51 protein-coding genes and 1 riboswitch (1 of these 52 running past the window's edge) are annotated in these 56897 nt (G+C 63.1%); of the genes, 37 read left to right on the forward strand and 14 right to left on the reverse strand.

The window, feature by feature from the left end; all coding sequences use genetic code 11:
• Positions 1 to 121: 121 nt before the first annotated feature.
• The 6 genes from ACI3KW_RS18890 to ACI3KW_RS18915 form a co-directional block, all read right to left on the reverse strand.
• Positions 122 to 736 carry a YkoF family thiamine/hydroxymethylpyrimidine-binding protein gene (locus ACI3KW_RS18890; protein WP_404849375.1) on the reverse strand — a complete coding sequence of 205 codons (615 nt, stop codon included), beginning with the start codon at positions 734 to 736 and terminating at the stop codon, positions 122 to 124.
• A riboswitch (TPP riboswitch) is annotated at positions 728 to 841 on the reverse strand. It overlaps the preceding gene by 9 nt.
• Positions 842 to 894: 53 nt before the next feature.
• The gene (locus ACI3KW_RS18895) at positions 895 to 1194 is read right to left on the reverse strand and encodes an AzlD family protein (protein ID WP_404849376.1); all 300 of its coding nucleotides are present in this window, start codon (positions 1192 to 1194) and stop codon (positions 895 to 897) included.
• Entirely contained in the window at positions 1191 to 1922 is a 732-nt protein-coding gene (locus ACI3KW_RS18900) for an AzlC family ABC transporter permease (RefSeq protein ID WP_404849452.1), read from the reverse strand. Before ACI3KW_RS18900 ends, ACI3KW_RS18895 begins: the two co-directional genes overlap by 4 nt.
• Positions 1923 to 2102: 180 nt before the next feature.
• Positions 2103 to 2747: an outer membrane protein gene (locus ACI3KW_RS18905; protein ID WP_404849377.1), complete on the reverse strand. Its 645-nt coding sequence runs from the start codon at positions 2745 to 2747 to the stop codon at positions 2103 to 2105.
• Between the two features lie 112 nt (positions 2748 to 2859).
• Positions 2860 to 4254 carry a sensor histidine kinase gene (locus ACI3KW_RS18910; RefSeq protein ID WP_404849378.1) on the reverse strand — a complete coding sequence of 465 codons (1395 nt, stop codon included), beginning with the start codon at positions 4252 to 4254 and terminating at the stop codon, positions 2860 to 2862.
• Positions 4251 to 4922 carry a response regulator transcription factor gene (locus tag ACI3KW_RS18915; protein ID WP_113121721.1) on the reverse strand — a complete coding sequence of 224 codons (672 nt, stop codon included), beginning with the start codon at positions 4920 to 4922 and terminating at the stop codon, positions 4251 to 4253. Before ACI3KW_RS18915 ends, ACI3KW_RS18910 begins: the two co-directional genes overlap by 4 nt.
• A gap of 245 nt (positions 4923 to 5167) precedes the next feature.
• Here ACI3KW_RS18915 and ACI3KW_RS18920 point away from each other — a divergent pair, with 245 nt between their 5' ends.
• The 3 genes from ACI3KW_RS18920 (at position 5168) to ACI3KW_RS18930 (ending at position 10111) form a co-directional block, all read left to right on the forward strand.
• On the forward strand, positions 5168 to 6394 hold the full coding sequence (locus tag ACI3KW_RS18920; RefSeq protein ID WP_404849379.1) for an efflux RND transporter periplasmic adaptor subunit: 1227 nt from the start codon (positions 5168 to 5170) through the stop codon (positions 6392 to 6394).
• Positions 6395 to 6397: 3 nt separating this feature from the next.
• Complete coding sequence (locus tag ACI3KW_RS18925) at positions 6398 to 9529, forward strand: efflux RND transporter permease subunit (RefSeq protein ID WP_404849380.1); 3132 nt, start codon at positions 6398 to 6400, stop codon at positions 9527 to 9529.
• 225 nt (positions 9530 to 9754) lie between these two features.
• Entirely contained in the window at positions 9755 to 10111 is a 357-nt protein-coding gene (locus ACI3KW_RS18930) for a hypothetical protein (RefSeq protein ID WP_404849381.1), read from the forward strand.
• 56 nt (positions 10112 to 10167) lie between these two features.
• On the opposite strand, the gene ACI3KW_RS18935 is transcribed toward ACI3KW_RS18930, so the two are convergent.
• The 3 genes from ACI3KW_RS18935 to ACI3KW_RS18945 are packed head-to-tail and all read right to left on the reverse strand — an operon-like array spanning position 10168 to position 13521.
• Positions 10168 to 10953: an SDR family oxidoreductase gene (locus ACI3KW_RS18935; protein ID WP_404849382.1), complete on the reverse strand. Its 786-nt coding sequence runs from the start codon at positions 10951 to 10953 to the stop codon at positions 10168 to 10170.
• Positions 10954 to 10972: 19 nt separating this feature from the next.
• A complete protein-coding gene (locus tag ACI3KW_RS18940; RefSeq protein WP_404849383.1) occupies positions 10973 to 11830 on the reverse strand; it encodes an amidohydrolase family protein in 858 nt (285 codons plus the stop codon).
• Entirely contained in the window at positions 11827 to 13521 is a 1695-nt protein-coding gene (locus tag ACI3KW_RS18945) for an IlvD/Edd family dehydratase (protein WP_404849384.1), read from the reverse strand. The genes ACI3KW_RS18940 and ACI3KW_RS18945 overlap by 4 nt, the downstream gene beginning before the upstream one ends.
• A gap of 181 nt (positions 13522 to 13702) precedes the next feature.
• Here ACI3KW_RS18945 and ACI3KW_RS18950 point away from each other — a divergent pair, with 181 nt between their 5' ends.
• Positions 13703 to 14716 (forward strand): Gfo/Idh/MocA family protein, encoded by a 1014-nt coding sequence (locus ACI3KW_RS18950; protein WP_404849385.1) that lies wholly within the window; start codon positions 13703 to 13705, stop codon positions 14714 to 14716.
• 27 nt (positions 14717 to 14743) lie between these two features.
• Positions 14744 to 15406, forward strand: coding sequence for a GntR family transcriptional regulator (locus ACI3KW_RS18955; RefSeq protein WP_404849386.1), 663 nt, complete (start codon positions 14744 to 14746; stop codon positions 15404 to 15406).
• A gap of 230 nt (positions 15407 to 15636) precedes the next feature.
• Here the strand turns inward: ACI3KW_RS18955 and ACI3KW_RS18960 are convergent, their stop codons facing one another.
• Positions 15637 to 17241 (reverse strand): GH39 family glycosyl hydrolase, encoded by a 1605-nt coding sequence (locus ACI3KW_RS18960; protein WP_404849387.1) that lies wholly within the window; start codon positions 17239 to 17241, stop codon positions 15637 to 15639.
• 332 nt (positions 17242 to 17573) lie between these two features.
• Between ACI3KW_RS18960 and ACI3KW_RS18965 the strand changes: the two genes are divergently transcribed.
• The 5 genes from ACI3KW_RS18965 to ACI3KW_RS18985 all read left to right on the forward strand — a co-directional run bounded on the left by ACI3KW_RS18965 (position 17574) and on the right by ACI3KW_RS18985 (position 23286).
• Positions 17574 to 19466 (forward strand): ABC transporter substrate-binding protein, encoded by a 1893-nt coding sequence (locus tag ACI3KW_RS18965; RefSeq protein WP_404849388.1) that lies wholly within the window; start codon positions 17574 to 17576, stop codon positions 19464 to 19466.
• A gap of 69 nt (positions 19467 to 19535) precedes the next feature.
• Positions 19536 to 20540, forward strand: coding sequence for an ABC transporter permease (locus ACI3KW_RS18970; protein WP_262169130.1), 1005 nt, complete (start codon positions 19536 to 19538; stop codon positions 20538 to 20540).
• A gap of 5 nt (positions 20541 to 20545) precedes the next feature.
• A complete protein-coding gene (locus ACI3KW_RS18975) occupies positions 20546 to 21403 on the forward strand; it encodes an ABC transporter permease (protein ID WP_113121732.1) in 858 nt (285 codons plus the stop codon).
• Positions 21404 to 21406: 3 nt separating this feature from the next.
• A complete protein-coding gene (locus ACI3KW_RS18980; protein WP_404849389.1) occupies positions 21407 to 22438 on the forward strand; it encodes an ABC transporter ATP-binding protein in 1032 nt (343 codons plus the stop codon).
• Positions 22435 to 23286: an ABC transporter ATP-binding protein gene (locus tag ACI3KW_RS18985; protein ID WP_404849390.1), complete on the forward strand. Its 852-nt coding sequence runs from the start codon at positions 22435 to 22437 to the stop codon at positions 23284 to 23286. The genes ACI3KW_RS18980 and ACI3KW_RS18985 overlap by 4 nt, the downstream gene beginning before the upstream one ends.
• A 248-nt stretch (positions 23287 to 23534) precedes the next feature.
• Here ACI3KW_RS18985 and uxuA read toward each other — a convergent pair whose 3' ends face one another.
• The gene (gene uxuA, locus ACI3KW_RS18990) at positions 23535 to 24713 is read right to left on the reverse strand and encodes a mannonate dehydratase (protein WP_404849391.1); all 1179 of its coding nucleotides are present in this window, start codon (positions 24711 to 24713) and stop codon (positions 23535 to 23537) included.
• A 303-nt stretch (positions 24714 to 25016) separates the two neighbouring features.
• Between uxuA and ACI3KW_RS18995 the strand changes: the two genes are divergently transcribed.
• The 7 genes from ACI3KW_RS18995 to ACI3KW_RS19025 all read left to right on the forward strand — a co-directional run bounded on the left by ACI3KW_RS18995 (position 25017) and on the right by ACI3KW_RS19025 (position 32739).
• Positions 25017 to 26144: an ABC transporter permease gene (locus ACI3KW_RS18995; protein WP_113121735.1), complete on the forward strand. Its 1128-nt coding sequence runs from the start codon at positions 25017 to 25019 to the stop codon at positions 26142 to 26144.
• A gap of 3 nt (positions 26145 to 26147) precedes the next feature.
• Positions 26148 to 26918 (forward strand): ATP-binding cassette domain-containing protein, encoded by a 771-nt coding sequence (locus tag ACI3KW_RS19000; protein ID WP_113121736.1) that lies wholly within the window; start codon positions 26148 to 26150, stop codon positions 26916 to 26918.
• 4 nt (positions 26919 to 26922) lie between these two features.
• Positions 26923 to 28236 carry an MlaD family protein gene (locus ACI3KW_RS19005; protein ID WP_404849392.1) on the forward strand — a complete coding sequence of 438 codons (1314 nt, stop codon included), beginning with the start codon at positions 26923 to 26925 and terminating at the stop codon, positions 28234 to 28236.
• 9 nt (positions 28237 to 28245) lie between these two features.
• Positions 28246 to 28836 carry an ABC-type transport auxiliary lipoprotein family protein gene (locus ACI3KW_RS19010; protein ID WP_113121738.1) on the forward strand — a complete coding sequence of 197 codons (591 nt, stop codon included), beginning with the start codon at positions 28246 to 28248 and terminating at the stop codon, positions 28834 to 28836.
• A 167-nt stretch (positions 28837 to 29003) separates the two neighbouring features.
• Positions 29004 to 29837: an N-formylglutamate amidohydrolase gene (locus ACI3KW_RS19015; protein ID WP_404849393.1), complete on the forward strand. Its 834-nt coding sequence runs from the start codon at positions 29004 to 29006 to the stop codon at positions 29835 to 29837.
• Entirely contained in the window at positions 29834 to 31684 is a 1851-nt protein-coding gene (locus ACI3KW_RS19020; RefSeq protein WP_404849394.1) for a flavohemoglobin expression-modulating QEGLA motif protein, read from the forward strand. Before ACI3KW_RS19015 ends, ACI3KW_RS19020 begins: the two co-directional genes overlap by 4 nt.
• An 8-nt stretch (positions 31685 to 31692) precedes the next feature.
• Entirely contained in the window at positions 31693 to 32739 is a 1047-nt protein-coding gene (locus tag ACI3KW_RS19025) for a glutathione synthetase (RefSeq protein WP_404849395.1), read from the forward strand.
• Here the strand turns inward: ACI3KW_RS19025 and ACI3KW_RS19030 are convergent, their stop codons facing one another.
• Together ACI3KW_RS19030 and ACI3KW_RS19035 are read right to left on the reverse strand one after the other, a co-directional pair.
• Positions 32740 to 33903 (reverse strand): hypothetical protein, encoded by a 1164-nt coding sequence (locus ACI3KW_RS19030; RefSeq protein WP_404849396.1) that lies wholly within the window; start codon positions 33901 to 33903, stop codon positions 32740 to 32742.
• 10 nt (positions 33904 to 33913) lie between these two features.
• On the reverse strand, positions 33914 to 34885 hold the full coding sequence (locus ACI3KW_RS19035) for an aldo/keto reductase (RefSeq protein WP_404849397.1): 972 nt from the start codon (positions 34883 to 34885) through the stop codon (positions 33914 to 33916).
• A gap of 214 nt (positions 34886 to 35099) precedes the next feature.
• On the opposite strand from ACI3KW_RS19035, the gene ACI3KW_RS19040 reads away from it, so the two are divergent.
• The 11 genes from ACI3KW_RS19040 to ACI3KW_RS19090 all read left to right on the forward strand — a co-directional run bounded on the left by ACI3KW_RS19040 (position 35100) and on the right by ACI3KW_RS19090 (position 46386).
• Positions 35100 to 36128 (forward strand): GntR family transcriptional regulator, encoded by a 1029-nt coding sequence (locus ACI3KW_RS19040; protein ID WP_404849398.1) that lies wholly within the window; start codon positions 35100 to 35102, stop codon positions 36126 to 36128.
• A 40-nt stretch (positions 36129 to 36168) separates the two neighbouring features.
• Positions 36169 to 37707, forward strand: coding sequence for an ABC transporter substrate-binding protein (locus ACI3KW_RS19045; RefSeq protein WP_404849399.1), 1539 nt, complete (start codon positions 36169 to 36171; stop codon positions 37705 to 37707).
• A gap of 70 nt (positions 37708 to 37777) precedes the next feature.
• On the forward strand, positions 37778 to 38962 hold the full coding sequence (locus ACI3KW_RS19050; RefSeq protein WP_404849400.1) for a M24 family metallopeptidase: 1185 nt from the start codon (positions 37778 to 37780) through the stop codon (positions 38960 to 38962).
• Positions 38959 to 39939, forward strand: coding sequence for an ABC transporter permease (locus ACI3KW_RS19055; RefSeq protein WP_404849401.1), 981 nt, complete (start codon positions 38959 to 38961; stop codon positions 39937 to 39939). Before ACI3KW_RS19050 ends, ACI3KW_RS19055 begins: the two co-directional genes overlap by 4 nt.
• 5 nt (positions 39940 to 39944) lie before the next feature.
• Complete coding sequence (locus ACI3KW_RS19060) at positions 39945 to 40790, forward strand: ABC transporter permease (protein ID WP_404849402.1); 846 nt, start codon at positions 39945 to 39947, stop codon at positions 40788 to 40790.
• Between the two features lie 16 nt (positions 40791 to 40806).
• Complete coding sequence (locus ACI3KW_RS19065; RefSeq protein WP_404849403.1) at positions 40807 to 41751, forward strand: succinylglutamate desuccinylase/aspartoacylase family protein; 945 nt, start codon at positions 40807 to 40809, stop codon at positions 41749 to 41751.
• A gap of 54 nt (positions 41752 to 41805) precedes the next feature.
• A complete protein-coding gene (locus ACI3KW_RS19070; protein ID WP_404849404.1) occupies positions 41806 to 42810 on the forward strand; it encodes an ABC transporter ATP-binding protein in 1005 nt (334 codons plus the stop codon).
• Positions 42800 to 43774 (forward strand): ABC transporter ATP-binding protein, encoded by a 975-nt coding sequence (locus ACI3KW_RS19075; protein ID WP_404849405.1) that lies wholly within the window; start codon positions 42800 to 42802, stop codon positions 43772 to 43774. Before ACI3KW_RS19070 ends, ACI3KW_RS19075 begins: the two co-directional genes overlap by 11 nt.
• 225 nt (positions 43775 to 43999) lie before the next feature.
• The gene (locus tag ACI3KW_RS19080; protein WP_404849406.1) at positions 44000 to 45235 is read left to right on the forward strand and encodes an amidohydrolase family protein; all 1236 of its coding nucleotides are present in this window, start codon (positions 44000 to 44002) and stop codon (positions 45233 to 45235) included.
• 54 nt (positions 45236 to 45289) lie between these two features.
• Positions 45290 to 45670, forward strand: a complete 381-nt coding sequence (locus tag ACI3KW_RS19085; RefSeq protein ID WP_113121752.1) for a CidA/LrgA family protein — start codon at positions 45290 to 45292, stop codon at positions 45668 to 45670.
• Positions 45667 to 46386, forward strand: a complete 720-nt coding sequence (locus ACI3KW_RS19090) for an LrgB family protein (protein ID WP_404849407.1) — start codon at positions 45667 to 45669, stop codon at positions 46384 to 46386. Before ACI3KW_RS19085 ends, ACI3KW_RS19090 begins: the two co-directional genes overlap by 4 nt.
• On the opposite strand, the gene ACI3KW_RS19095 is transcribed toward ACI3KW_RS19090, so the two are convergent.
• Positions 46383 to 47219 carry a helix-turn-helix domain-containing protein gene (locus ACI3KW_RS19095; protein ID WP_404849408.1) on the reverse strand — a complete coding sequence of 279 codons (837 nt, stop codon included), beginning with the start codon at positions 47217 to 47219 and terminating at the stop codon, positions 46383 to 46385. The two genes, ACI3KW_RS19090 and ACI3KW_RS19095, sit on opposite strands and share 4 nt — an antisense overlap.
• Positions 47220 to 47473: 254 nt before the next feature.
• On the opposite strand from ACI3KW_RS19095, the gene ACI3KW_RS19100 reads away from it, so the two are divergent.
• The 9 genes from ACI3KW_RS19100 to ACI3KW_RS19140 form a co-directional block, all read left to right on the forward strand.
• Positions 47474 to 48778 carry an ABC transporter substrate-binding protein gene (locus tag ACI3KW_RS19100; RefSeq protein WP_404849409.1) on the forward strand — a complete coding sequence of 435 codons (1305 nt, stop codon included), beginning with the start codon at positions 47474 to 47476 and terminating at the stop codon, positions 48776 to 48778.
• Positions 48779 to 48854: 76 nt separating this feature from the next.
• Positions 48855 to 49784 (forward strand): carbohydrate ABC transporter permease, encoded by a 930-nt coding sequence (locus ACI3KW_RS19105; RefSeq protein ID WP_404849410.1) that lies wholly within the window; start codon positions 48855 to 48857, stop codon positions 49782 to 49784.
• The gene (locus ACI3KW_RS19110; protein WP_113121757.1) at positions 49781 to 50662 is read left to right on the forward strand and encodes a carbohydrate ABC transporter permease; all 882 of its coding nucleotides are present in this window, start codon (positions 49781 to 49783) and stop codon (positions 50660 to 50662) included. Before ACI3KW_RS19105 ends, ACI3KW_RS19110 begins: the two co-directional genes overlap by 4 nt.
• 18 nt (positions 50663 to 50680) lie before the next feature.
• Positions 50681 to 51643, forward strand: a complete 963-nt coding sequence (locus ACI3KW_RS19115) for a dihydrodipicolinate synthase family protein (protein ID WP_404849411.1) — start codon at positions 50681 to 50683, stop codon at positions 51641 to 51643.
• Entirely contained in the window at positions 51643 to 52704 is a 1062-nt protein-coding gene (locus ACI3KW_RS19120; RefSeq protein ID WP_404849412.1) for an ABC transporter ATP-binding protein, read from the forward strand. Before ACI3KW_RS19115 ends, ACI3KW_RS19120 begins: the two co-directional genes overlap by 1 nt.
• A 29-nt stretch (positions 52705 to 52733) precedes the next feature.
• Positions 52734 to 53759 carry an aldo/keto reductase gene (locus ACI3KW_RS19125; protein ID WP_404849413.1) on the forward strand — a complete coding sequence of 342 codons (1026 nt, stop codon included), beginning with the start codon at positions 52734 to 52736 and terminating at the stop codon, positions 53757 to 53759.
• Between the two features lie 448 nt (positions 53760 to 54207).
• On the forward strand, positions 54208 to 55773 hold the full coding sequence (locus ACI3KW_RS19130; protein ID WP_404849453.1) for a TIGR04028 family ABC transporter substrate-binding protein: 1566 nt from the start codon (positions 54208 to 54210) through the stop codon (positions 55771 to 55773).
• Between the two features lie 66 nt (positions 55774 to 55839).
• Positions 55840 to 56784 carry an ABC transporter permease gene (locus tag ACI3KW_RS19135; RefSeq protein ID WP_404849414.1) on the forward strand — a complete coding sequence of 315 codons (945 nt, stop codon included), beginning with the start codon at positions 55840 to 55842 and terminating at the stop codon, positions 56782 to 56784.
• Positions 56781 to 56897, forward strand: partial view of an ABC transporter permease gene (locus ACI3KW_RS19140; RefSeq protein WP_404849415.1) — the beginning only. Its footprint extends 732 nt past the window's final position; the window shows 117 of its 849 coding nt (coding positions 1-117); the start codon lies at positions 56781 to 56783; its stop codon lies off the right edge, out of view. Before ACI3KW_RS19135 ends, ACI3KW_RS19140 begins: the two co-directional genes overlap by 4 nt.

The raw sequence follows: 56897 nt of genomic DNA on the forward strand, positions 1-56897 counted from the left end.
GGGTGTCGTAGTCTCCACGAACTCATTGCCAGTGGATGTTCCGACACCCCCACCCTCAATCCCTCCCCTCAAGGGGGAGGGAGGCAGATCGGGGCTCGCCAAACTCAGTTGGAGCTGAATCTCAGGAAGTACGTACCGTCGGGCTATTCGCCGAGACCGTCAGGTCAATCGTGACGTGTCCCTCGGGCGGGCCGAAGCGGCAGAGCGCTGCCTGCACCGTGGCGAAAACCGCACCGGCGTCACCGCCCAGCTTGGTGCAGAAATTCTTGGCCCGATCGAAGGTGCCGGACTGCTTGAGAAAGTCGATGCAGCCGTAGATTTCGTCCATGTGATCATTGGTATCCATCACATAGAGCGAAAACTGCGCCGCGCTCGGCATGTCTGTCACCGGCGCCGCTTGCACGGAATCCAGCGCCATTTGCTTGCGCTGCTCGAGCGGCAGGACGGGCCCGCCATATTCGGTGGTGTAGCAGACAGCATCATCGGGCTCGCCCGGGCAACCGCGCGAAATCGTGGCATGCAAGACGCAATGCTTGCCGCTTTTCGCTGCCGCGACGAACAGATCGCGCATGGCCGGAAACAGCACTTCGGGCGCGCCGACCAACAGGGTGGAGATATCGTCGGTCTGCACTTGCAGGCGATCGCGATAGGGATCGAGCGCGCTCAGCGCGCCCAGGATGACGCCGACAAAATCGTCGGCCATAGGATAGATGGAAATCTGTGCGCCAGAATACATAGCCCCGCCTCGCTCCGCTGGTATTACCCAGATCAGCTACTAGGGTTTGCAGGCTTGCCGCCCGCGTCTCAGCCCCGGCTATACGGAGCACCCCTGTGGATGGGCGCAATCAATCAGCTTGCGGCGGCAATGGCAAGCCGATTTGTGACGGAATTTTTCTAGCCAATAAAATGCCGCAACAGGCCCGTGGCGGCGACGGCAACAATCACCGTGGGCAGCATGGAAAGGCGCGTGGCGGCGAGCAGGGTGATGGCAATGGCGATCAGGTCGGCGGGATTATTGGCGACGAAATGCGGCGCGATCACCGAAATCAGTACGCAGCCGGGCGCCGCTTCCATCAGCGCAGTGGCGCGGGGGCTGAGCGTGCGATTGCGCAGCACCAGATAGCCGATGATCCGCGTGCAATAGGTGGCCGAGGCCATCAGCACGATGGTGAGAACGGTCAAGGGATCGATCATGCCTCGTCTCCCGCCAGCACATAGGCCGCGATCAGGCCGGAGACTGCGCCGGCCGCCACATACCAGGCACCGGGCACCAGGAGATACGTCACAGCCGCGACCACCAGACTCACCAGCCAGGGCCGGGCGGCGGCAAAGCCCTTCCACATGCCGGCCATCAGCACGAGGAACACGGCGGGGAATGCCATGTCGAAGCCATAGGCTTCCACGTCGCCCAGCACCGGGCCGAGCGCCGCGCCCAGCGTGGTGAACGCCACCCAGGACACATAAAATACCAGCGCCGTCCCGATATAATAGGGCAGGCTGAATGCCGGCTGCAGGCCCCGTTCGGCCCGCTCCTTGGCATCGGCTAGGCCAAGCGCCCAGCTTTCGTCGGTCATGGCGAACAAAGCGGGCAATGCCTTGCGCTTGGGCAGATGCCGCAGGAAGGGCGCGATGGCCGCGCCCATCAGCAGATGCCGGCTATTGACCAGGAAGGTGATGGCCACGATCAGCACGATATGGGGCGGCGAAGTCCAGAGCTGGATGGCGGCAAATTCCGAGCCACCGGCAAAGTTCAGCCCGGTCATCAACGGCACTTCGATGACGCTCAGGCCCTTTTGCGCGGCCTGCGCGCCCAGCACCAGCGCATAGGGGATGATGCCGAGCAGAACCGGAATGCAGCCCTTGATGCCGCGCCAGAGTTCGGAACGAATGGGGGCTTGCTCCATGCTCGCCGCGCCGTCCATCGCGCTCATAAATAGTCTCCTGCCGCCCGGGCGGTTTGCCCCAAAGGCGGCTCTTGTAATCCAGTTCGGGCGATTGGGGTGTGAAAAACGAAAAAATCGGAGCCGAAGCCCCGATTTTCCGTGTCGTGCCGATGGAGGTCAATGCACGATGAGCGGCCGCAATGCAGCGCGGCCGTTATTTTAGAAGCGATAGTTCACGCCGAGAGTGACGGCATGATTGGTCAGATCGTCGGTGCGACCGACGCCGGCAACGGCGCTGTCCACGTCGAAATAGCGGGTCTGCAGATATTCGGCGCGCACGCTGATATTGTTGCCCAGGTCCTGCTCGACGCCTGCGCCGAACACGGCGCCGGCATAGGTGTCCTTGCCCGAAGTGGTGGTGCCCGAGGGCTCCAGCTCAGCCAGCGAAACGCCGGCCGTGCCGTAGATCAGGGTGCTGCCCAGCGCCACGCCGGCGCGGCCCTTGGCGGCCAGCGACCAGTTCTGCGTCAGGCCGGCATCGGGGGTGAGTTCGTAGCGCAGCTCGTCGCTGAGCGTGCCCGAGACTTCGCCGCCGACCACGAACTGGTCGAACTGCTGCAGATAGCCGGCCTGGACGCCGCCCGAGAAGTTGCTGTTGTCGAAATCGTCGGCGCTGACCACACCGGCATGGGCACCAGCGTAAAAGCCGGTCCAGGTGTCGCTGGCGACGGCCAGGCCCGCGTCGGGATAGGCGACCTGGGCGGGCGCCGGGGTATAAAGATCGGCAGCCTGGGTGGCGGAAACCGATGCGACGACGGCAGTGCCGCTCAGCAGGGCGGCGAGGGTAAGGGTGCGAAGGGACACTTGAGTCATACTCCTGAGAAATCGCTGCGCAGCGGGCGGTTTGGTCCGCCTCGGCATGAGGCGCTTGTCCGCTGTACTGACGCCAGATTGATCCCCCAAGATTGCGTGGGCCTTACAGTGCCGGCTCCAATTCCTTTTTTGTTGCAGCGGCGCGCAACAGTGGCAGCGTGACGATAACGCTGGCCCCGCCCGAGGGCGCGTCGGCAATGGTGATATAGCCGTGGTGGCGCCGCACAATTGCTTCCACCAGGTTGAGGCCCAGCCCCGCACCATGCGAGGATGGCTTGACCCGATAGAAGGGCTCGAACACCCGGTCGCGCTCGCTGGCGGGAATACCGGGGCCCTCGTCGCTGACCGCAATCGTGCCGTCACGGCCCACTTCGACGATGATCTCGCCATGCTTGCCGCCATAGGCGATGGCGTTCTGGATGATATTGGTCAGCGCGCGGCTCAAGCTGCTGCTGTCGCCCTGCACCATGACCGGATCGTCAGGCGCATTGAGCGAGAGTTCATAGCCCGCGGCAATGGCCAGCGGGGCCAGATCGCCCACCACATTGCTGGCCATGTCGCCCAACTCGGTGGGTTCAAAATTGGTGCTGCCCAGATCCATGCGCTGCAGATCGAGCAATTGCCCGGCCATGCTGGCCAGCCGTGCCGCATCGACCAGCAATTGACCCTTTTCGGGGAAGGGCTCGGCCATTTCGATGCGGGTCTGCAGGATGGCGATGGGGGTGCGCAATTCATGGGCGGAATCGGCGAGGAACCGTTCGCGCTTGGCGTAGGAATCGTCGAGCCGCGCCAGCCCGTCATTGACCGCCTTGACCAGCGGCTGCACCTCGTCGGGCAGGCTTTCGGTGGACAGCCTGGTGCCGCGGGCATCGATGTCGATCAGTTCGGCCTCGTCGGCCGCGCCCTTGAGGCTGCGCATCTCGCGGCGCACGATAATGGGAATGGTGATCGCGCTGGCAAGGCCCAATAGCGCAACCATGGCGAGCGCCAAAAGGCCCGAAACCTTCTTGATGATGGCAGCCACACCAACGGTGGGTCCGCCGCCGGTCATCACGCGAACGGTGCCGACCGGCGATTGCTCGGTGCGCACGAGGAGCGAGCCATAGCTGGGATCGGTGGTGCGCACCTCGACCGCTTCCAGCAGCCAGAGATTGTCTTCCAGCTCCTGATACATTTTGGGCACGTCGCCGAGAGCGGCCCAGGCACCAGACTGGTTGCGCACGTAAAACCACAGATTGGGATAGTCCCTGCGCAGGGCGTCGAGATCGGGCGAGGCCACGTAATTGATCTGGTCGCCCTCCACATCCACCAGGCTATGCGCAAATGCCGCCGTTGCGCGAGGATCGAGCGGCTGGGCATCGCCCAGATAATCGATGACCGGGGCGACGACCGTGGGAAACACCCCGAGGCCAAAAAACAGCACGAGGGTCAGCAGCTGCACGCGGATCATCTGGCGGGTCAGCTTGTGGGCGAGGGAATTGCGGGAAAGTCGTTTCACGTCAGTTTCAACAAATAGCCCACTCCGCGCACGGGGTGGATGATGACCGAGGCACCGGCATCCGCCAGCTTGCGACGCAGCCGGGAGATGTGGGCCTCGAGGGAATTGGACTGGATTTCATCGTCCGAGCCATAGACTTCTTCTTCGAGCAGGTTGCGCCGAACTGTCCGCCCGGCCCGGCGCATCAAGCTTTCGAGCACCAGATATTCGCGCCGCGGCAGGTCGAGCCGCTCACCAGCAACAAACACCTCGCCCTGGTTCAGGTCAAATGCCAGATTGCCCATGCTCAGCGGCTTGGACGTCACCTGGCTGGGCCGGCGCAGCACGGCGCGCAACCGCGCCACCAATTCGCTGACCACGAAAGGCTTGGGCAGATAATCGTCGGCGCCCAGATTGAGCCCTTCCACCCGATCATTGGCCGAGCCGCGGGCGGAAAGAATAACGATGGGCACATTGGGGCGGCGCTTGCGCAGATAGGCGATCAGCGAGGCGCCGTCGCCATCGCCCAATTGGCGATCCAGCACCACCAGGTCATGGCTGATGGTTTCGATCGCCTCAATGGCGACTTCGATCGAGGGCGCGATATCGGTTACGAAATCATGTTTTTCCAGCGCGCTGCGCAGTAGAGCCGCCATATCGGGCTCATCTTCTACCAGCAATAGTCGCATGCAGACCTGCCTCCTCGGGCATTAATACTCTGGATTGTCCGCGATAAGCCTTGCCGCAACCTTACAGCGCCAGGCCGCACATTTTGCCGTCCGCACATGCATTTCACGCGCGCAATGTTGACGCAAGCTTGCCAGCACACAACCGGCACGTTGCTGTGCCTTGCCATCGGTTTTGTGCCGAACATGTTCTGCGTGGGCGGGCCGGCAACACCCTATTCCCTTTTCCTCTAGGCCGGAGCTATGCCGTGGACAAGCATGTGGAACGCCCCGACGCTATCAAACCCGAATGGGCGCTGACCCGACGCGAGCGCAAGCGCCAGGCGCTGCTCGATGCCGGCCTGGCGCCGCGCAAATTCCCCTGGTTCTGGGGTCTTGGCGTGTTGATCGTCGCTGCCGGCGGCGCCTTTATTCTAGTGCCGCAATTGACCGCGCCCGAAGCGGCGACCCCGGTGGCCGCCGTCGAAACACCCGATCCGGTCAAGCTCATCCTCAGCCGCGATGTCACGACATTGCAGCGCCAGACGATCACCGAAACGCTCAAGGCCACCGGCTCGCTCGCCCCGCGCCGTACCATAAACCTGTCCTCCCAGGTCAGCGGCACCGTTGATGACGTGCACTTCCGCGTCGGCGACCGGGTGCAGGCAGGCGACGTGCTGGTGCAGGTCGATATCGAAACGCTGGGCATTCAGTTGCAGCAGCAGCGCAGCACTGCCGAAGCCACCCGCGCCCAGCTTGCCCAGGCCGAAGCCCAGGTGACCCGCAGCGAACGTCTCAATGATCGCGGTCTGGTCGCCTCGGCCAATCTCGACAGCGAGCGCGCCAATGTCGATGCACTGCGCTCCAATCTGCGGGCGCTGGAAGCCCAGGTTGCCGCCGCCGAAATCGCCCTGCGCAATGCCACGATCGTGGCGCCCTTCGATGGCGTCGTGGCCGCGCGGGCGGTCGAGCCGGGGCAGGTGACTTCGCCCGGCGCCAATCTCATGCAGATCGTTGATCTGTCGGTGATGGAAATGACCGCCTATGTGCCGGTCAGCGCCAGCCCGACTTTGCAGCCCGGCCAGCATGTCACGCTGGCCGTCGAAGGCTTGCCCGGGCGCGAGTTCAGCGGCAGCGTCGCCGGCATCAGTCCGGTCGCCACCGCCGGCACGCGCACCGTTCCCGTGCTGGTCACCGTCGACAATCCCGGCGGCGAATTGCGCGGCGGCATGTTTGCCACCGGCCAGATCGTCACTGCCGAGGCCGAAAACACCCTCGCGGTGCCGCCAGCGGCCATCCGCGAGGATGACGCGGGGGAATTCGTGCTCAAAATCGTCGATGGCGACCTGGTGCGCCAGCCCGTCGAGGCATCGCGCAGCTGGCGCGCCGCCCGCGTCACCGAGCTGACCTCGGGCCTCGATGTGGACGACACTTTCGTCTCCGGTCGCCTCGATGACCTACGTGCCGGCATGCAGGTTCGCGTGGTGGAGAACTAGGCGATGTTCCTCACCCGTATCAGCGTCAATCACCCCGTCTTTGCCACCATGGTCATGGTGGCGCTGATGGTGTTCGGCATCTATTCTTACCAACGCCTGCCCATCGAGCAATTGCCCGATGTCGATCTGCCGGTCGTCGCAGTGGTCGTCTCCTATCCTGGCGCGTCGGCTGAATCGGTCGAAAACGACATCATCAAGCCCATTGAGGATTCGGTGAACACGATCAGCGGCATCGACTCACTGACCTCGACGGCCCGGCAGAACCAGGCGCTGGTCGTCATCATGTTCGACATGGAGGTGAATTCGGTCGAAGCGCTGCAGGAAGTGCGCGACAAGATGTCCTCCATCGAGGCCGACCTGCCGCAAAATGCCGATAAGCCGCAGATCCTGCGCTTCGATCCGGCCGCCATGCCGATCGTCTCGCTGGCCATTCGCTCCGACACGCTCTCGCCCAGCGAATTGACCGACCTGGCCGACGATGTCGTGGTGGATCGCCTGCGCAATGTGCAGGGCGTGGGCAGCGTGACACTGGTCGGTGGCGTGCCGACGCAAATCGACGTGCAGGTCGATCCCGACCGGCTCGATGCCTTTGGCGTGTCGATGAGCGATGTCATGACCGCCATCGCCCAGAACAATCGCGACCTGCCGGCCGGCAGCATTACCGAAGGCTCGGTCGCCCGCTCGATCCAGATCGAGGGCAAGATCGGCAACATCGACGATTTCGCCAATATCATCGTGGCCCGCACCGGCGGCCAGCCCGTACGCCTGGGCGAGGTCGCCACGATCAACTCGGGCCCCGGCGACGATGAAAGTCTGGCCTTCATCAATGGCGAGCGGGCGCTGTCCATCGACATTCTCAAGGTGCAGGGCGCCAATACCGTTGGCGTGGCGCATGCCATCCACCAGACGCTGGAACGGCTCGAACAGAGCGAGCTTCCGGCCGGCGTTCATATCGACGTGGTGCGCGACAATTCAGTCGAGGTGGAGCAGTCCTTCCACACTGTGCAGAACATGATCGTGGAAGGCGCCGTGCTCGCCGTGCTGATCGTCTTCCTGTTCCTCAATTCGTGGCGCTCGACCGTCATCACGGGGCTGACCCTGCCCATTTCGATCATCGGCACCATGATCGTGCTCTATATGCTGGGCTTCACCCTCAACATGATGACGCTGATGGCGCTGTCGCTTTCGGTGGGTATCCTGATCGACGATGCCATCGTGGTGCGTGAAAATATCATGCGCCACCTGCATATGGGCAAGGGCCACTTCCAGGCTGCGGTCGATGGCACCAATGAAATCGGGCTGGCGGTGCTGGCCTCGACGCTGTCCATCGTCGCGGTGTTCCTGCCCGTGGCCTTCATGGAAGGCATGATCGGCCGCTTCTTCCTGCAATTCGGCGTCACTGTTTCGGTGGCCGTGCTGATCTCGCTGTTCGTGGCCTTCACACTCGACCCGATGATGAGCAGCGTCTGGTATGATCCGGCTTCCGAGCCCAATGCCAAGCGCGGCCCGATCGGTCGGCTGGTCGCCAAGTTCGATGAGTTTTTCGGCTGGCTCAGCGAACGCTATCGCAGCGTGTTGCGCTGGAGCCTGCGCCATCGCATCGCCACGCTCGGCACGGCGGTCGCGCTGTTCTTCTCGAGCTTCCTGCTGCTGCCTTTGGTGGGCGTGGAATTCGTGCCGCCCAGCGATAACAGCGAATTCACCGTCGAGGTGGAAACCCCGCAGGGCTCCTCGCTGGCCTATACCGGCGACAAGGTACGCCAGATCGAGGCGCTGTTGCGACAAATGCCTGAGGTGGAGCGCACCTATGCAACCATCAATGCCGGCCAGAGCGCGTCGGGCGAAAACTCGGCCAGCATCTTGGTTTCCATGGTGCCGCCGGGCCAGCGCGACCGCATGCCCCATGAAATGACCGGCCCGGCCCGTGACGTGCTGGCCCAGGTGCCCGGCATCACCACGGTCGTCGGCGTCGCCAGCGGCTTGGGCGGCGGGGTGACCAAGCCCGTGCAGGTTACGCTCTACGGCGACAGCTTCGCCACCTTGGGCCGCCTGGCGGATGAGTTCACGGGCAAGCTGGCCAATATCAACGGCCTGGCCGATATCGAAAGCTCGCTCGAGGCGGCCCAACCGGTGGTCGGCATTCGCGTCAACCAGGACTTGGCCAGCGAAGTTGGCGTCTCCATGCAGCAGATCGGTGCCATTCTGCAGCCGATGCTGAGCGGCGAAGAGGTCAGCGAATGGACATCGCCGGAGGAGGAGACCTATAAGCTCATCGTCCGCCTGCCGCCGCAGGAACGCGACCAGGTCGAGGCGCTGTATAGCCTGCCCATCGCGCGCACCGATACGTCAGTGGTGCGGCTGGGTGATGTCGCCGATGTCGCCATGTCGACCGGCCCGGGCGAAATCCAGCGCCGGGACCTGACCCGCCAGATCACCGTGGACGCCAATATTTCCGGCGTCACCATTGGCGATGTCATGCCGGCCATCCAGCAGGCCATGGACGAGATGGAATTGCCGCCCGGCTATCGCATCTCCATGGGTGGCGATGCCGAGCAATTGGGCGATACGGCGGCTTCGGCCGGCGCCGCGCTGCTGCTCGCGGTGGTCTTCATCTATCTGGTGCTCGCCAGCCAGTTCGGCAGCTTCCTGCAGCCGATCGCCATCATGATGTCGCTGCCGCTGTCGCTGGTCGGCGTTATCCTGGGCCTGCTGATCGGCGGCTCGACGCTCAATATGATGAGCATGATCGGCTTCATCATGCTGATGGGCCTGGTGGTGAAAAACGCCATCCTCTTGGTCGACAATGCCAACCACAAGGTCAAGGACGGGCTCAATCTCTACGATGCCCTGGTGGAAGCCGGCGTTACCCGCTTCCGGCCGATCATCATGACCACGTTGGCCATGGTGTTCGGCATGCTGCCGCTGGCGCTCAGCCTGCATGAAGGCAGCGGGCAGAACGCGCCCATGGCCCATGCGGTGATCGGTGGGCTGATCAGCTCGACGCTGTTGACCCTGGTCGTGGTGCCGGTGATCCTGACCTATACCGAAAGCCTGTCGCGCTTCGTCAAGCGCCTGATGCCCGGCAAGCCGGCCCATCATGGTGAGGCGGAAGCCGAAAAACCGGCCACCGCCTGATGGCTATTTCCGGCAGGCTCGCTTTGGCCCGCCTGTCGGATTCGATTGTGGCAGCAATGTGCAAAGCCTTGCGGGGCGCATTCATTACAATGCGTTCATGTTAGAAATAGCATTTTATAATCAATGGCTTCGTTTCGGTAAAAAAATTTCACTTTTCTGCGGGCCGCAAGCTTGGGGCAATCTTGCAGTCCTAGTTTGACGTCACCTTCGAAAGGAAGACCTCAAATGAAAACCTTTGCTTTTGCTATTCTTGCTACCGCCGCTGCCGCCTTCGCCCTGCCGGGCATGGCCAATGCCGCCAGCCTCACCACCAATGATGATCTGTTCGGTCATTCCAAGTTCAACATCGAGCGCACCCTTGCCGAACGCGGCATCGAAGCCACCGGTCTTGAAGCCTGGGGCCAGGCGATCCGCGCCACCGTGACTGCCGCTGATGGCACCACGACGACGCAGTTCTTCGACAAGGACACCTTCCAGCCAGTTCGCCCGAACGGCCAGTCGCTGAACACCGGTGCCGGCGCCGGCGAATCCTATGGTCGCGGTGAATTCGGCACGCCCGAAACGCTGTCCAGCAGCAGCTAAGCCTTGAGGCACTGGGGGCGGCCCGACGGTTTCGCCATCTGCCCCCGAGCCCTCTATCAGATCGAGCGGATCATTCCGCCATCGATCCTGATGCGTGAGCCGGTGATATAACTGGCCCGCTCACTGACCAGAAAAACCACCGCATCGGCCAGTTCCTCCGGGCGCCCATAACGGCCCGCTGGAATGGTCGCGATGGAAGCCCGGCGCACCGCGTCGATCTCCATATTCTGCCGTTTTGCCGCAGCCGCGTCGAGTTCATCGACGCGGTCGGTATGGATACGGCCCTGCACCACCACATTGACCGTGATCCCGGACGCAGCGACTTCGCTCGCCAGCGTCTTGGACCACCCCACCAGCGCCTGCCGCAAGGCATTGGAAATCGCCAGCCGGGCGATGGGCGCTTCGACGCCGGACGATGTGAGGGTCACGATGCGCCCCCAGCCGCGCGCGGTCATGGCCGGCAGCAGCGCCTGGTTGAGCGTGATGATATTGGCCACCATGGATTCGAAGCCGGCATTCCAGGCCGAAAGCGGCACGCTCGCGGCTTCGCCCGGCGCCGGCCCGCCCGAATTGTTGATGATGATATCGACGCCACCCTCAGCGATCAGCGCTTCGCTGAGCGCTGCAACGGATTGTCCGTCGGCCAGATCGAGCTTGCGGCCGGTAATCGAGCCATTGAGGCTCTTGTCGACCTGGCCGTCCAGCGCCGTGACCAGATCCACGCTGCGCGCGGCGCCGATCACCTGCGCGCCTTCATTGGCGAGGCCCAGCGCAATCGCCGCGCCCAGCCCCTTGCTGGCGCCCAATACCAGTGCGCGTTTGCCTTCCAGTCCCAGCTTCATGCGTCAAATCTCCTTGCGGTCAGCGACCGAAAAACAGCGATGCGGGTGTATCGACGAAAATCTGCCGCCGCAGCTGCGCATCAGGAAGCCATGTTTCGTAGGCAGAAAGCAAATCGCTATCGTCCGGCATGGCGTTCCATAATTCGGTATGCGGCCAATCGCTGCCCCAGAGCAGGCGATGGGGATGCGATGCTGCGAGTGCTGTGATGGCTGCCCCCACATCGGCGTAGTCGGTACTGGCCGTCAGCCGGTAGGGCGCCGAAATCTTGGTGTAGACATTGGGCCGGTCGAGCAGATGCCGCAGCGCATCCAGCCGCGCGCCGGTATCGACCTCGCCAAAGCGGATGAAGGCCAGATGATCAAGCACCAGCGGCGTCTCGCCATGCTCGAGCGCCGCCACATCGGCCAATTGCTCCGCCCGCAGCTGGAACTGCACTGACCAGCCCAATGGAGCGACCTTGCCTAGTAATTCGCCCACCGCGTCCAGCGCCACCCCGGCCTTGTTGCGGGTATTGATGCGAATGCCGCGCACGCCGGCTGCATCCAGCTCTCGCAACGCCTCGGTGGAAATATCCGGCGCTACCACGGCAATGCCGCGCAGGCGCTCGGAATCCCCCGCAATCGCGCGCAGCATGGCGCGATTGTCCAGGCCATAGACGCTGGGCTGCACCAGCACGCCGCGCGCAATCCCGGCCGCCTCGGCGTAGAGCTGCCAATCGGCAATCGTCAAATTCTGCGGCGTATAGCTGCGGGGCGAGGCCAGCGGTGCGCCGGCCTCGAACACGTGGAAATGGCTGTCGCAGGCGCCCTCCGGCAGGCGAGGCAGGACACCCAATGGCTTGGGCGGCAGGCAAAGTGGCGCTTCAGTCTGGCTCACGAATTGGCCTGCAGGAAATCGAAATCGGCGCCTTCATCGGCCTGCATGACATGCTCATGGTAGAGCCGGTCATAGCCGCGCCGTGCTGTCTCCGCCGGGGGCGGCAGCGCCGCCATGCGCCGCTCGAATTCGGCGGCCGGGATATCGAGATTAAGCGTGCGTCCGGGCACGTCCAGCGTGATGCGGTCCCCGGTCTGCACGATGGCCAGCGGCCCGCCGGCGGCAGCTTCGGGCGAAATATGCAGGATCACCGTGCCAAATGCCGTGCCGCTCATCCGGGCATCGGAAATCCGCACCATGTCCTTCACACCCTGCCGCGCCAGCTTGCGCGGAATGGGCAGGTAGCCCGCCTCCGGCATGCCCGGCGCGCCCTTGGGCCCGGCATTGCGCAGCACCAGCACGTCGTCGGCCGCCACGTCGAGCTCGTCGCTGTCGATCCGGTTGGACAGGTCCTCGACACTCTCGAACACCACGGCGCGGCCGGTATGTTGCATCAAATCCTTGGATGCCGCCGATTGCTTGATGATCGCCCCGCGCGGCGCGAGATTGCCCTTGAGCACGGCCAGCGTCCCAATCGGCTTCAGCGGTGCTGCCATGGTGCGGATAATGGACTGCCCTGGCTCATCCACCACCGCATCAATCACTTCGCCAATGCTGGCGCCATGGATCGTCGGCGCGCTCACATCGAGCTCGCCCCGGATTTCCTTGAGCAATGCGGGCACGCCGCCAGCTTTATGAAACTGCTCCATGTAATGCTGGCCCGACGGCTGCAGATCGACCAGCAGCGGCACGCGCTGCCCCAATTCGTCCAGCAGCGCCATATCCAGCGGAATGCCCAGCCGGCCGCAAATGGCGGCCAGATGCACCACCGCATTGGTCGAGCCACCCATGGCCTGCAGGGCCACCAGCCCATTGCGGATCGCTGCCGGGGTCAGCAGCTCCTTGACCGTCGGCCCGCCCTCGGTGGCGAGCTTTGCTGCAAGGCTCCCGGTGGCTTCCGACAGGCGCACGCGTTCTGCCTCGGTCGCCGGGGCAGAACCGGCCCGCGGCAGGCACAGCCCCATCACCTCGGTCAGGTTGGCCATGGTGCTGGCCGTGCCCATCACCGTGCAGGTGCCCACCGAACTCACCAGGCGATTATTGACCTCGCTGATTTCGGCCTCGTCGATCTCCCCGGCCCGGAACCGTCCCCAAAACCGGCGGCAATCCGTACACGCCCCCAGCCGCTCGCCCTTATGGTGCCCGGTGGCCATCGGCCCGGTCGGCAGGAACACGGCGGGAATTTCGCTGCTGGCCGCCGCCATGATCTGCGCCGGCAGTGTCTTGTCGCAGCCCCCGATCAGGATGACGCTGTCCATCGGCTGGGCGCGGATCATCTCCTCGGTTTCCATCGCCATCAGATTGCGCAGATACATCGAGGTCGGCGAGGCGAAACTTTCGTGGATCGAGATGGTCGGAAACACCATGGGCAGCGCCCCGCCCAGCATCACCCCGCGCTTGGCCGCCTCGATCAGTTGCGGCACATTGCCGTGGCAGGGATTATAGTCGGAATAGGTATTGGCAATGCCCACGATGGGGCGGTCCAGCGCGTCATCGGAATAGCCCATGGCCTTGATAAAAGCCTTGCGCAAGAACAGGGAAAAGCCCTGGTCGCCATAGCTGGTCAATTTCCGACGAAGGCCGTTTGACACGCGATACTCCCGTTCCGGCTACTGGTTCGCCGCATGCTCCGTAAGCTAGTGGCTCCACGGGGATTGTCAATAAAGAAGCGCCGCGCTAAAGCGACAATCGCGCCAGAAAGCCGAAATTTCTCACTTCCTTCTGCGGATGCCTTTCACTATTATTGATAAATCAGCGCGGGGACACGGCTATATGCAGAAGCGACGAGTGGGGGTAATCGGTGCCGGATGGGTCAGCGCCTATCACCTGCCGGCCTGGCAGAAACGCAGCGCCCAGGCTGAAATCGTCGCTATAGCCGACCCTTCCGAGGCGGCCGCCCAGGCGCGGGCAGGGGCCTTCGATATCCCCGCCATCTATGCCGACGCGGCCACCATGCTGGCGCGTGAAAATCTCGACATTGTCGATATCTGCGCGCCGCGCGAGGCCCATGCCGAACTGATCCGGCTCGCCGCGCGGGCTGGGGTGGCGATCATCTGCCAGAAGCCGCTGGCGACCGACTTCGCCGCGGCCAAGGCGCTGCTTGCCGATGTCATTGGCACCACGCTCATGGTCCACGAGAATTGGCGCTTCCGCGCCTGGTACCGCCGACTGCGGGAATGGCTCGACGCCGGCGTGGTGGGTGATATCCGCCAGGTCAGCCTCGAATTCCTCTCCAGCGGCATGATCGCCGGCCCCGATGGCCAGCGGCCCGCTTTGGTGCGCCAGCCCTTCTTCCGCAATCAGGAGCGGCTCCTCGTCATGGAAGTGTTGATCCATCACCTCGACACGCTGCGTTTCCTGCTCGGCGAAATGGACGTCGTCGCCGCCCGCCTCGAGCGCAGCAATGCCGACATCGTGGCCGAGGATGTCGCGGCAATCACCCTGCGCCGCCGCAGCGATGGGGTGCTGGTCCAGGTTGCGGGGAATTTGGCCGTCCACGGCGCGCCGCCTGCACCGCGCGATCATCTGCGCATTTTCGGCGCACGTGGCACGATTGAACTCGACAGCAACCAACTCACCGCTTTTGGCGAGCAGAACCACACCGAGCAATTCGACGCCGACGCCGTCTATCAAGGCTCTTATGACGCCGCGATCGCCCATTTTCTCGATTGCCTCGACGCCAAAAAGCCCTTCGAAACCGCGCCGGCCGACAATATGGAAACCCTGCGCCTCGTCGAAGCCATCTATGCGCTGGCACAATTCGACCCGACGCAAGAACCGCGATAGAGTAGCGCGGTAATCCAGGAGCAGCCTTTGGATAGCTTGACCGAACACGCCGCCACCGACGAGCATGACGATCTCTCCATCGCCCGGGCGCTGGAGGAAGACATCATCTTCGGCCGCCTCGCGCCGGGCACACGGCTCACCGAGGACATGCTGCTGGCGCGCTTCGCCGTCACCCGCCATTTCGCCCGCCAGGCGCTGGTGCAGCTCGAATCCATGGGCATCGTGGTGCGCGAGCGCAATCGCGGCGCCACCGTGCGCTCGCTCACTGCCCAACAGGTCAAGGAAATCTACGCCGTGCGCGAATTGCTGCAGCGCCAGGCGGCGCTGTGGATTCCCTTGCCGGCGCCTGACAGCCTCATCGCCGAACTCAACGCCATCCACGAAGAACACGGCCGCCATATCGAGGCCGGCTTCCTGCGCGGCGTGCACGAAACCAATGACCGTTTCCACCTGACGCTGTTCGGCGCCTGTGGCAATGCGCATCTGGTGCAATCCATCGAGCTCTATATGCGGCTCAGCCTGCCGGTGCGCGCCAATTCCATGGCCAATACCGCGTCGCTACGGGTCTCGCATGAGCATCACCGGTTGATGATCGACATGCTCAAGGGGACGGACAATTGGGTGCTGGCGCAGCTCTGCGTGGATCACCTGCAGCCGAGCAAGGCGCGGTATCTGGACCGGGTGGGGTAGGGGATACTGCCCCGCAGACCGAGGGCCGCGATCCAATCCCCTCCCCCTTGAGGGGAGGGCTAGGGTGGGGGTGCTGCGGCCCCACCAAACTCTTTGCCCGCTGATAGCACAGCACCCCCACCCTCAATCCCTCCCCTCAAGGGGGAGGGAGGTGGATCGCGGCTCTCCGGCATATCCTCACCCCCAAAAAAAGCGAGCGCGCCCGGGAGGAAAGGCGCGCTCTTGCCGCATTACCAGTCGAGGCGAAGCAGGGAGACGCCTTGCCGCGGCAGAGTAGTGCGGAGTTCAATCTTGCCATCCACGACGGCGACGCTAGCCTTATCCTCGATCTGGGCCAGCTTCCCGGCCGCCTCAAGCTTGGCGTAATCAGCCCCTTGCGGGTTCTCCGGCTTGCCCATCGCCTTCCACACGCCAAACGCATTGGAATGGCTCTCATCCATGCGGAAATGTTTCAGGCCCGCCGGCTTGCTGCCCCAGCCGTCGATGGCAACGGAAACCTCGGCATCCGGCCCGGCCGTGTCGTCATCATGATAATGCCAGACCAGCACGCTCACGCCCTTGTCGTCGCGGGTGGCGACGATATTGACGTCCGGCTCGTCGCGCACGCCATGCTGCATGATTTCGGCAATGTCGCGCCGATGGGTGCTGGTGGTTTCCAGCCATTCCCCACCCAGCATGCCCAGCATGCGGAAGCCATTCAGTACTGCCTTATCGACGCCATTAGTAGCGAGGTCCCTGAAGCCATCGAACCAGGGCTGGTCATCGAACATGAACGCCCAGGTCACCGCGCCTTCGATCTCGATATTGGCGCGCCGGCTGAGCTCATAGGTGCGCAGCATGCTTTCGACCACATAGACGCCATAGAGCGGACCATTGCGATAGCCGTTCTGCGGATGCACCCGGGCTGAACAGGCGGCGCAGCCCTCAGGATCGGACTCGCCAATGATCACCGGCAAATGCGTCAGCGACGGAAATTCATTGATGATGGCCAGGTTCGCCTCGATGTCGCGCAGATGCTTGTGCAGCCCCATGCGCACATGATCCTGCCAGATCACCGGATTGCCCTTGGCGTGGAAGGCGATGAAGTCGATGGGGGAATTATTGTCCACCACATGCTTGAGAAAGGCTCGCAGGAAGGTCTGCGCCTTGGGGTTGGAAAATGCCCCGCAAGTGTGCGGCCCGCCGACCCGTGCATCGGGCAGCACCTTCTTCACCGCCCGCGCGCTCACATCATACATGGCGCAGAATTCGGGGATGGTGCCGGTCCAGTAATGCCCGTCCGGCTCGTTCCACACTTCCCAGGGCCAGGTGCTCACCTTCTCCTTGCCATAGCGATCCGCCAGATGCTGCGCCCAGGCTTCGATCAGTGCGCCCCACTTCTTGAGATCATTCGGCGGCGCGGCCCAACCGGTCAGGATGGTGGCGTATTTGTTCGCTGGCTCCCAGCTGTGCTGATACGGCCCCGTATCGTCCGACAGCGCCTCGGGGGTGAACCCGATCTGCACCAGCGGCGTATTGCCCGCCTCGGCATAGGCGTCGAAAATCTGGTCCATGATGGTCCAGTCATAAACCGGATTGCCATTGGCATCCTCGGTATAGGCATTGGTCGAGCCCCATTTGAGCGCCGCCACGCCGTCGCCCGAGGTCAGTAGATTATGCGTGCGGATATGGGGGGAGACTGGGCTGAGCTCGGTCAGTTCGCGCAGCAGCTTCTTGCCGTGCTCGCTATAGGTGTAATTGGGCTCGTCATAGCCGAACCACGCCCATAGCGGCTTGTATGCCCCCGTCGGGCGGTCGGCGCGAACGCTCGTCTTCACATCGATATTCTGGCTCATCTGTCTTCCTCAGGAGGCGGTCGCGCAGGGCTGCGCTGGGGCAGGTGGTGATGTCGATCAACCTAAGTCAGTCAGCCGCTTTGTCAATAATAAGATGTGTGGATTATCGCCAATCCAGATGCCATCGCGCAAAAATCCGCGCAAAATATCGAATTATTGAAACTAGCGGTTGTGGTGCGCGCAAAAATTGTCGATAAAGATGCCGCAACGACGAAATCCGCGAGGAGAGGTTCAGCGTCTTTCGAGACGCGGCGCGGACGGACGGAGCGATGAGGCTGGGCCTCGACGATCACGGGAATTCATCGCGTCAAACGCGCTTAGGGAGGATACCTATGAGCTTGTTCAAGAAAATCGCCATTGCGGCGGTCGCGTCCATGTTGGCGCTGCCGGCATTGGCGCAGGATTTCATCGCCGGCATTCCCCGCAACGAGGCGCTGATCGTGCAGGGGCCGACCGCGCAGAATGCCGATTGGTTCAATATCTGGGCGCCCGGCGGCGGCTCCAACGTCAACGGCCTGCAGCAGTTGACCACCGACACGCTGTGGTTCATCAATCCCGAGGGCGGGCCGGATGCCTGGCAGAATGCGCTGGCCTCCGAGCCCCCCATCTATAATGACGACTTCACCGAAATGACGGTGAAGCTGCGCGAAGGCATCTATTGGAGCGACGGCGTCGAATTCACCGCCGATGACCTGGTCTATACCGTCCAGACCCAGATCGATCATCCGGGCATGGGCTGGAGTGCGCCATTCTCCATCAATGTCGCCAGCATGGAGCAGCCCGACCGCAACACGGTGATCTTCAAGCTCAAGGAGCCCAATTCACGCTTCCACGCGCTGTTCACCGTGCGCTGGAACGCGGCCTGGATCATGCCCAAGCATGTGTTCGAAAAGGTCGAGGACCCGCTGGCCTTCAACAATAACCCGCCCATCTCGCTCAGCGCCTATGTGCTGCACAATTACGACAAGGCCGGCAATTGGGCGATCTGGAAGCTGCGCGACGATTGGCAGCGCACCTCCATCGGCATGGATTGGGGCCAGCCCGAGGTCAAATATGTGGTTTATGCCGCCTCGGGCAATCCCGAAGCCCGCGTCATCGCCCAGCGCAATCACAATCTGGATGTGATCAACGACATCGCCCCCGAAGGCATGTTCTCGATCATGAAGGACAATCCCAGCGCCGCCGCCTGGCTGCCCGGCTTCCCCTATGCCCATCCCGATCCGACCCTGCCTTCGGTGATTTTCAATCTCAAGAAGGCACCGTTCGACAACAAGGACGTCCGCTGGGCGCTGGCCTTGCTGATCGATATCCGCGCCGTGGCGCTCGGCTCCTATCGCGGTGCAGCAAACCTGTCCGCACTCGCCGTGCCGCCCACCGGCTCGGCGCCCGACGATTATTTCGTGCCCATGCAGGATTGGCTCACCAATTTCGAGCTGAACACCGGCACCCGCTCCATCAAGCCCTATGACCCAAGCCTGGCCGGTCAGCTCGCCAATATGGTGCGTGGCCAATGGCCTGATATTCCGACCGACGAAGCCCAGTTGCAGCGCATGTTCGGCTTTGGCTGGTGGAAGCAGGACGTGCAGGCGGCAACCGAATTGCTGCAGAAAGCCGGCTTCACCAAGAACGGCAATCAATGGCTCAAGCCCGATGGCACCCCGTTTGAAGTGCGGGTGCAGGTCGAAGGCGACGCCATCCCGACCCTGGCCCGTGCCGGCACGGCTATCGCCCAGCAATGGAGCCAGGCCGGCATCAAGGCCACTGTCGATGTCGCCGGCCCCACCAATGGCCAGCGCCTAGGCACCGGCGACTTCGAAACCGCCATCAACTGGACGGTGGAAACCTGGGGCGGTCATCCCGATCTCAGCTTCTTCCTCGATAGTTACCGCTCGGACTTCATCCGGCCACTGGGCGAACCCCAGCCGCCGCGCAATACCCAGCGCTGGGAAGATCCGCGCCTTGATGCCCTCATCGACAGGAACCGCTCGATCGCCTTCGACTCCCCGGAAATCGTCGATATCGGGCTCGACTTCCTCAAGCTCGCCGTCGAGGAAATGCCGATGATCCCGCTCATGGCCTACAACAAGTTCGCTCCGTTCGACACGACCTATTGGACCAATTACCCCTCCGCCGCCAATCCCTATGCGGCCTCGGGCCCCAACTGGTCGAACCTGCGCTACATGATCGTCAGCCTCAAGGCCAACCCGAACGCGCCCAAGCCGTAAGGCGGGCTTCGGGATCGGCTGGGTCAAGCCAGCCGGTCCCTCTCAGCGGTCAGCGAGAATGGGACACATATGAACGGCTATCTCACTTACGTCGCCAAGCGTTTCGGACAGTTCATCTTCGTCGTCTTTACCGGCGTCACCCTGGCCTTTCTGATCGCCCATTTCTCGCCGGTCGATCCGATCGAGCAGACCGTGTCGCTGCTGACCAATTTCGGCTCGACCGATCCGCGGACTGTAGAAATCCTGCGCCAATCGCTGCGCGAACTCTACGGCACCGATGGCTCGCTGCTCGATCAATACCTGACCTTCTGGGGCCGGGTGATCCGCGGCGATTTCGGGCCCTCGCTCTCGGCCTTTCCCACCCCGGTGATGACCATTATTGGCCGCGCTCTGCCTTGGACGGTGGGCCTGCTGACGCTGGCCACCATCATTTCCTGGGTCGTCGGCAACACGCTTGGCGCCATTGCCGGCTATTTCCGCAATAACCGCGCTATGAAAGTGGTCGGCGTGCTGGTCATGGCCATGCAGCCCATCCCCACCTATATTACCGGCCTGACGCTGGTCATCGTCTTCGGTTTTCTCTGGCCCATCCTGCCCATCAGCGGCGGCGCCCAGCTCAATCTCGACCCGGCCATGACCTGGACCTATGTGCAGTCCGTCATCACCCATGGCACCCTGCCGGCGCTGACCCTGGTATTGGTGGGCATGGGCGGCTGGTTCATCGCCATGCGCTCGCTGGTTTCCAACATCGTGACCGATGATTACGTGGTCTATGCCGAATTGGGCGGCGTGCCCTCGCGTACCATCTTTTCCCAATATGTCGCCCGCAACGCCATGCTGCCCCAGATCACGGGCCTGGCGCTCAGCCTGGGCAATGTGTTCGGCGGCGCGGTTATCGTCGAATTCATCTTCAACTATCCCGGCATCGGCAAGCTGATGGTCGCGGGCATTTATGCCGGCGATTACAGCCTGGTGCTGGGGGTGACCACCATTTCCATCATCGCCGTGGCCGCCGCCGTGTTCCTCATCGACATTCTCTACCCCCTGATCGACCCCCGCGTGAAACTGGGATAGCGCTCATGTTCAAAGTCCTGTTCGACCTGCTGCGCTACAATCGCGAGTTCCTCTTGGGAACCCTGCTGATCCTGATCATCCTGGCGCTGATCGCCTGTTCGTTCTTCGCCCCCTATGGCGAAAACGACATCTATGTGGTGATCCCCGATATGCCCCCCTCGGCGCAATATTGGCTGGGCACCAACTCACGCGGCCAGGAGATTTTCTGGCAACTCTCCATCTCCATGCGCAATACGCTGATGTTCGGCATCGTCGTCGCCGCCATCAGCCGCGTCATCGCCATCGTGGTGGGCCTCGTCTCCGGTTACATCGGCGGCCGCACCGACCAGATCATCATGGCCTTCAACGACACGCTGGGCGCGCTGCCCAATATCCCCATCCTGTTGCTGCTGGTCTTCGTGCTGCGCGACCAGATGACCTGGCCGGTCCTCGCGCTCACCGCGGCCCTGCTCGGTTGGACCCATGATAGCCGCCTGATCCGCTCGGTCGCGCTGTCGCTGCGCACCCGCGAATTCACCCGCCACGCCGCCTTTTCCGGCATGCGCACCGGCCAGATCCTGTTCCGCGAACATCTGCCCTATGTCATGCCCATCGTCTTCTTCACCACCATGAACAACCTGATCTGGGCCATTGGCCTCGAGGTCACGCTGTCCATCCTGGGCTTCTCCGACATCAACCGCCCCACTATTGGCGGCATGATCTATTGGGCCAATGCCCACTCGGCCATGGTCGCCGGCATCTGGTGGTGGATTGCCGTACCGATGATCTTCGTGGTCATCCTGTTCCTCGGCCTGTTCCTGCTCGCCATGTCCGTCAACGAATATATCGACCCCCGCAGCCGCCTCGCGCGCATGGGAGCCTGAGCCATGACTGAAACCCTCCTCGCTGACCGCCCCGCCACAACGGCGCCCGTCGACGTCCTCACCATCAAGGACCTCAAGGCCTATTACATCAACGAACATTTTGGTGTGCGCCGCGAAGTCCGCGCCGTCGATGGCATCGATCTCACCGTCCGCCGCAACGAGGTTTATGGCATTGCCGGGGAATCCTCCTCCGGCAAGACCTCGCTGATCAAGACCCTGGCCGGTGCCATTCGTCCGCCCATGCGGGTGGTCGAAGGATCGGTCAAATTCGATTTCGGCGGCAAGCATATCGATGTCTATGCCGAGCCCGCCAAGATGCAGGCCGCCCGCTGGCAGCATCTGAGCTACATCATGCAGGGCTCGATGAGCGTGCTGAATCCGGTCCGCCGCATCAAGCACGCCTTCAACAATTTCGCCTATCGCCATATGGCGCTAAGCCCCGCCGCCTTCCGCCAGCGCGTCGAAAGCCATCTCGATCGGCTGGGGCTGGACGCCAGCGTGCTCGAAGCCTTCCCCCACCAGCTCTCGGGCGGCATGCGCCAGCGCGTCACCATCGCACTGGCTACCGTCTGCGAACCCGAATTCATCATCGCCGACGAACCCACCACCGCGCTCGACGTGCTGGTGCAGCAGGACGTGCTCGGCCTGATCAAGGAAGTGCAGGGGCGCCTGGGCTCATCGGTGGTCTTTGTCACCCACGACATGTCGGTCCACGCCGCCATCACCGACCGCCTCGCCATCATGTATGCCGGCCGCCTGGCGGAGGAGGGCCCCACCCAGGCCCTGTTCGACAATCCCCAACACCCCTACACCGCCCACCTCATCGCCAGCCTCCCGCGCATTGGTGATATCTCCACCCGCAAGAGCTTGGCCGGCAAGCCGCCGAGTCTCGCCAATCCACCATCGGGCTGCCGCTTCCACCCGCGCTGCCCCATCGCCATCGAGCGCTGTTCAAAAGAGGTGCCGCAAATGCTGCCCAGCACCACCGGCGGCCGCGTCGCCTGTTTCCGGGCCGGGGAGATATCGGTGCAATGAGCCAGAACCTGCTCGAACTCGATCACGTCACCAAGCGCTATGGCGTGGGTGGCCTGTTTTCTCGCCAGTCCATCACTGCCGTCAACGATGTCAGTTTCTCGCTGGCCAGCGACACGCCCGAAATCTTCGCCATCGTGGGCGAATCCGGCAGCGGCAAATCCACCATGGCCAAGATGATGCTGGGTAATGAAGTGCCCGATGGCGGGCGCCTGGTCTTTGACGGCACCGATATCGGCACCATCCGCACCCGCGCCCAGCGCGAGGCCTTCATGACGCGGGTGCAGCCGGTCTTCCAGAACCCCTTCGAGGCGTTCAACCCGCTCACCCATGTCGATACCTATCTCTACGCCACCGCCCGCCGCTTCACCGGTGCCGATACGCGCAGCCAGCAGGAAGCCAAAGCCGACGAGGCCCTGCAACGCGTTGGCCTATCCCTCGCCGAACTCAAGGGCCGCTTCTCCCACGAACTCTCCGGCGGCCAGCTCCAGCGCGTTGCCGTCGCCCGCGCGCTGATCCCGTCACCCAAGCTGATCGTCGCCGACGAGCCGGTCTCGATGGTCGACGCGAGCCTGCGCATGTCCATCGTCAACCTCTTCCGCAGCCTGCGCGATGAACTCAAGGTCTCGATCATCTACATCACGCACGATCTGGCGACGGCCTATTACATCTCCGACCGCGTCATCATCATGCAAAAAGGCGTGGTCATCGAAAGCGGCGGGGCGAGGGCGGTGCTGGACAATCCAACCCATCCCTATTCCATCGCGCTCAAAAACGCCGTCCTGCCGCCCGATCCCAAGGCAGCAGCAGCCGCGATCCGGCAGCGGCGGGCATTGGTTGAGGGGGTGTAGTCTACTCGGACGGGGAGCCCCGATCCGCCTCCTCCCCTCAAGGGGGGAGTGTTTGCCCAGGACTCATACCAACCACGGTGTCATTCCGGCGCAGGCCGGAATCCATGCTGTGTTCTCTCCGCGCATGGGGTGCTCGGATAGCCTTCAGCATGGATCCCGGCCTGCGCCGGGATGACACCGCATTCTTGAATGCGTCCGGAGTGAATACTGCCCCTCAAGGGGGGGACAGATACGGGCGCAACTGCCCCTCACCCCTGCAACTGATCCACCGCCGTAATAATCCCGCGCAGTTCCGCCAGGCCCTTGAGGCGGCCGATCAGCGAATAGCCGGGATTGGTTTTCTTGTGGATGTCGTCGGCCAGCAAGTGCCCGTGGTCGGGCCGCATCGGGATGGCGCTGTCGGCCCGCCCGCTGGCCGCCCGCCGCCGTTCTTCGGCGCGCAGAATGCTGATCATGTCGACCATATTGACGTCGCCGCCCAGATGCTCGGCCTCGTTGAACGAGCGGTCGGGCTCGACGCTGACATTGCGCAGATGCACGAAATTGATCCGGTGGGCGAATTCGCGCGCCATGCCCACCACGTTATTATCCGCGCGTGAGCCCAGCGACCCGGCGCAGAACGACAGGCCATTGGCGACGCTATCCACCGCGCCCAGCACCGAGCGCATATCCTGTGCCGTCGAGACCACCCGCGGCAGCCCGAATAGCGAGAATGGCGGATCATCGGGATGAATGCCCAGACGCACGCCTTCTTCTTCGGCCACCGGCACGACTTCGCGCAGGAATTCCACCAGGTTCGAGCGCATGTCATCAGCGCTGACATCGTCGAATTCGGCAATTCGCCGGCGAATGCCCTCGCGGTCATAGCTGTCCTCGCCGCCCGGCAGGCCGGCAATGATATTGGTTTCGAGCGTCGCAATGGCGCTTTCGCTCATGCCGGCCAGCTTGCTCCGCGCTGCCGCGAGCAGTTCAGGCGCATAATCGCCTTCCGCCCCGGCGCGTTTCAGCACAAAGGCATCATAGGCGACGAACTCGACCATATCGAACCGCAGCGCCAGCCCCGTTGTCGGCATGGCATAACGTAGGTCGGTGCGCGTCCAATCCACCACCGGCATGAAATTGTAGCAAACCACCGGCACCCCGGCGCGGCCCAGATTGGCCAGGCTCACCTTCCAATTGTCGATGAAGTCCCGATAGGGCCCCCGGCGCAGCTTGATCGAAGTGTGCACCGGGATCGATTCGCAAACCGACCAGACCAGGCCTGCCGCCTCGATCACGCCCTTGCGTTCGGCAATATCGGCAGGCGTCCAGGCGCGGCCATCGTAAATGTGATGCAGCGCCGTGACGATGCCACTCGCCCCCGCCTGTCGCACCTGATCGAGCGTCACCGGATCATTGGGTCCAAACCACCGCCAAGACTGCAGCACGCATTCCTCCCGCATAAAACTACGCTAACATGTTAGCGACAGGACCGCGTGCCGCCAAGGATAATCGGGTCTTTTGCCCGTCTATGATCCAGATATTGCTGAATTTTCGAGCGCCGACCTTGGCCACTCGCCACTCCGGCCGCAGGTAAATATTTCCTGTCAGCTTGGCGCAAGCTAAACGTGGCAGTTCTGCGTCACTTGGGGCAAAAGGCGTTGAGCTTTCCCCTTCAAGACTAGCGAAATAACGGTTTTGCGACATATAATTAGCAAGGCAGCCGTTTCTGGTGCGTCGGTAAAGGCATAATGGAACGGCAGACCAGTATTGAAACCAGCGCTGCGAGTGGATCACTGATCCGCTGTTCCGGGGACTGGACCTCAGCCACCGCTCAATCATTGGAACGTGAACTTGCCGATCTGGCGCTGCCCGGTTCCGAGGCGGCGGGCATTCGTGTCGATCTCGATGGCATCAGTCGCCTCGATACTGTCGGCGCCTGGCTGCTGACCAATTTCCGCCACCGCCTGGGCGACGCCCGCGTCGAATTCGCCGGCGGCACCGAACAGCATCGCCGCCTGCTCGATCGCATTGCCGATACCCCGCTGGAGCAGGTCGAGCCGCCCAGGCATCCCAATTTCCTGGTGATGCCGTTCGACCAGCTTGGCCGGGCCATCATCGGGGCGGGGCAGGATATCTTCAACGCCAATGTCGTGCAGGGCCGCATCATCACTGCCTTTGCCCGCACCATGAGCTTGCAGGCGCCGCTGCGGTTTCCCAGCTTCGTCAATCAGTTCGAGCAAATTGTGCTGCGCGCCATTCCCATCGTGGCGCTGATCTCGCTGGTAGTCGGCGCCATCATCACCCAGCAGACCATCCTGCAATTGCGCAATTTCGGCGCGGTGATCCTGGTGGTCGATCTGGCTGCAATCCTGATGTTCCGCGAAATCGGCGTGCTGCTTGCTGCCATCATGGTGGCCGGTCGCTCAGGCTCGGCCATTACCGCAGAAGTCGGCGCCATGCGCATGCGCGAGGAATTCGACGCCCTCCAGGTCATGGGCGTCGATCCCTATCAGGCACTGCTGCTGCCGCGCATCGTGGCGCTGGTTGTCGGCCTGCCTTTGCTGGCCTTTGTCGGCGCTATGTCCGGCCTTGTCGGGGCGGCCATCGTCGCCAGGGTCTATGGCGATATCCCCTTCGACACCTTTATTGGCCGCCTGCAGGACGCCATGAGCATCAAGAGCGTGGTCGTGGGCATGATCAAGGCGCCAGTCATGGCGTTCCTCGTGGGCCTGATTGCCTCCATCGAAGGCCTCAAGGTCGAAGGGTCGTCGGAATCCCTGGGCCGCCGCACCACCTCGTCGGTGGTCAAGTCGATCTTCATCGTCATCGTCGCCGATGGCCTGTTTGCCGTGTTCTTCGCGGCGATCGGGGTCTAGCGGATGGCCGAGAACACCGAAAACCCACCCGTGCTCAGCGTGCATGATCTCAAGGTCGAGATCGATGGCCGCCAGATCATCAACGGCATGAATTTCGAGGCGCAGCGCGGGGAAATCCTCGGGCTGATCGGGCCATCCGGCTCGGGCAAATCCGTCACCATGCGCGCCATTGTGCGGTTGCTGCCCAGCACGGGCGATATCCGGATCCTGGGCCGCAACTATGCCGAGCTCGATCGCGAGGAACGCGTCGCCACCCAGAAAAAGTGGGGCATCCTGTTCCAGCAAGGCGCGCTGTTTTCCTCGTTGAGCGTGCTGGAAAATATCGAATTTCCGATGCGCGAGCACCTGCATCTGTCCCCGGCCCTGCGCAGCGACATCGCCCGGCTCAAGCTCGACCTAGTCGGACTGCCCGCCAAGGCGGCCCAGCTTTATCCCTCCGAATTGTCCGGCGGCATGATCAAGCGCGCTGCGCTGGCGCGGGCCCTGGCGCTCGATCCGCAAATTCTGTTTCTCGATGAACCCACCGCCGGGCTCGACCCGATCGGGGCGGGCAAGTTCGATGAACTTATTGTCACGCTGCGTGATACGCTTGATTTGACAGTGCTTATGGTAACCCACGATCTGGACAGCCTGGCGACCGCCTGTGACCGTATCGTGGCATTGGCCAATGGCAAACTGCTGCTGGCGGGGACCATGGCTGAAATGCGGGCGAGCCCGGATCCCTGGCTTCGCGATTATTTCCACGGGCCGCGCGCCCACGGCCTTGAAGGTTAGCCCTATGGAAAACAACGCAAATTATGCATTGGTCGGGGTATTGGCGGCGGCGGTTTTCGCCGCGCTCTTTGCCTTCGTCTACTGGTTCGCGGCCCCCACCGCCAATGTGGCGCTCAAGCCCTATGACATTGTCTTCACCGGCACCGTCAGCGGCATTGCCCGCGGCACTGATGTCACCTTCAACGGTATCCGCATCGGCCAGGTCAACACGGTCCAGCTCGATCCCGAGGATTCCAACCGCGTCGTCGCCCGCGTCGATGTGGACGCCACTGTGCCCGTGCGCGCCGATACCAAGGTGATGACCGGCTTTCAGGGCCTGACCGGCGGTGGTTCCGTCCAGTTGAGCGGCGGCACGGTGGCGGCCGGCGATCCGCCAGTGGGGCCGGGCCGCACTGTACCCACGCTTTACGCCCAGGTGTCCGATTTCCAGTCGATCATCGATGGCCTGTCCTCGACGGTCAATGGCGCCTCCACCGCCGTCAGCCGCATCAATTCCCTGCTCGATGCCAATGACGACAAGATCAATACGACGCTCGCCAATATCGAAAGCTTCAGTTCGGCCCTCGCTGCCAATTCCGAGGGCGTCGAGCAGGCGCTGGCCAGCATTTCCGAAGCCGGCCGGCAGATCGGTCCGATGGCCGAGCAGATCGGCGCACTCTCCACCAAGGTCAGCGCCCTGGTCGACGCCGTGCCGCCCGAGGATGTTGCCAAGGTGGTAGCCGACGTCACCGTCTTCTCCGATAGCCTGGCGCGCAATTCCGACCAGATCGACAAATTCTTCGCCACCACGTCGGTGCTCTCGGACAATCTGACCGAACTGACCGAGGGCCTGCATAGTGCTGTGGCGGTGATCGATCAGGTTGCCGCGGAAATCGACCCCACCATTGTCGGCCGCGTCATGGACAATGTGGACAAGTTCGCTGCCACGCTCGGCAAGAATACGGACAATGTCGATACCATCGTGGCCAATGTGACTTCGGTGACCGACCAGCTGACGCGCTCGGTAGAAAAGGTGGATTCCATCCTCGCCCAGGTCGATTCGTCGGTATCGAGCGTGGAAGGGCAGGGCCTGTTCAACGATCTGGCCCAGGCCGCGCAATCCGTGCGTGCCCTGGCCGACCAGCTCAATGCCAGCACAACGCGCATCGCCTCGGGATTGAACGATTTCACCTCGCGCGGGTTGTCCGAGTATACAGCGCTTGCCGTGGATGCCCGCGGCACGCTGCAGCGGCTTGACCGGGTCGTGCGGAACCTTGAAAACAATCCGCAGGGACTCATCTTTGGGGGAGAAACAGTTCGTGACTATACCAAGCAATAAGGTCCCCCGATGAGCCTGGCGCGTCGTTCATTCATGGCCGGTGGGGCCTCCATACTGGCCCTGGGCCTGGCCGGCTGCTTTGGCGTTCGCGCCCCGATCACCTATGATCTGGGCAGTGTCGACGGGCTGAACACCCGCCGCCGCTCCTCGCGCGTCGTGGTCATCACCCTGCCCAAGACGGTGCAGACCTATGATTCCCAGCGCATCGTGGTGCGCGATGCAGGCAATGTGCTCAGCTACGTGCCCGATGCGCAGCTCTCCGATACCTTGCCCCGGCTGGTGCAGACCCGCCTGCTGCAGACCTTCGAAGCCAGCAACTTCCCCAATATCGGCCGCCCCGACGATCAACTCCGCGTCGACGTGACCCTCGCCACCGAATTGCGCGCCTTCGAGATCGATGTCGGCAAGGGTGGCCTGGCCACCGTCACCATCAACGCCAAGCTGGTTGATGAGCAGCGCGGCGCCATTTTCGCCAGCCAGGTCTTCACCGCCACCCGCCCCGGCGTGGTCACGCCTGCCGTCGCCGCCATCGCCGCGCTCGATGGCGCCCTGGCCGATGTCATGAGCCAGATACTGGTCTGGACCGCCCGCAACGCTTGAGGTCGCGCTAGCGGGCGCGCTCCGATGTGCATGATGGACCTAGGCTAGGTTCGCCCTCTCTGGAACTCTGCCACCCCGGCCACGTTGTTCCTGCGTGAACAGCGCAAGCAAAACACGGCCGGGTCGGGGTCGCTGCAATAAAAATCCCATCCGGCTGGATGGAAACCATGACTGAGTCAGCAGTCAATCTCGAGCAGATCCAGCTGTCCCCGCCCCCCACCGCCCTGTGGTCGCTGGAGCGCGGCATCTCGCCCATAATCGGCACGGCCATTCACAATGGCCACCATATCCGCGCCGAAGCGCTCGATCGCATGGCGCTTGATGATGCCGGGCGCCTGCGCGAGGAGGACCCATTCACCGCCTACGCCATTCTCGACGTGCCCAACCGCATCGTCGTCCACCGCTCCCGCTTTGAAATCGACCTCAACCGCGCCCGCGATGCCTCGGTCTATCTCAAGCCCGAGCAATCCTGGGGCCTGCAGGTGTGGCAGGAGCCGCCATCGCCCGCCATCATAGCGCGCGCGCTGCGCGTCCATGACGCCTATTATGCCATGCTGGCGCAGACCCTGGCCGGCATCGAGGCCGAGCATGGCCAATTCGTCCTGCTCGATATTCATAGCTACAATCATCGCCGCGCCGGCCCCGGCGAGGCCCCGACCGATCCGGAACAGGCGCCCGATATTAATATCGGCACCTTCTCCATGGATCGCGAGCGCTGGGCGCATATTCTCGATCCGTTTATCGCCACCGTGGGCAGTCTGCGCTTCCGCGGCCGCTTCATGGATGTGCGCGAGAATGTGGCGTTCGAGGGCCGCGGCGAGCAGACCCGTTTCGTGCACGAGCATTTCCCGCAGACCGGCTGCGCCATTGCCGTGGAATTCAAGAAATTCTTCATGGACGAATGGACCGGCGAGCCCGATCTCGAAGCGCTCGACGCCATGCGCGCCGTCATCGCCTCGGCCGTCCCGGTGCTCGAAACCGCGTTGCGGGCGGAACGATGAGCGCCAAACCCGCGAGCCTGCCGGACAGGATCAACCAGGCGCTGGAAGCCGGCACGCCCATTCGCCTCGATCTGGGCAATGGCAGCCGGTTGCATATCGATCGACCCATGCCGTTTCTCTGCGTGCATCTGGCGCGGCGCAGTCAACCGGCGGCCCGCGACGTGGCCATGGCCAATGCGGCTTACCTCGTCGCGCGCAATCTTGCCGAAGCGGTGGCGGTGCTGCGCCCGGTGGGCGCATATATGCAGGCGCGTTTCGGCGCCTTCCTGCTGCTCGATATCGGGGAATTGGCGCAGGATCAACTCGCCAAGGATTCCCCCTATCTGCCGCCGTTCGAGCTGGGCCTGTCGGCCCCCGACGATGCGGTGGCGCAGGCGGCGCTCTCCGCCTTTGCCGGCTCGGTCGAGGCGGTGACCAATAAGTTTCGCGTACCGCGCGTGGTCAAGCACAGTCTCGCCCAGGATATTCACGCCAGCCTCGCCCGTCGCCTGCCGATGTTTCCAGTTCTGACGGTGCGTTTCGCGCCCATCTATCGCGTGCCGGGCTCGCGCACTTTCTATCCGGCGCTGCGGGAGCGCGTCGTTGCCAACCTGTTCGATGCCGGGCTGCAGGCAGCCGCCAATTTTGCCGCGGCGACCACCAAACTGGCGCTGCCCAGCCATCGCGCTTTGGGCCGCCGGGTGTTCATCGATGCCGTCAGCCGCGCCGATCGGGCCATGGACGAAGTGGCGCGATCCTTCGATTTCCTGCTCGCCGTCACCCCCATCAATGCCGATGCCGCCTGGCAGCAATTCAAGGAAGGCGGCTACCACCGGGCGCCCAATTTCCTCTATCGCCCGCTGACCATCGCCACCGATGTGCAGAAAAAGGCGCTGTTCTCGATTGCGCTCGACCATTTCGAAGATCCGGTGCTGACCGGGCTCTATCGCGAAAAGCAGCAGGAGCTGGACCTGCAACTCTCCATGCTGGCGGCGCGCGAGAGCCAGCGCTTTATCGAATTCGGCCGGGCGCTCTATGGCTCGGTCGAGCCGCAATTGCTGGCTGCGGCCGAGGATATCCTCGCGGCCACATCGAAAACGGGCCGCCGGCAGAACGAGCCAGACACGGCGGACCATGCCTTTGTCGAGCGCAAGGCCCAGGCCATGATTGCCGCCTATGCCGGCCAGTCCGACGCCTTCACCGCCACGATCGAGCTACGCGACGACTTGCCCGCCGGGCTCATGGTCACCAATGGACGCCTGCTGATTTCGCGCAGCACCAGCATGGCGCGCCAGCGGGTCGAGGCATTGCTGAGCCACGAGGTCGGCGTACATTTGCTGACCTATTACAATGGCTCCGCCCAAGGCCTGCGGCTGTTTCGCTCCGGTCTTGCCGGTTACGAGGGCGCGCAGGAGGGGCTGGCCGTGCTCGCCGAATATCTCGCAGGCGGCATGACCACCGCGCGCCTGCGGCTGATCGCGGCACGAGTCGTAGCCTGCGCGGCCATGCTCGATGGCGCCAGTTTCCAGGACAATTTCCGGCTCCTCACAAAAGAACTCGGCTTTGCCCCGCAGGCAGCGTTCAATCTCGCCCTGCGCGTCCATCGTGGCGGGGGCCTCGCCAAGGACGCCATCTACCTGCGCGGCCTGCTCGAAATTCTCAAGCACCTCGAAAGCGGCGGTGCGCTCGATCCGTTCTGGATGGGCAAGATCGCCGCGCCCCACTTCGCTGTCATGCAGGAACTCAACGCCCGCGGCCTGCTCAAGGCGCCGCTTCTCACTCCCGAATTCCTGTCCATCAAGGGCGCTGAGGAACGCCTGGCGAAAGCCCGGTCCGGGCTCGCCCCCATCGATCTCATCGCCAGCTAGGAGCGCGCATGCGTATCGCTTTTTTCGTCAATTCCATCGCCGGCGAATCCGCCAATTACACCACGACCGTGCTGGCGCTTATCGCGCTCAATCGCGGCCATGACATCTGCTATGTCACCCCCGGCGATTTCGTATTGCGACCCGACGATAGCCTGATGGTCCGCGCGCTCACCCTGCCATCGGCCAGCTACAAAAAGGCCGAAACCCTGCACAAGGATCTGCAGGGCGACAAGACAGTTATCGAAACCATCGATGTCAGCGACATCGATATCCTGATGCTGCGCAACGACCCCTCCCAGGATGCCGCCGACCGGCCCTGGGCCGCCAATGTCGGCACCATTTTCGGCCGCATGGCAGCGGCGCGCGGCGTGATCGTTGTCAACGATCCCGATGGCCTGGGCATGGCCCAGAACAAGCTCTATTTCCAGGATTTCCCGGCCGCGGTACGGCCCGCCACCCTGATTTCAAAAAGCATCGAGGAAATTCGCGCCTTCATCGAGGGCCAGAAACAGGGCGCCATCGTCAAGCCGCTGCAGGGCTCGGGCGGCAAGAACGTGTTCAAGATCGGCTCGCCCAAGGACGCCAATCTCAACCAGATATTCGAAGCCGTCAGCGGGGAGGGCTATCTGATCGCCCAGGATTTCATCCCCGAAGCCGCCGAAGGCGATGTCCGCTTCTTCCTGATGAACGGCCGCCCGCTGGTCCGCGATGGCAAATATGCCGCCTTCCGCCGGGTGCCAGCCAAGGGCGAAATCCGCTCCAACGTGCATGTCGGGGGCGGCCCCGAGCCGGTCGCCATGACCGATACCATGCTCGCCATCGCCGAAACCGTCCGCCCCAAACTGGTCGCGGACGGCATGTTCCTGGTCGGCCTCGATATCGTCGGCGACAAGATTTTGGAGATCAATGTCTTCTCGCCGGGCGGTCTCAACAACCTCTCCGACATGTACGACACCAATTTCTGCGACAGCGTCATCGCAGCGCTCGAAGCCAAGCTCGCCATTCGCGACGCCTATGGCCCGGCCCTGACCAACCGGGCGCTGGCGACGCTGTAGCTATTTCCAATGCGCGGCGAGAGTCTTGGGCGTGTGCATATTGCCATAGAGATAGTCCCAGAACTCCGCCCGCCGCTCCTTTGGCACTCCCTTCCAGACCTCATGCACGGCCACATCGCCACACCAATAGGCATAGACAAACGGCGCCCTAAGGTTATGGCCGAGAAAGGCCAGCCGCGACCGCGCGGTGACGGGGTCCTGGAACCCACCCTCGGCCATCACCGGCACAATCTCATCCAGCGTCTTGCCCTGACTATGCATCATCCAGGCCGCATTGCACCGCAAAGCTCCCCGCAAACGCTGTAGCGCCACGCCCAATTCGTCTTCGGGCCCCTCGATCCAGTCGAGGAAGAACATGCCATTATCGGCAATGCCCTCGAACAGCGCGCTGCTGGCCGAGGAGGTCACCACCTGAGCCGCATCGAGCGGCATACGGCCTTCGGCCACATAACGCTCCCGTAGCGCCAGATGCACCAGATGGCCCGGGAACACCTCGTGCGTCGCCAGATGCTTGAGGGCAAACCGGGTATAGGGGAAATCGAGATTCATCAGCACCTTGCGGGCCGGATAATCGCAATAGGCCGAGAACGGCACAGCACTCACGCCAACCGGCTCCATCCATTGATCCGCCATTGGATACATCGTCGCGGTAACACGCTCGCGGGCTTCCAGGGTCAGCGCCCGCATGGTCTCCAGCACCGCATCCACCGGTACCCGAACCTGCTCTTCCCATCGCGCCAGATCATCCGCCAGCGCGCCGCCGGCAAAGCCCATTTCATCGAGCTTTGCCCGAATGATAGCGCGGTAGCCATTCAGCACATCATCGCCAACCAATTGTGTATCGACCCGGATTTGCCGCCGCACGCGATCGGCAAAGGAAATCTCCTGCTCCGCAAACGTCGTCACCAGCGCCAGCAGCGAGTCGATCATCTCCTCGAGATAATCCCGCCGTAGCGCCGACTCCGCCTCAGCTCCCAACCGCCCGCGCAAAGCCAGCAGTTCCGCCGTTGCCTCGTCATAATCGCGCAGCACACGCGGCTCGACTTCCGCCACAGCCACCGGGATCAGTCCCTCCCGATCCAGAAACCCATCGCTGCGCGGTGTGCTGCGATAGAGCTGATCAATGCCAGCGGTGAGTTCGGCCAGTTCCTTGCCAAGCTTCATACTTCTGTCCTCACTGATGCCCGGCAACGGGCTTGGGCTGATAGGGAGTTTCCATCAAGGCGACATCCTCGTCGCTGAGCTTGACCTCAAGCGCCGCCACTGCATCATCAAACTGGTGGAGCTTGGAAATCCCCACGATCGGCGCCGAAATCCCCGGCCGAGTAGCCACCCAGGCATAAGCAATCTGCGCCGGCGGCCGGCCATGCCGCTCGGCCACCTGCCGCACGGCGGCAACCACCGCATCGTCCTGTTCCTTGGACCGATCATAGAGCGCGCCAGCCGTCTTGTCGGTCTGCGAGCGCGTCGAAGCATCCCCGCTGCGGCCCGCCAAACGCCCACGCGCCAGGGGGCTCCAGGGGATCACCCCAATCCCCTCGGACCGGCACAGCGGCAGCATTTCGCGCTCTTCCTCGCGATAGATCAGATTGTAGTGCGGCTGCATCGACACAAACGGCGCCCAGCCATTGGCGCGCTGCAGGCCCATTGCCTTCATGAACTGCCAGGCATGCATCGAGGATGCGCCGAGATACCGCACCTTGCCGGCCCGCACCACGTCGTTCAGCGCATCCAGCGTCTCTTCCAGCGGCGTGTCATAGTCGAAGCGGTGCAGCTGGTAGAGATCGATATAGTCGGTCCCCAGCCGCTTCAGGCTGCCATCCACCGCCTCGAAAATATGCTTGCGCGACAGCCCGCGATCATTGGGGTCTTGGCTCATCGGGTTATACAGCTTGGTCGCCAGCACCAGCTTATGGCGCGGCACAGGGGCGAGCACCCGGCCCACCACCTCCTCGCTCGCGCCCTGCGAATACATATCCGCCAGGTCGAAAAAGTTGATGCCCAGTGCCACTGCCTTCTCGATGATCGGGCGCGAAGCCTCCTCGTCGAGCACCCAGGGCGCCCAATTGGGCGATCCGAACGTCATGCAACCCAGAGCCAGTCGCGAGATTTTCAGGCCGGTCCGACCGAGGTTGATATAGTCCATTAGTACACCTTCCCAAGGCCGATCATTCATTCGCCGGCCGCGTTTTCGCGTGATTTGTCAGTCGCATCAGCCTATTCGCGGATAGTGAAGCGCTTGCAAGGATATTTCTGCACAGATTTACGGCGAATGCAAACTGTGTACAAAAAACTCCCAGACCCTATTGCGCTCTGAAAATCCGATGTTACGGTGAGCGTGTACTGAACTGGTAGCACACATGTTCCCCATAGACGCATCCAGCATTGATAAGTCGCTGCCCGTTCCCGTCGGCACGCAGCTGCATGGGCTGCTGAGCTACACGCTGGCCTTTGGCGACATGGCCTATGGCACCAAGCTCCCCTCGGTGCGCCAGCTCGCCGCCGAGCTGGGCATTGCGCCCATGACGGTCAGCCAGGTCTATCAGCAGCTGCGCGATGCGGGCCTCATCGAGATGCGCCAGGGCCTGGGCGCCTTCACCGTGCGCGATCCGCGCCTGGCGGTGGATGACACCCAGCCCATCAATGCCCTGCGCGGCGATATCGAGGCCATTGTCGGCCGGGCCGAGGCGCTCGGCGTCTCCACCATGGAGCTGGTCTCCATGATCAATGCCCAGGCCCAGCTGCGCCGCCCCTCGGTTGGGCTCTCCATGGTGTTCGTCTGCATTTTCGAGGGGCCGGGCCGCGACTATGTCGAGCAGATCCGCCCCGCGCTCAGCGCCAATGACAGCATGCAGCTGGTCACGCTCGAAAGCCTGCGCCAGCCCGGCGCCGAGCGCGACGCCTGCCGCCACGCCGATCTGGTGATCACCTTCCCCCATCGCGAGGCCGAAGTGCGCAGCCTCGCCGGCATCGAGCATGTGCTGGCCCTGCGCTTCATCCCGTCCCAGCACACACGGCAAAACCTGGCCGGGCTCGATCCGCGCACGCGGGTCGCCGCCGTGACCCACTTCCAGGAATACATCGCCATCATGCGCCCCAGCGTGCGCGAATTTGCCCCGCACGTCTCCGATATCCGCGTCACCTGGTCGTCCTCGCCCGACCTCAAGGAGGTCATCGCCGGCTGCGACGCGGTGATCTACGCCTCGGGCGCCGACCATGTCGCCGATCTGGTGCGGCCCAATGTGCGCTGTTTCGAATATCGCCACGCGCCCGATCCGGGGGCGCTGGAAAACACGCTCGCGCCGCATCTTGCCGAACTCCGGCAGCGGCGGATCGCCAGGGAAGTGGGGCATGAGGCTGCTGTCGTCGAGGGAATGACACCAGCCTGAAACAGCCTCCAAAAGACTTCATGCAAAGGGAAAACAGGGAATGAAACGCTTTCTTTTGACCACCAGCGCCATCGTGGCGCTCAGCTTCATGCCGGTGCACATGGCCATGGCGCAGGATGCCCAGACCGTCGTCGTCGGCACCGATGTCGATGCCGGCACGCTCGATCCGCGCCTCACCCGCGACACCACCGCCTCGCGCACCGCCGACCTGATCTATTCGGGCCTCGTCCACATTACCCCGGCGCTGGAACCGGTACCGGATCTGGCCGAAAGCTGGGAAAATCCCGATCCGCAGACCTTCATCTTCAAGCTGCGCCCGGACCTGAAATTCTCCGACGGCAGCCCACTGACCGCCGATGACGTGGTGTTCACCTATACCACCCTGATCGATCCCGATTTCAACGCGCCGGCCCGCGCGCTCTATACCCCGATCACTGCCGTCGAGGCCGTCGATCCGCTCACCGTCAAGTTCACCCTCAGCGCCCCCTATGCGCCGCTACTGAGCTATCTCGATGTCGGCATCGTGCCCAAGGCCCTGGTCGAAGGGGGCGCTGATCTCGCGCTCAATCCGGTTGGCGCCGGCCCGATGAAGCTCGTGTCGTGGAACCGCGGCAGCGAAATCACGCTCGAGGCCAATGCCAATTATTGGCGCGGCGCTCCGAAAATCGAAAACGTCACCATCAAGATCATCGGCGACAATTCGGCCCGCGCCCAGGCGTTTGAAGCCGGCGATCTTGACGTCATCCAGTCCCCGCTCTCCCCGCAGGATATCGAGCGCCTCAAGGCCGATGACCGCTTCGGCAATGTCATCACCGCCGGCCTTGGCGTGAACTACCTCAACTTCAACACCAAGGACCCGCTGCTGGCCGACCCCAAGATGCGCCAGGCATTCGCCATGCTGGTGGATCAGGAAACCATCGTCAACGACATCTACCAGGGCGTCGATCAGGTCGCGCACTCGATCATCCTGCCCTCGTCCTGGGCCTATTCCGACACCATTTCGCAGCCGACCTTCAACATCGAAGGCGCCGTTGCCCTGTTCAACGAACTGGGCTGGACCGACAGCAATGGCGATGGCGTGCTCGACAAGGACGGTGCCGATCTGGCCGTGACGCTGGCGACCCACAGCGAAGACCCCAATCGCGTCCAGACCGTGGAATATATGCAGGCCATCTTTGAATCGGCCGGCGTCAAGGCGACCGCGCAGATTTCCGATTGGCCATCCTTCTCGACCAATTACGTGCAGAAGAGCATGCACCAGATCGCACTGCTCGGCTGGCTCAATATCGTCGATCCCGATCGGCTGATGTTCGCCCAGCTCACCACGGGCGGCTCGACCAATTGGGGCGGCTATTCCAACCCCGAAGTCGATACCCTGCTGCAGGACGGCCGCTCGACCCTCGATCAGGCCGAACGCGTCAAGGATTACCAGGCCGCAGCCACGATCCTGGCGCAGGATCTGCCCTATTACATCGTCTCGGCCCAGGGCTACCAGATGTTCTATTCCAAGGACATTCCGGTGAGTGTGCAGGCCACTCCGCGCGGCAATCTGCGTGGCCTTATCGGTTTCACCGACTGATTTCCTGACGACTGCGGCCGGCATCTGCCCGATGTCGGCCGGCTTTTTTCCAAAGTTCATGAGACGATAGATGGCGTTCCACCAGGTCCTCGGACACGACTATTATGCCAAGGTTCACGCCGATATCCGCAAGCGCATGGCCGCTGCGGGCATCGACCTGCTGCTGCTCGATTCCAACGATGACGTGATCTACACCACCGGCTTCTCGCACTACACCACCGAGCGCCCGGTGGTCTTTGCCATCAGCCATGACGGCGCCTGGCTGCTGCTGCCCAAGCTCGAAGAGAGCCATGCGGCGCATCAGAATATCGCCGCCGAACCCATCGTCTATTTCGAATTCCCCGGCATTGACCGCCCCTTTGACGTGCTCGGTCGCGCCTTCCCCGACATGACCGGCGTCGTCGCCTATAGCCACGCCATTTCGCTCGCCCGCGTCAGCCAGATCGAGGCCGCTTTCCCCAATGCCAGCCGCGTCGTGCCGGCCAATATCGTCCAGCAGATGCGGCTGATCAAATATCCCGAGGAAATCGTGCTGCACCGCGAGGCTGCGCGGATTTCCGATGAGATGGTGGTGGCCGGCGTCGGCCTGATTGCCGAGGCCATGGCCTCGGGCGGCACGCTGCCCAGCGAGATCGAAATCGAATCCTTCGTCTCGCGCCACGCCATGAAGATCATGTATGAAGAACATGCCGATCTGATGCTGGTGCAGGGGCTGGCCAGTGGGCTCGTCTATTCCGGCGCCCGCTCGGCTTTTCCCCATGGCATGCCCACCGGCAATCCGGTCAAACGGGGCGAAAGCATCATTCTCTCGCTCGGTTGCCGCGTCGGTGGCCGAGCCGCCGAAAGCGAACGCACGCTGTTCATCGGCGAACCCAGCAAGATGCAGCTCGACCACTACGCCGTAGCCTACGAAGCCCAGCGCATGGCCACCGCCGCGCTGATCGCCGGCCACACCTGCGCCTCTGCGGATAATCTGGCCCTGGCCTTCATCCGCGACAGCGGCATGTCCGATTATCTGCTGCACCGCGTCGGCCACGGCATGGGCGTCATGTTCCATGAATCGCCCTGGGTCGAAGCCGGCGACGAAACCATTCTCGAGCCCGGGATGATCACCTCGAGCGAGCCGGCAATCTTTGTGCCCGGCTTTGCGGGCTACCGCATTGCCGACACCGTGCTGATCACCGCCGAAGGTCCCGACAGCATGACCCATTACCCCCGCAAGATCGACAACGTCGTGATCGGCTCGACCTCATGATCGCCTATATCGTCCGCCGGCTATTGCTGCTCATCCCCATGGCCATCGGCATGGTCGTGGTGACATTCGGCCTGCTGCTGCTCATCCCAGGCGACCCGGCGGCCGTCCTGCTCGGACAAGACGCGACGCCCGAAGCCATCCTCAATCTGCGCAATGCGCTGGGCCTCAACGATCCCTGGTATATCCGCCTCTGGGACTATTTCGCCGCGCTCCTGCATGGCGATATGGGCACCTCGATCTTCCAGAACCAGCCCGTGGCCGAAATCATCGCCGGCCGGCTCGGCGCCACCATCGAACTGGCCGTGGTGTCGCTGGTCCTCGCCACGTTGATCGGGCTGACGCTGGGCGTGCTGGCGGCCATCCGCCAGGGCTCGTTCATCGATACGGCCACCATGCTCTTCGCCCAGCTCGGCGTTTCCATGCCGGTCTATTGGCTGGGTCTGCTGCTCATGCTGCTGTTCGCCGTGCAACTCGGCTGGCTCCCCGCTATCGGCCGCGGCGTGCCGCTGCATGAAGCCCTGTTTGCCGCGCTCACGGGCCGCCCGCAGGTGCTCTGGGATTCGATCAGCCATATCGCCTTGCCGGCGCTGGCTTTGGCCGCCAATTCGGCCGCCATCATTTCCCGGCTGGTGCGCGCCTCCATGCTCGAAGTGCTGCGCGAGGATTTCGTGCGCACCGCCTATGCCAAGGGCCTGCGCCGGGGCAGGGTGGTCGTCCGCCACGCCCTACGCAATGCCCTGCTGCCCGTGCTCAGCGTCATCGGCCTGCGCTTTGGCGCCCTGCTCGGTGGCGCGGTGCTGACCGAATCCATCTTTGCCTGGCCGGGCCTGGGCCAGCTCACCATCGCGGCCATTTCGCAGCGCGATCTGCCGCTCATTCAGGGCATCGTTCTGACCTTCGCCATCGTCTTCGCGCTGGTCAATCTGGTGGTCGATCTCCTCTATGCCGCGGTCGATCCGCGCATCCGCCTCGGGTGACCACCATGCGTTTGCCAAAAGCCTTCCAGAATACCTCGCTCATGGTCGGGGCCGCGATTTCTCTCGCCATCATCCTCTGCGCCATCTTCGCGCCCTATGTGGCCACCCATGGCGTCGAACAGATGGACATGCGCAACCGCTTTGCCCTGCCCACGGCGCAGCACCTGCTCGGCACCGACAATTTCGGCCGCGATCTGTGGTCGCGCATGGTGTTCGGCGCCCGTATCTCGCTGACCATCGCCATCATCTCGGTGGTCTGCTCGGCCGCCATCGGCACCGTGGTTGGCCTCGTCGCCGGCTATTTCGGCGGCTGGGTCGACCAGCTCCTGATGCGCATCACCGATATCTTCCTCGGCTTCCCCGCCATCGTGCTGGCGCTGGCCATCGTCGCCGTGCTCGGGCCGGGCGTGCTCAACGTATCCTTCGCCATCATCGTCGTAGCCTGGACCGAATATGCCCGCGTCGTCCGCTCGACCACCTTGGTCCTGCGCGAGCAAAACTACGTGCAGGCCGCCCGCGCGCTCGGGGCCAGCCCCATCCGCATCATCTTCAAGGAAGTTCTGCCCAATGCGCTGGGCCCGATCATCGTGCTCGCCTCGCTCGGCCTGGGCACCGCCATTATCTCGGAATCCGCGCTGAGCTTTCTCGGCTTCGGCCTCCCGCCGCCCACCCCCACCTGGGGCTGGACGCTGTCCTACGGCACCAAATTCATGCGCGATGCGCCGTGGCTCTCCATCATTTCGGGCGCGACCATCATGGTCACCGTGCTCGGTTTCAACCTCCTGGGCGATGGGCTCAGGGATGTTCTCGATCCTCGCCAGCTGTCGCGCGGCGGGGCCAAGACCAAATAACTAAAGGAATAATCGAATGGTAAAGTCCATCAACCAGCTTCGTCCCAAGTTCACCACCAATGCCGATGGCAGCGATGCCGTATTGTTCGTGCATGAACTGGTGGGCGAAGAAGATGGCCCCACCATCGGCATCTCGGCATCGATCCATGGCAATGAGAATACCGGCTCGCAGGCAATTCTCGAACTCTTCCACATCCTCAAGACCATGCCGCTCAAGGGCCGCATTCTGTTGCTGCCGGTTGCCAATCCATCGGCCTTCGCGGTCAATGAGCGCTTTGCCACCATCGACAAGGTCGATCTCAATCGCCAATTCCCCGGCAGCCCCAAGGGCACCTATAGCCAGCAGCTCGCTTATGCGCTGACCGAGCACTATTTCAACGTCATCGACGTCCATATCGACCTGCATAGCGGCACCGATCGCCCCACGGTCGATTACGTCTATATCTGGAATGACGAGCAGCTTTCGCGTGCCTTCGGCTCCAAGCTCCTCTACCGCCCGGTCGAGAACAAGCAGGGCACCGTCTTCGGCGGCACCACCAAATCGGTCACCCTCGACAAGCGCAACATTCCGGTTTCCGTCATCGAGCTGGGCGGCGGCATTCTCGATCAGACCCCCTACATCAAGCGCACCGTCGATGGCGTCCTCAATATGCTGCGCACCAAGGGCGTCATCCCCGGTACGCCCTGGGAAAATCCCAAGCAGATCGTGGTCAATGAACTGGCCGGCATCCGCCCCAGCCAGGGCGGCTGGCTCGAGCCGCTTTGCCCCGCCAATGGCGAGGTCATCAAGGCCGGCCAGCTGCTCGGTCGCGTCGTCAGCCCCTACAATTTCGAAGTGCTCGAAGAGATCCCCACCCCGTTCGCCAACGGCGTGATGATCATGCAGCACCTCACGCGCAACCTCGTCCAATCGGGCGACTACGGCTTCATGGTGGGCAATCTCGAAGGCGCCACCGACTGATACCAGATCGGCGATGCGGTACGCCGCATCGCCTAATGCAAGGAAACGACAACGATGAGTGTCCTCCCACACGCTTCCCAGGCGCCAGTGCTCCAAGTCACCGATCTTGAAATCGAGATCCGTGGTGCCAATGGTTCATTCGCTGTCGTTTCCGACATGAACCTCTCGGTGCGGGCAGGGGAAACCCTGTGCATCGTGGGGGAGAGTGGCTGCGGCAAGTCGATGACTGCCCTCTCGCTGCTGCGGCTATTGCCGGAGGCGGCCCAGGTCGCCTCCGGCAAGATTTTGATCGATGGCGTGGATTTCCTCGCCATGAACCAGCGTCAGGTCGAGGATTTTCGTGGCGAGCAGATCGCCATGATCTTCCAGGAGCCGCTGACCGCGCTCAATCCCGTGCTCAAGATCGGCGAGCAGATCGCCGAAGCGGTGCGCCAGCACCGCAAATGCAGCCATAAACAGGCCCGCGCCCGCGCCATCGAAGCCCTGCAACTGGTGCAAATGCCCGATCCCGAACGCCGCGCCGGCCAATACCCGCATGAGCTGTCCGGCGGCATGCGCCAGCGCGCCATGATTGCTTTGGCACTGTCCTGCGATCCCAAGATCATCATTGCCGACGAGCCGACCACCGCGCTCGACGTGACCATTCAAGCCCAGATTTTGGGCCTGATCTCCGATCTGCAAAAGCGCCTGGGCACCGCGCAAATCCTCATCACCCACGATCTGGGTGTGGTGTCCGAAGTCGCCGACCGGGTCATCGTGATGTATGCCGGCCGCAAGGTCGAAGAAGCCAGCATTTACGATCTCTTCGACCGCCCCTTCCACCCCTATACAATCGGGCTGATGGGCGCCGTGCCACGTGCCGGCGCCTCCAGCGAAGCCGGCGACCGCCTGGCCGATATTTCCGGCACGGTGCCTCCGCTTTGGGACCTGCCCAAGGGCTGCGCCTTTGCCCCGCGCTGCCCCAATGCCTCGGCGCGCTGCCTTTCCGAGCGCCCGCCATTCGAAGAAAAACGCCCCGGTCACTGGGCCGCCTGCTGGGAGCACGACGATGCAGCCTGATCAAACCCCCTTGCTCAGCGTCGATAATCTGCAAGTCCATTTCCCCATAAGGGCCGGCGTCTTGCAGCGCCAGGTCGGCGCGGTCAAAGCCGTGGATGGCGTCAGCTTCACCCTGGCGCGCGGCGAAACGCTCAGCCTTGTGGGCGAAAGCGGCTGCGGCAAATCTACCACCGGCCTTGCGCTGATGGGCCTCGTCAAACCGACCGGCGGGCAGGTCAATTTCGACGGCCAGGAAATCCGCAGCTTCAATCGCGCCGCGCTCAAATCCTATCGCCGCCGCATGCAGATCGTGTTTCAGGACCCGTTCTCGTCGCTCAATCCGCGCCAGCGCGTGCGCGACATCATTCGCGCCCCGCTCGACATCCACAATGTCGGCACCAAGGCCGAACGCACCGCCCGGGTTGCCGAACTGATGCAGCGCGTCGGCCTGCGCCCCGACCAGGCCGACAATTTCGCCCATCAATTCTCCGGCGGCCAGCGCCAGCGCATCGGCATCGCCCGTGCGCTCGCGCTCAATCCCGACGTCATCGTTTGCGACGAGCCCGTTTCGGCTCTCGACGTGTCGGTGCAGGCGCAAATCCTCAACCTCTTGAGCGATCTGCAGCGCGATCTGGGCGTGTCCTATCTCGCCGTCTCGCACGATCTGGGCGTGGTGGAATATATCTCCCACCGCGTCGCCGTGATGTATCTGGGCCGCATTGTCGAGATCGCCCCCAAGACCAAAATCTTCGCCAATCCGACCCATCCCTATACCGAGCTATTGATGCGCTCGGCGCCCTCGCACGATCCGCGCAAGCGCCACCAGTTCAGCGCCACCAATGACGATATCCCCAGCGCCACCCGCAAACCCTCCGGCTGCGCCTTCCACACCCGCTGCCCACTGGCCACGGAAGTGTGCAAGACCGCCGATCCCGAATTGACTGCCCGCGACGATGGCCGTTTCGTCGCCTGCCACCACCGTTAGCTTGTTGCGATGTTCAGCCTTTCTGATTGCGGGCGAGCCCCGATCCGCCTCCCTCCCCCTTGAGGGGAGGGATTGAGGGTGGGGGTGTCGGACTATCCTCCGACATAGAGTTTGTAGAGACTCCGACACCCCCACCCTAGCCCTCCCCTCAAGGGGGAGGGGATTGGATCGGGGCTCACCTTCGCAATTCGCAAACGTAACCAAAATCAACTCAAAGGACCGGTCATGACCCAGAACTATCTCTTCACCGGCGGCCGTGTCCTTGATGCGGAGCAGGGCGTGCTGCGCGACGGCCTCGACGTGCTGGTGACCGGCGACCGCATCGCCGCCATCGGCACGGGCCTCACCACCCCCGCCAACACCGTGGAAATCCCCCTGGGCGGCCGCACCATCATGCCTGGCCTGATCGATTGCCACGTCCATGTCGTGGCCGAAACGCTCGACCTCTGGGCCAATATGACCGCCCCATCCTCGCTCGCCGCCCTGCGCGCGGCCCGCGTGATGAACGAGGCCCTGCGCCGCGGCTTCACCACTTTGCGCGATCTGGGCGGCGCCGATTATGGCCTGGTCCGCGCGGTCAATGAGGGCCTGATCCCCGGACCCCGCCTCGTCATCTGCGGCAAGGGCCTGACCACCACTGGCGGCCACGCCGATCTGCGCTCGCGCACCGACGACCGGCCTGGCATCTTCTCCGATCGGTTGGGCTCGATGGGCCTCATCGTCGATGGCGTCGACAATGTCCGCGCCGCCTGCCGCACCATGATCAAGGAGGGCGCCAATTTCATCAAGGTCATGGCCAATGGCGGCGTGTCCTCGCCCAATGACCCGATCCATTCCATCCAATATTCCCGCGAGGAAATCCTCGCCATGGTGGAAGAGGCCGACAATGCCGGGCTCTATGTCTCGGCCCATGTCTATACCGACAAGGCCATCCGCCGCTGCGTCGAGCTGGGCGTGCATTCGCTCGAACATTGCAACCTGATCGAGCCCGAAACCGCCAAGCTCGCCGCCGAAAACGGCTGCATCGCCGTGCCCACGCTCGTCGCCTATGACGCGCTGGCGCTCGAAGGCGAAGCGCTCGGCCTCGGCGCCGCCGAATTCGCCAAGATCGAGGTGGTCCGCAGCGGTGGCCTCCGCTCGCTTGAAGTCATGCGCGACGCCGGCCTGCCCATGGCCTTCGGCTCCGACCTTTTGGGCCAGCTCCGCAAATATCACTGCATGGAATTCGAAATCCTCGCCAAGGTGCTCACCCCGGCCGAAATCATCCGCTCCGCCACCATGATCGGCGCAAAACTCTGCCGCCTCGAAGGCGAAGCCGGCATCATAGCCCCCGGCGCCTCCGCCGATCTGCTGGTCATCAACGGCAACCCCCTCAGCGATATCGGGCTCCTCCAAGGCGACGGCGCCCACATGTCCGCCATCATGTCCCGCGGCACCTTCGCCAAGAACCTGCTGCATTAGCTCTCCAAGCCCGGGCCTCCGTGCTAGCTTTCGGCACCTGAAAGGGAGTCGCCCATGCTCTTCGGACTATTCATCCTGCTGGCCTGCCAACTCGCCGGCGAAATCATCGCGCGGGGCCTGGGCCTGCCCATTCCCGGCCCCGTTATCGGCATCGTCCTGCTCCTCGCCCTGCTCGCCATTCAGGGCTGGCGCCAGGGCGCCGCCTCCGCCGAAACCGGCCCCGTCGCCAAGTCCGCCGATGGCCTGCTCGCCAATCTGGGCCTGGTCTTCATCCCAGCCGGCGTCGGCATTTCCCAGAATTACCAATTGGTCTTCGACAATGGCCTGGCCCTAGTCGCCGCGCTCGTCGTCTCCACCGTGCTGACCCTCATCGTCACCGTCGCCGTCTTCCGCTTCGTCAGCCGCCTGCTGCCGGCCAAGGAGACCCAGCCATGACCAATCCGAATTTCGACCTCTGGGTCTATCTCGCCGCCAGCCCCTTGCTCTGGCTCACCCTCACCATCGGGGTCTTCCTCGCCGCCCAATGGATCGCCAAGCGCAGCGGCTACCACCCAGTGGTCAATCCCGTGCTGATCACCATCGTCGTGGTCGTCCTGGTCCTGCGCCTGACCGGCACCAGCTACGACACCTATTTCGACGGCGCCCAATTCATCCACTTCATCCTCGGCCCCGCAACCGTCGCCCTGGCCGTGCCCCTCTATCGCAGCCGCCAATTGGTCAAAGCCAAGGCCCTGCCGATCCTGGCGTCCCTCGCCATCGGCGCCCCCTTCGCCATGCTCTCGGCCACCGGCATCGCGATAGCGCTCGGCGCCGCCCCCGCCATTGTCCTGGCGCTGGTCCCCAAATCGGTCACTGCGGGCATTGCCGTGGGCATCGCCGGCCAGATCGGGGGCGAACCAGCGCTCACCGCCGTCCTCGTCATCGCCACCGGCATATTGGGCGCCGTAATCGTCACCCCGCTGATGAACGCCCTCAAAATCACCGACTACGCCGCAAGAGGCTTCGCCGCCGGCCTGACCTCCCACGGCATCGGCACCGCCCGCGCCTTCCAGGTCAATTCCGTCGCCGGCACCTTTGCCGGCCTCGCCATGGCGCTCAACGGCCTGGCCACAGCCTTCCTCGCCCCGCTGATCTTCGGCTTTTTCAGCTAGGCGACCAGCGAACTCCCCAGCGTCCGTTCGCGCCGGAAATCCGACGCGGATTGCCCGGTGACCTTGCGGAACGATTGGCTGAAGGCGCTGAGCGAGCCAAACCCGCTCTCCATCGCCACATCGAGAATGGTCAGATCATCCTCCATCAGCAGCGACTGCGCATAGCTCAGCCGCAGCAGGGTGATGTACTCATTGAGCGTCATCCCGGTGGATTTCTTGAACACGCTCATCGCGTATTTGGGATGGATTTCGACGAACGACGCCACATCGGCCGAGCCGATATCATCGCGGAAATTCTCGGTGATATAGGCGCAGATATCGATGACATTGCGGAAGGAATGCGGATCGAGCGGTTCGCCCGCGCTGGCCCCGCCGCCCTCGGCATCGACCAGTCGATAGGGCTCGAAATTGATGCGGTTGATCCGCATCAGCAATTCGTCGATCGCATGCTCGCGCCGCATCGGATCGTCGCCGCGCATATAGAGCGTCAGCCGGCGGAACGTCTCCTCATCGGCATGTCCCTCCTGCCGCGTTACCACCGTGGCGCCTCGCGTCAGCCGATGCATCAGGTCCGCCGCCAGCCGCAGGCGGAAGAAATGCACCAGCGGCAGGTGAATGGCGATGAGTTCGGTCCCCGGCTCGAAATGGATGGCCTGATGCGGCTGCCCGCCCCAGAAAATGCAGAGATCGCCCCCGATCAGATCCACCGTATGGCTGGCCATGCGATAAGTCATCGCGCCCGAATAGATGAAGTTGATTTCGACCTGTGCATGCCAATGCGGAAACGGCATATCGCAGGAGGTGTTGGCGGCGGCAACCAGGCTCGTAGGCACCCGTTCAAGCTCATGGGTGAGCTGCGTCCACGCCCTTTTCTGCTGCGTCTTACCATTCCACAATTGCTTATTCCCATCCAAAGAGACGGCTTCATTTCCCTGCTCTAGGTTAGGGACAGCCTGAAACGAGCGCAAACAAAAAGCTGAGCCGGGCAGGGGGATAACCTCGCCGCGCCAGATGCCTGCGCCGTTCCGGTCTGCACCGAACACGATACGAGGGCCGCTCCATGGCGGCTGCTTCGGAGGAGAGATTCATGACACTTCCAACCGGCGTCCGCGCCGCGCGAAACCTGCTTGCCGCCAGCCTGGGCGCTGTGCTGCTCGCCACTCCGGCCCTGTCCCAGGACAAGGTCGAGCTGACCTATTGGAACTGGGCGCCCCATATCGACGAAGTCATCGCCATCTGGAACGAGCAGAACCCGGACATTCACGTCACGGTCAGCCGTGCCGCCGGCGCCAATGAAATCGTCCAGAAACTGTCGGCCGCCCACACCGCAGGCAATCCGCCCGATGTGACCAATGTCACCTATGGCGATCTGCCGGCGCTGATCGTCAATGGGCTGGTTGCCGACATCACGCCAGAAATGGCGCCGCTGAAAGACCAGATCACCCCGGTTGCCTGGAATCTCGTCACCTTCGATGGCACCACCTGGGCCACCCCGCAGGGCACCTCGCCCATGTATTTCTTCTACCGCAAGGACCTGCTGGCCGAGCTCAATATCGAGCCGCCCAAAACCTGGGAAGAATTCGGGGAAGCGGCCAAGGCGGTGCGCGCCGCCGACCCCACCAAATACCTCACCCAGTTCTCCACCGGCGATGCCGGCACCATGGCCGCACTCACCCACCAGGTCGGCGCCAAATGGTGGTCGCTCGAGGGCGATCAGTGGACCGTTGATATCAATGGCCCCGAGGCCAAGAAGGTCGCCTCCTTCTGGCAGGATCTGGTCACCACTGACGCTGTCTCCGGCATGCAGGCTTTCAGCCCCGAATGGGGTGCCGCCATCGCCAATGGCAGCATTATCGGCATTATCAGCGCCGTCTGGGCGCCGCCGCTGATCCAGAACCTGGCGCCCGATACACTGGGCGATTGGGCCGCCATTCCCCTGCCGCGTTGGAGCGAAGGCGTTGGCGCCCAATATTCCGGCGGCGTCACCGGCGGCAGCGCCACGGCCGTCTCCGCGCTGACCAAGCATCCCGAAGAGGCCAAGAAATTCGCCATCTGGATCACCAATAATGAAGAGGCGCTGGCCGCCTATGTACGCCTGATGAACATCTGGCCAGCCAATCTTGCGGCCCGCAAGCTGCCCCAGCTGCAGGAAGCGCCTGCCTTCATCCCTGATGAAAAGAACTTCTATCAACTGGCCGGCGAGATCGACGCGGCTACTCCCACCGTCTCCTGGGGCCCCAATCGCGGCATTGCGTTCGACGCCTATGTCAACGCCATGGGCGAGGCCGTGCAGAACAAGTCCAGCTTCGCCGACGTGCTCGACGTGGTCCAGAAGGTCACCTTCGATGACATGAAGAACCAGGGCTACAACGTGGTCCAAGCGGCTCACTGATCCAATGTTTCCTCCCGGAAAGGGCGGGGCGCCTCGGCGCTCCGCTCCTCCGGGCGGTTTGCCGGAAGTTTAAGTCATGACGACACCGAAAACCCCTGCCAAGCGGCGCTATCGCGCCGTCCATCCGCTGGCGCCCTGGCTGTTTGTCGGCCCGGCCATCATCCTGTCGCTGACCATGATCGTCGCGCCCTTCATCTATTCCATCCTGCAGAGCTTGCGGGGCATCAAGGTTGCCGGTGGCGGGCTGGGGCGGCGCGAGGAGACCTTTGTCGGTTTCGCCAATTACGTGACGGCGGCGTTCAATCCCGAGCTTTGGGCCGGCTTTGGCCGCATGCTCTGGCTGGGCGTCATCACCATTCCCATCACGCTGGGCCTGGCGCTGCTGTTTGCCCTGCTGCTCGATACGCCACGCGTGCGGCTGGCGCGGTTTTCGCGCATTTCCATCTTCCTGCCCTTCGCCGTGCCGGGCGTTATCGCCTCGCTGATGTGGGGCTTCATGTATCTGCCCGGTGTCAGCCCGTTCCGCGAATTGGCGGCCAATCTGGGCCTGCCACAGCCCAATTTCTTCACCCGCGACAGCGTGTTCTGGTCCATCGCCAATATCAATATCTGGGGCGGTGTCGGCTTCAACATGGTCATTCTCTACACCGCCCTGCGTGGCATCGGCTCCGAGCTGTATGATGCGGCCCGCGTTGATGGCTGCAATGAGTGGCAGATCGCCCGCGACATCAAATTGCCGCTGCTACTGCCCGCGCTGGTGCTGACAGGCCTGTTCTCGCTGATCGGCACCATCCAGACCTTCTCCGAGCCCACGACCTTGGCGCCGCTCACCGATGCCCTGTCCTCCACCTGGGTGCCGATGATGCTGGTCTATCGCGACACCTTCGTCGCGCAGAACGTCTATGGCGGGGCGGCTTCGGCCATGCTCATCGCCCTGATCACCATCGTGTCGTCCGTGGTCCTGTTCTGGATAACGCGCCGCCGCAGCGCCGGAGGCATGGCATGACCGTGGATATCACCACCGCCCGCCAGCGGGCGCGCAGCCATCACCGCCGCATTGCCTGGCTGCCCACCATTATCCTGTTCATCGGGGCGCTCTATTGCCTCATGCCGCTTTATTGGCTGGTGGCGGCGACGAGCAAATATCCCGGCGAACTCTTCGCATTGCCCTCCTTCATGCCGGGCTTTAGCGGCGGCTTCATCGACAATATTGTCGGCCTCTCCAATTATCGTGGCGGTCGGTATTGGCTCTGGACCTTCAATTCGCTGCTCTTTGCCGTGGGCGGCGCCTCGCTCTCCACCATCGTCTCGGCGGCGGCGGGCTATGGTCTCGCCAAATACAACTTCGCCGGCAAGAATGTAGTCTTCGCCTTCCTGCTCGGCGCCGTGCTGATCCCCGGCGTCGTGCTGGCCGTGCCGCAATACCTGCTGATGAGCAAGATCGGGCTGGCCGGCACCTATTGGGCCGTGCTGATCCCCTCCATCCTCTCTCCGCTCGGCATCTATCTCTGTCGCATCTATGCCAATGCCGTCGTGCATGACGAATTGCTCGAAGCCGGGCGCGTCGATGGCGCCAGCGAAGGCCGCATCTTCTTCTCCATTGGCCTCGCCCCAATGATCCCCGGCCTCATCACCGTCTTCCTGCTGCAGTTCATCGGCATCTGGAACAACTTCCTGTTGCCCTTCCTGATGCTGTCCGATGAGCGCCTCTTCCCGCTGACTGTGGGGCTCTACACCATGCTCAATGCCGGCACCGAACAGCCGGGGATGTACACCTTCATCATCACCGGCGCCTTCCTCTCCATTCTTCCACTCGTCGCCCTGTTCCTGCTGTTGCAGCGCTATTGGCGGCTCGATCTCATCTCCGGCTCCGTCAAGGGCTGACGCATAAGGAAAACTGCCATGTCCAATTCCAAAGACCTCATCCCCAACGGCGCCTGGCCGGTCATGCTCACCCCCTTCAATATCGATCGCTCGATCGATTGGGCGGGCGTCGATGCACTGGTCGACTATTACGCGACCGCAAAGGTCGCCGGCATTTTCACCGTCTGCCTGTCGAGCGAAATCTACCAGATGAACCCCGAGGAGCGGGTGGAACTGGCAACCCGCGTGGTCAAGCGTGCCGATGGCCGCGTGCCGGTCATCGCCTCCGCCGTGGCGGGCTCGGCACCGTCCGAACAGGCTGACGCCGTCAAGGCCATTGCCGATACGGGCGTTACCGCCGTGGTGCTGCTGCCCTGCCTGATTGCTGATGAAGGCGAAACCAACGCCGTCTGGCGCGGCCGCGTCGAGCAGGTGCTGGCCCAGACCGGCGACATTCCGCTGGGCTTTTACGAATGCCCGCGCCCGTATAAGCGCGGCGTTGCCCCCGACGACCTGGGCTGGGCCGCCAGCACCGGCCGCGTGCTGTTCCACAAGGACACCTGCCACAATCTCGATCTGATGAAGCTCAAGCTCGCCGCCACCAAAGGCTCGGGTCTCAAATTCTTCAACACCCAGATGGGCACCCTGATCGATACGCTCGAGGCCGGCGGACACGGCTTTTCCAGCTACGCCGCCAACCTGTACCCAGAGCTGGTGCAATGGGTCTCGATCAACTTTGACAAGGATCGCGCCACCGCCCTCAAAATCCAGCAATTGCTGGCCATTGCCGAACACTCGATCAATTCGAAATATCCCGCCTCCGCCAAATACTTCGTCAGCCAGAACGCGGGCGTCGACATCGCCACCACCTGCCGCTCCATCTATGACAGCCTTGGCCGCCACGACCAACTGCCGCTGCTGGCACTGATCGACTACGTTAGGAGTCTCGACCTGCCGATCGAGATCGTCTCGATGGGCAATGCATCATCGAGGGCCGCATAATGGCGTCGGTCACACTGAACGGCCTCAAAAAGAGCTTCGGCAACGTCCCGGTCATCCATGGCCTGGACCTCACCATTGCCGATGGCGCTTTCGTCGCCCTGGTCGGCCCGTCCGGCTGCGGCAAGTCCACTCTGCTCCGCATGATCGCCGGCCTCGAAGAATTGACCGACGGCGAAATCCTCTTCGGCGACCAGCCGGTGGATCACCTCAGCCCGCGCGACCGCAACATCGCCATGGTGTTCCAGTCCTACGCGCTCTACCCGCATATGACCGTGGCGCAGAACATGGCGTTCAACCTCAAGATCGCCGGTGTCCCCGCCGCCGAGCGCGACAGGCGCGTTGCCGATGCCGCACGCCTGCTCGAACTCACCGACCTGCTGAACCGCCGCCCCGCCCACCTCTCCGGCGGCCAGCGCCAGCGCGTCGCCATGGGCCGCGCCGTGGTGCGCGATCCGGCGGTGTTCCTGTTCGACGAACCGCTCTCCAATCTCGATGCCAAGCTGCGCGTGCAGATGCGCACCGAGATCAAGGGCCTGCACGCCAAGATCAAGCGCACTTCGATCTATGTCACCCACGACCAGGTCGAGGCCATGACCCTGGCCGACACCGTCGTCGTGCTCAACAAGGGCCGCATCGAACAGGCCGGCGCGCCGATGGACCTCTACCGCACCCCGGCCAATCTCTTCGTCGCCGGCTTCATCGGCTCGCCCTCGATGAACTTCGTCACCGCCGACATCGTCGACGGTTCCGCAGCCAAACTGCCCTCCGGCGACGTACTCAAGCTCGATCCCGCCGTGGCCGTAACCACCGGCGAACGCGTAACCCTCGGCCTGCGCCCGGAAAACTTCATCCCGGGCGACGCCAACAATCCCCTGCACGGCAAAATCCGCCTGGTGGAGCGCACCGGGGCGCAAACGCATCTGGTGGTGGATATGGCCGGGCAGGACTTGACCGTCATCGTCGATGGCGGGATCGATGTCAGCCCCGGCATGGACTTCACGGCGTCGGTGGCGCCTGCGCTCATCCACGTTTTCGACATGGCCACCGGCGCCCGCCGCTGAGCTGAACTTCACTTCTGACTGGACATTCCATGACCTACAGCGCCGCTTCCGGCCGTTACGAAACCATGCAATATCGCCATGCCGGCCGCTCGGGGCTCAAGCTCCCCGTCATCAGCCTGGGCCTGTGGCAGAATTTCGGCGGCACCCGCGACTACCCATCCGCCTTCGAAATCCTGGGTGCCGCCTTCGATGCTGGCATCACCCATTTCGATCTTGCCAACAATTACGGCCCCCCTCCCGGCTCGGCCGAGGAGCTGTTTGGCCTGGTCATGGCCCGCGATTTCCGCCCCTATCGCGATGAAATCATCGTCTCCTCCAAGGCCGGCTACAATATGTGGGAAGGCCCCTATGGCGAATGGGGCAGCCGCAAAAACCTGATCGCCAGCTGCGATCAGAGCCTGAAACGCCTCGGCCTCGACTACCTCGATATCTTCTATTCCCACCGCTTCGATCCCAATACCCCGCTCGAGGAAACCATGGGCGCGCTCGCCCATATCGTGGCCCAGGGCAAGGCGCTCTATGTCGGCATTTCCAACTATCCGGTCGAAGAAACGCGCGAGGCTCACGCCATCCTCAAGTCGCTGGGCGTGCCCTGCATCCTGCACCAGCCCAGCTATTCCATGCTCAACCGCTGGATCGAGAACGACCACACCATCGATGCCTGCGGCGAGCTCGGCATCGGCATGATCGCCTTTTCGCCCCTGGCGCAGGGCATCCTCTCGGGCAAATACAATACCGGCGACACCGAAGGCGCCCGTGGCACCTCCAACAATCCCTTCCTCAAGGCGGCCAATATCCGCCCGGAAACGCTTGAGGCCGTCGGCAAACTCGCCACCATCGCCAAGGCCCGCGGCCAGAGCCTGCCGCAGCTCGCGCTCGCCTGGGTCCTCCGCCGCAAGGAGATGACCTCCGCGCTGATCGGTGTGCGCACACTGGCCCAACTGCACGACAATCTGGGCGCCCTGCAACAGCTCGATTTCTCCGCCGACGAGCTGGCCGCCATCGAAGCCGCCACCACCAGCGGCATGATGGACGGCAAGCCCCGCTGGAAGTAGTCAGCGGACAGAGAACCCCAATGCCATCCCCCTCCCCCTTGAGGGGAGGGGTTAGGGGTGGGGGTGCTGCGGTCTCCCAACGCTCGATATTGGTTTGAAACCTCAGCACCCCCACCCTCAATCCCTCCCCTCAAGGGGGAGGGAGGCGGACCGAGGCTCCCATGCCCAAGCCGGCCCCTGGGGACGGCTCATTCTTTCCACACGACGAAGAATTTCTAACAGCGCCCCGAGCGGCGCATCGGCTTTGCCGTCTTCCTTCTCAATATAGCCTACCAATTTAATAGACATTATTGAGTTCGAGCCGGATCGGAATAGCATTTTGGACAGAGCGGGAGGCGAGCCCTCCACTGGTTGAAAGGAACCTGCTGTGTCACGAATTTTACTTCCGAGCGCGAGGCGTTTTGCTGGCGCAGCTCTTTCGGCCCTGCTGCTGGTCGGCGTCTCGAGCATGGCGCTGCATGCCCAGGAAACCCCGGTGCAGGGTGGCACGCTGGTCTATCTCGAGCAGCAGGCCCACACCAATCTTTACCCGCCAGCTGGCGGTTTTTACCCCAATAGCGGCATTCTCAACCAGATCACCGACAAGCTGACTTGGCAGAACCCCGAAACCCTCAAGAACGAACCCTGGCTGGCCGAAAGCTGGGAGATCAATGCCGACGCCACTGAATACACATTCAAGCTGCGTCCCGGCGTCACCTTCTCCGATGGCACCCCGCTCGACGCTGCCGCCGTGGCCAAGAATTTCGACACGTTCGGCCTGGGCAATAAGGAACTGGGCTACCCGGTTTCCGAGGTCATCACCAATTACGACCACAGCGAAGTCATCGACCCGCTGACCGTCAAATTCGTCTTCAAGGCACCCGCTCCCGGTTTCCTGCAGGGTACCTCAGTGATCGGCTCGGGCCTCGTGTCCCCCGCCACGCTCGATTTGCCCTTCAACGAATTGGGCGACGCCACCAAGATCATCGGCTCGGGCGCCTTCGTGGTCGAAAGCGAAACCCTCGGCCAAAGCCTCAACCTCAAGGCCCGCGAAGACTATGCCTGGGGCCCCAAGAGCTTCGAGCATCAGGGCCGCGCCTATCTCGACGCCATCCAATATATCATCACCCCCGAAGACAGCGTCCGCATCGGCGCGCTGCTCGCCGGCCAGGCCGATTTCATCCGCCAGATTCAGGCCTATGACGAACCCCAGGTCGAGGCGCAGGGCTATCTGATCCACTCCGCGCCAACGCGCGGCGTCAACAACAATGCGGTGTTCCGTCCCGACAATCCGCTGGTCGCCGATATCCGCGTCCGCCAGGCCCTGACCGCCGCGACCAATACCGACGAGATCGTCTCGACGCTGTTCTCTTCGCATTACCCCAAGGCTACCTCGGTCATAGCCTCGACCGCTTTGGGTTATGTCGATCTCTCCGCCAAGCTCGCTTATGACCCCGAAAAGGCCAAGGCGCTGCTCGATGAAGCCGGCTGGGTCGTGGGCGCCGATGGCATCCGCGAAAAGGATGGCAAGAAGCTCGAACTCAACGTCTATGAATCGCTGCCCCAGCCGCAGAACCGCGCCACCTTCCAGCTGGTCAGCCAGCAATGGGCGCAGGTCGGCGTCAAGCTCAACGTGCTGGCGGGCGATGCCGGCAGCGCCACCACCGACCAGCTCGATCCGCTCGAGACTCCGATCCGTTCTGCCATGGTCGGCCGCGCCGATCCGGACGTGATCAAGTCCAATTTCTACCCGACCAATCGCGATGCCCTGCTGCAAAAGGGCGGGCTCAATCCCAACGCACAGTTTGTCGATGAAGATCTCAACAAGCTGCTGCTGGCCATCGCCTCCGAGCCCGACAATGCCAAGCGGCTCGAATTGGCCGGCGAGGCACAGGTCTACCTGCTCGATCAGGCCTATGTGATCCCGTTCTTTGAAGAACCACAGGTCTTCGCCGGCGCGCCTTACGTGCATGGCATCAGCTTTGACGCGGTGGCGCGTCCCAGCTTCTACAACACCTGGCTCGCTCCTCGCTAGCCAGCGTCGCTGCCCCCGGGCTCTCCTCCGCCGGGGGCGGCATCTCACCTTCAAAGGGATAGGCTGATGACGCGAAATCTGCTGAACCGGATCGGACAGGCCGCAGTGGTTTTACTGCTGGCCTTTACTGCGTCCTTCCTGCTGTTGCAGGCGCTGCCGGGCGACGCGCTCCTCATCAAATACCAGAACCCCGAAATGGGCCTCTCGGCCGAACAGATCGCCGAAATCCGCGTGCTCTATGGCGCCGACGCGCCGATCTGGGCGCAATATGGCAATACGCTGTGGAATTTCCTGCAAGGCAGCTTCGGCTATTCCATCCAGGCCGGCGTGCCGGTCAATACGCTGCTTGCCACCAACCTGCCGCCCACTTTGCGCCTCGCCAGCCTCGGGCTGGTTTTTGCGATCCTGCTGGCCGGCGCCATCGCCTTTGCCGCCACGCTCGCGCCTTTCGCCTGGCTGCGCAATCTGCTGGTCTCGCTGCCGGCTTTGCTGGTCTCCGTGCCGGTCTTCTGGCTGGGCATCATGCTCATCCAGATTTTCTCGTTCCGTTTCCGGCTGGTCCCGGTGATCAACCCGTCCGAGTTCCAGGCGCTGCTCCTGCCCGTGGCAACTCTGGCCATCCCCATCGCCGCGCCGCTGGCGCAAATCCTCATTCGCAGCCTCGATGAAGTGCAGACCCAGCCCTTTGTCGCCGTCGCCCGCGCCAAGGGCGCCAGCCGCCTCTGGGTGCTGTGGCGCCACGTGCTGCGCAATGCGCTGCTGCCGGTGCTGACCATTGCCGGCGTGCTGTTCGGCGAATTGCTGGCCGGCGCCGTCGTCACCGAAACCGTCTTCGGCATCAATGGCATTGGCCGCATCACCGAACAGGCCGTCAGCAATCAGGATACGGCGGTCCTGCAAGCCATCGTCATTCTCGCGGCCTTCGGCTTTGTCGTCATCAATCTCCTGGTCGATCTGGCCGCCCCCTTGATCGACCCGCGCCTCAAACGTTCGATCGGAGCGACAGCATGAGCAGCCTCGACCTCTTCGTCGCCCGGCCGGGCCGCATCAGCCTGCGCAGCCTCCGCCATATCGATCTGACGCTGGTTCTGGCCTGGGCGGTCATCGCCATCGTCGCGGCCTGG

Origin of the sequence: Devosia sp. ZW T5_3, assembly GCF_044987315.1 — a bacterium.
Lineage (GTDB): Bacteria > Pseudomonadota > Alphaproteobacteria > Rhizobiales > Devosiaceae > Devosia.

What these genes read in the sequence shown, in the direction of transcription:
- ACI3KW_RS18890 (WP_404849375.1), bottom strand. Translation starts at nt 736, where the DNA reads ATGTATTCTGGCGCACAGATTTCCATCTATCCTATGGCCGACGATTTT.
- ACI3KW_RS18895 (WP_404849376.1), bottom strand. Translation starts at nt 1,194, where the DNA reads ATGATCGATCCCTTGACCGTTCTCACCATCGTGCTGATGGCCTCGGCC.
- ACI3KW_RS18900 (WP_404849452.1), bottom strand. Translation starts at nt 1,922, where the DNA reads ATGGACGGCGCGGCGAGCATGGAGCAAGCCCCCATTCGTTCCGAACTC.
- ACI3KW_RS18915 (WP_113121721.1), bottom strand. Translation starts at nt 4,922, where the DNA reads ATGCGACTATTGCTGGTAGAAGATGAGCCCGATATGGCGGCTCTACTG.
- ACI3KW_RS18925 (WP_404849380.1), top strand. Translation starts at nt 6,398, where the DNA reads ATGTTCCTCACCCGTATCAGCGTCAATCACCCCGTCTTTGCCACCATG.
- ACI3KW_RS18930 (WP_404849381.1), top strand. Translation starts at nt 9,755, where the DNA reads ATGAAAACCTTTGCTTTTGCTATTCTTGCTACCGCCGCTGCCGCCTTC.
- ACI3KW_RS18935 (WP_404849382.1), bottom strand. Translation starts at nt 10,953, where the DNA reads ATGAAGCTGGGACTGGAAGGCAAACGCGCACTGGTATTGGGCGCCAGC.
- ACI3KW_RS18950 (WP_404849385.1), top strand. Translation starts at nt 13,703, where the DNA reads ATGCAGAAGCGACGAGTGGGGGTAATCGGTGCCGGATGGGTCAGCGCC.
- ACI3KW_RS18960 (WP_404849387.1), bottom strand. Translation starts at nt 17,241, where the DNA reads ATGAGCCAGAATATCGATGTGAAGACGAGCGTTCGCGCCGACCGCCCG.
- ACI3KW_RS18965 (WP_404849388.1), top strand. Translation starts at nt 17,574, where the DNA reads ATGAGCTTGTTCAAGAAAATCGCCATTGCGGCGGTCGCGTCCATGTTG.
- ACI3KW_RS18970 (WP_262169130.1), top strand. Translation starts at nt 19,536, where the DNA reads ATGAACGGCTATCTCACTTACGTCGCCAAGCGTTTCGGACAGTTCATC.
- ACI3KW_RS18975 (WP_113121732.1), top strand. Translation starts at nt 20,546, where the DNA reads ATGTTCAAAGTCCTGTTCGACCTGCTGCGCTACAATCGCGAGTTCCTC.
- ACI3KW_RS18980 (WP_404849389.1), top strand. Translation starts at nt 21,407, where the DNA reads ATGACTGAAACCCTCCTCGCTGACCGCCCCGCCACAACGGCGCCCGTC.
- ACI3KW_RS18985 (WP_404849390.1), top strand. Translation starts at nt 22,435, where the DNA reads ATGAGCCAGAACCTGCTCGAACTCGATCACGTCACCAAGCGCTATGGC.
- ACI3KW_RS18995 (WP_113121735.1), top strand. Translation starts at nt 25,017, where the DNA reads ATGGAACGGCAGACCAGTATTGAAACCAGCGCTGCGAGTGGATCACTG.
- ACI3KW_RS19000 (WP_113121736.1), top strand. Translation starts at nt 26,148, where the DNA reads ATGGCCGAGAACACCGAAAACCCACCCGTGCTCAGCGTGCATGATCTC.
- ACI3KW_RS19005 (WP_404849392.1), top strand. Translation starts at nt 26,923, where the DNA reads ATGGAAAACAACGCAAATTATGCATTGGTCGGGGTATTGGCGGCGGCG.
- ACI3KW_RS19010 (WP_113121738.1), top strand. Translation starts at nt 28,246, where the DNA reads ATGAGCCTGGCGCGTCGTTCATTCATGGCCGGTGGGGCCTCCATACTG.
- ACI3KW_RS19015 (WP_404849393.1), top strand. Translation starts at nt 29,004, where the DNA reads ATGACTGAGTCAGCAGTCAATCTCGAGCAGATCCAGCTGTCCCCGCCC.
- ACI3KW_RS19020 (WP_404849394.1), top strand. Translation starts at nt 29,834, where the DNA reads ATGAGCGCCAAACCCGCGAGCCTGCCGGACAGGATCAACCAGGCGCTG.
- ACI3KW_RS19025 (WP_404849395.1), top strand. Translation starts at nt 31,693, where the DNA reads ATGCGTATCGCTTTTTTCGTCAATTCCATCGCCGGCGAATCCGCCAAT.
- ACI3KW_RS19030 (WP_404849396.1), bottom strand. Translation starts at nt 33,903, where the DNA reads ATGAAGCTTGGCAAGGAACTGGCCGAACTCACCGCTGGCATTGATCAG.
- ACI3KW_RS19035 (WP_404849397.1), bottom strand. Translation starts at nt 34,885, where the DNA reads ATGGACTATATCAACCTCGGTCGGACCGGCCTGAAAATCTCGCGACTG.
- ACI3KW_RS19040 (WP_404849398.1), top strand. Translation starts at nt 35,100, where the DNA reads ATGTTCCCCATAGACGCATCCAGCATTGATAAGTCGCTGCCCGTTCCC.
- ACI3KW_RS19045 (WP_404849399.1), top strand. Translation starts at nt 36,169, where the DNA reads ATGAAACGCTTTCTTTTGACCACCAGCGCCATCGTGGCGCTCAGCTTC.
- ACI3KW_RS19050 (WP_404849400.1), top strand. Translation starts at nt 37,778, where the DNA reads ATGGCGTTCCACCAGGTCCTCGGACACGACTATTATGCCAAGGTTCAC.
- ACI3KW_RS19055 (WP_404849401.1), top strand. Translation starts at nt 38,959, where the DNA reads ATGATCGCCTATATCGTCCGCCGGCTATTGCTGCTCATCCCCATGGCC.
- ACI3KW_RS19060 (WP_404849402.1), top strand. Translation starts at nt 39,945, where the DNA reads ATGCGTTTGCCAAAAGCCTTCCAGAATACCTCGCTCATGGTCGGGGCC.
- ACI3KW_RS19065 (WP_404849403.1), top strand. Translation starts at nt 40,807, where the DNA reads ATGGTAAAGTCCATCAACCAGCTTCGTCCCAAGTTCACCACCAATGCC.
- ACI3KW_RS19070 (WP_404849404.1), top strand. Translation starts at nt 41,806, where the DNA reads ATGAGTGTCCTCCCACACGCTTCCCAGGCGCCAGTGCTCCAAGTCACC.
- ACI3KW_RS19075 (WP_404849405.1), top strand. Translation starts at nt 42,800, where the DNA reads ATGCAGCCTGATCAAACCCCCTTGCTCAGCGTCGATAATCTGCAAGTC.
- ACI3KW_RS19080 (WP_404849406.1), top strand. Translation starts at nt 44,000, where the DNA reads ATGACCCAGAACTATCTCTTCACCGGCGGCCGTGTCCTTGATGCGGAG.
- ACI3KW_RS19085 (WP_113121752.1), top strand. Translation starts at nt 45,290, where the DNA reads ATGCTCTTCGGACTATTCATCCTGCTGGCCTGCCAACTCGCCGGCGAA.
- ACI3KW_RS19090 (WP_404849407.1), top strand. Translation starts at nt 45,667, where the DNA reads ATGACCAATCCGAATTTCGACCTCTGGGTCTATCTCGCCGCCAGCCCC.
- ACI3KW_RS19100 (WP_404849409.1), top strand. Translation starts at nt 47,474, where the DNA reads ATGACACTTCCAACCGGCGTCCGCGCCGCGCGAAACCTGCTTGCCGCC.
- ACI3KW_RS19105 (WP_404849410.1), top strand. Translation starts at nt 48,855, where the DNA reads ATGACGACACCGAAAACCCCTGCCAAGCGGCGCTATCGCGCCGTCCAT.
- ACI3KW_RS19110 (WP_113121757.1), top strand. Translation starts at nt 49,781, where the DNA reads ATGACCGTGGATATCACCACCGCCCGCCAGCGGGCGCGCAGCCATCAC.
- ACI3KW_RS19115 (WP_404849411.1), top strand. Translation starts at nt 50,681, where the DNA reads ATGTCCAATTCCAAAGACCTCATCCCCAACGGCGCCTGGCCGGTCATG.
- ACI3KW_RS19120 (WP_404849412.1), top strand. Translation starts at nt 51,643, where the DNA reads ATGGCGTCGGTCACACTGAACGGCCTCAAAAAGAGCTTCGGCAACGTC.
- ACI3KW_RS19125 (WP_404849413.1), top strand. Translation starts at nt 52,734, where the DNA reads ATGACCTACAGCGCCGCTTCCGGCCGTTACGAAACCATGCAATATCGC.
- ACI3KW_RS19130 (WP_404849453.1), top strand. Translation starts at nt 54,208, where the DNA reads ATGGCGCTGCATGCCCAGGAAACCCCGGTGCAGGGTGGCACGCTGGTC.
- ACI3KW_RS19135 (WP_404849414.1), top strand. Translation starts at nt 55,840, where the DNA reads ATGACGCGAAATCTGCTGAACCGGATCGGACAGGCCGCAGTGGTTTTA.